The sequence below is a fragment of the Pseudomonas sp. PvP100 genome, from assembly GCF_017833055.1.
Taxonomy (GTDB): Bacteria; Pseudomonadota; Gammaproteobacteria; order Pseudomonadales; family Pseudomonadaceae; genus Aquipseudomonas; species Aquipseudomonas syringae.
In genome coordinates this window covers 2,476,450-2,532,793 of record NZ_JAFIBO010000001.1, presented here as the reverse complement: position 1 = coordinate 2,532,793, position 56,344 = coordinate 2,476,450, and the positions used below count along the sequence as shown (strand labels likewise).

Genomic DNA, 56,344 nt, shown 5'->3' with positions numbered 1-56,344 from the left:
GAAAGAAGACGGTCTCCAGGCCTTCGCGGGCCACGGCGAAAAACACCATGGCAATCAGCGCGTAGGTCTGGTTTTTCGAGCCGGTGAGGGCGGCATCGAGTGATTCATGCAGCGCGTTTTTTATCGACCGTGCGACCTTGCGCATCCAGAACACCATGGAGCTGAGAATGCCGACGGCGATCAGGCCGACGATGCCTTCGAACAGTTCCTGCTGCTTCTGCGGAAACTCGGCGCTCATCAACTCAAGCCCGCCGCCGACGAACAGCGAGAGCGCGGCAGCCAGAAATACGCCGATCCACACCGCAGGCATCCACTCGCCGCGGCCGGTCTGCTTCAGGTAACTGGCGATAATGCCAACGATGAGCGCGGCTTCGATGCCTTCGCGCAGCATGATCAAAAAGGGAACAAGCATATCTCACCGAGTCAAAGCTGTAGGGTGAACGTGTCTCAGCGGGTCGTAGGCCGGAAACACTGCGTAACATAATGATACTCATTCTTGAATGCGGGTAGTTGTTTTTTATCGGCTTTGCGTTTTTGGCAGGTCGTTCAGGTCAGGTTCAGGTAATCGGTCACGGTGTTTTGAACGTTCCGCGGTCTTCGCAAATCAGCGATCATTTCCGCCTCTGCGTAAACCCTGTTTGCCCGCCTGGCCGCTTCAATCTGGAAGTCATCATGTCATCAAAATCACACAGCGCTGACCGCGAGCATGCTGAGGCGGTCGCGGCGCTTAGGTCCATAGACGTGCAATGGCAGTCGTTGATCGACCATGTCGGCCCTTGTCTGCATCCGGTCAGCGCAGCGCAGGACCCGTTTCAGGCGCTGGTCAAGGCGGTCGCCTATCAGCAATTGCATGCCAGGGCGGGCGATGCGATGGTCAGGAGGCTGCGTGCGTTGTTTCTGGATGACAGCCTTCCAGAGGTCAGCTTTCCGGGCGCGCAGGCACTGGTCGATCTGGATGATCAGGCGCTGCGCTCCTGTGGCTTCTCGGCGTCCAAATGCCGGGCGATCAAGGCGATTGCTGAGGCGCGGCTGGACGGTCTGGTGCCTGAGGTCAGTGCTGCGCTGGCGATGGGCAACGAGGCGCTGGTCGAACGCCTGATCCAGCTACCGGGCGTGGGCCGCTGGACCGTGGAGATGATGCTCATCTACGGGCTCGGTCAGCTGGATGTGATGCCAGCCAGCGATTTCGGCGTGTGCGAAGGCTACCGGCGACTGTATGCTCTGCAACTCAAGCCGTCGCACCGGCAAATGGCCCGGCTTGCCGAGCGCTTCGCGCCTTACCGAACCATCGCCGCCTGGTATCTGTGGCGAGTGCCGGTCGATTTCAGCGAACTCGGCTCATCTCGAATTTGAAAGCAAGACTCGGAGTGCCCAGTGGCTCTGACAGGCGCAGTCTTATCGAAACTCAAGGCGGGCTCGACCATGGACAGCACAGAACGCACTCAACCGGCACGCGCCCTGCGCACTGAAGACGATCCGCGCTGGGACATCCTGGTCAATCGGCGTTCAGACGCTGGCGCTGCCTTCGTTTACGGCGTGCTGACCACTGGCATCTATTGCAACCCGTGCAGCCCGACCCGGCTGCCGCGTCCGGAAAACGTGGTGTTTTTTGATAGTGCACACGACGCCGAGGCCGCCGGGTTTCGCCCGTCCCTGCGCAATGCCGGCGATTCACATGCGCTGCAGCTCAAGCACGCGCAAGCCGTCGCCCAGGCTTGCAGACTGATCGATGCCGCCGAATCGATGCCCACTCTGACCGAGCTCGCGGAGCAGGTCGGGATGAGCGGTTTTCATTTTCACCGTATTTTCAAAAGGCTGACCGGGCTGACGCCCAAGGCCTACAGTGTTGCCTCGTTACGCTCGCGGGTGAAAGTCCAGCTCTCACAGGACGTCAGCATTACCCGTGCGTTGTACGAGGCGGGCTACAACGCCAACAGTCGGTTCTATGAGGCATCGCAGAACATGCTTGGCATGAAACCTTCCGAATACCGCGCAGGCGGGACCAATGTCGATATCAGGTTCGCTCTGGGTGAAAGTTCGCTGGGTTCGATTCTGGTAGCTACGAGCAGCAAGGGCATCTGTGCAATTTCGCTCGGTGATGACCCGCATGCGCTGATCGAAGCTTTCCAGGACCAGTTTCCCAACGCCAACCTGATCGGCGCAGACGCAGCGTTCGAACAACTGGTTGCCGAGGTCGTGGGTTTTGTCGAATCACCCGCGACCGGCCTGGCGCTGCCACTGGATATCCGCGGCACGGTGTTTCAGGAGCGGGTCTGGCAGGCGCTCAGGGACATTCCTGCCGGATCGACGGCCACCTACACGCAGATCGCGACGCAGATAGGACTGCCCAGTGCAGTCCGTGCGGTTGCCAATGCCTGCGGTGCGAATAAGCTCGCAGTGGCCATTCCCTGCCACCGCGTGGTGCGCAGCGATGGATCGTTGTCGGGCTACCGCTGGGGCGTCGAGCGCAAGCGCAAGCTGCTTGAAATCGAAGCGGCCGAGGGGGCAGGACTGTTTTCAGGGCGTTGAGCAGCAGCCCATTTTCTGCAGAATTCGATAGGCCAGTTTCACCCGCTCCTCGTTCGGGTAGTTTTTGTTGGCGAGGATGGCAATCCCCAACTGCTGCTCCGGAATGAACGCCACATAGCCGCCGAAACCGTTGGTTGATCCGGTTTTGTTGACCCAGACCGAAGATTGCGCTGCCTGCGGTGGCTCGATCATTTCGGTTTTGACCGTGTTCAGCATGGCGCTGGCATTGCCCTCAAGCAGCGTTTCCAGATGAACCGGCAGCGGATACTGCTCCCAGATCAGGTCCTGAGTCATGCCGCCGACCTTGAAATAGCCGGTCCGGGTATCGCGCAGGGCTTTTTGCAGCGCGGCGTCGTTTTGACCGAGCCCGATGTTCGCTTCGACAAAGCGTAGCAAGTCGCTGCTGCTCGATTTCACCCCGTAGGCTTCAGCCGCCAGTGGACCTGGATTGACCCTGACCGGCTCGTCGAGTTTGTTGTAGCCCTGCGCATACAGCGCCTGTTTTTCATCGGGCACGTTGATATAGGTATTACTCAGACCCAGCGCCGGAAACAGCCGCTGCTGCAGAGCCTGTTCATAAGGCAGTTTCATGCTGCGCGCCGCAACCATGCCGAGCAGGCCCACACTGGGGTTGGCGTAGGTGCGATGGGTGCCGGGCAGATAGTCGGGCTGCCAGGCCTTGAAATATTCCATCAACTGGCGGGTGTTTTGCACTTTATCCGGCACCTGAAGCGGGAAGCCGCCAGCCGTGTGGGTGCCCAGATGGAAAACCGGCACCTTGCCCAGCCGCGTGGCCTGTAACTGCGGAATATAGCTGTCGATGCTTTGCGTCAGCGACAGCTGCCCATTGGCCTGCGCCCAGGTAGCGAGGGTGGCGGTGAAGGTCTTGCTGATCGAGCCGAGTTCAAACAGCGTATCGCGGGTGACTGGCTGGCCGGTGGCTTTTGATGCGACGCCATAGGTGTAGAACTGCTGTTTGCCCTGGCGAGTAACGGCGATCGACAGGCCCGCGATATGATTTTCCTGCATCACTTTGCTGGCTTCTGCCTGCACGAATGCGTCGACAGACGCTGTGTCATCGTCGGCAACAGCCACCGCATTGAACAGCAGAAGTCCTGTGCAGAGCAGCGCTCCATTCCATTGCATTGGATTATTCCTTGTTGTTTTGGGGCATGGGCCGATCATCAGAGAGCTTTCCTGGAAGCCCCACCGTGGTGGTCGGTCGTCAAAGGTTTGCGTAATATGCCCCCTTTTTTGCGCTTCCTCCATGGAGCGCCGCTCAGGTAACCCATGAAAACGATCCGTATACGTGCCGAAGTCCTGGCAGGCCTCACCACATCTTTTGCATTGGTGCCCGAGTGCATCGCCTTTGCGCTGGTCGCCCATCTCAATCCGCTGATGGGGCTCTACGGTGCGTTCATCATCTGTACCCTGACCGCGCTGTTCGGCGGGCGTCCGGGCATGGTGTCCGGTGCGGCCGGTTCCATGGCGGTGGTGATCGTCGCGCTGGTGGTTCAGCAGGGTGTGCAGTATTTGCTGGCGACCGTATTGCTGGGCGGTCTGATCATGATCCTGTTCGGCTTGCTGCGGCTCGGCAAACTGGTGCGGCTGGTGCCTTATCCGGTGATGCTGGGCTTCGTCAACGGCCTGGCGATCGTCATCGCGATGGCGCAACTGGAGCACTTCAAGTTGGGTGAATCATGGCTCAGCGGTACGCCGCTGTACGTGATGCTCGGGCTGGTGGCGCTGACCATGGCGATTGTCTACCTGTTGCCACGCTTGACCCGCATTGTGCCGCCAGCGCTGGTGGCTATCCTCAGCGTCGGGCTGGCGGTCTACCTGCTCGGCCTGCCGACCCGCACCCTGGGCGACATGGCGCACATCGCCGGTGGCTTGCCGGTATTCGCCATGCCGGACATTCCGTGGAATCTGGAGACGCTGCGCATCATCGCGCCTTACGCGATCCTGATGGCGCTGGTCGGTCTGCTGGAAACCCTGCTGACCCTCAACCTGACCGACGAGATCACCGAAACCCGTGGTTATCCGGATCGCGAGTGCGTGGCGCTGGGCGCTGCCAACGTGGTCTCCGGTGCCTTCGGCGGCATGGGCGGCTGCGCGATGATTGGTCAGACCGTGATCAACCTGAGTTCTGGCGGCCGCGGTCGTCTGTCGGGCGTGGTCGCGGGGTTGATGATCCTGATGTTCGTGCTGTTCCTCTCGCCGCTGATCGAGCGCATTCCATTGGCGGCGCTGGTCGGAGTGATGTTTGTGGTCGCCCAGCAGACCTTCGCCTGGGCTTCGCTGCGCGTGCTGCGTAAGGTGCCGGTCAACGACGTCCTGGCGATCATTGCCGTGACCGTGGTCACGGTGCTGACCGATTTGGCCACCGCAGTGCTGTTCGGGATTATCATTGCAGCAATCAATTTCGCCTGGCAGCAGGCTCGCGAGCTGTACGCCGACAGCCATGTCGAAGCCGACGGCAGCAAGGTCTACCACCTGCATGGCACGCTGTTTTTCGCCTCGACCACACCGTTTCTCGACCAGTTCAACCCGGCCGAAGACCCGGCGCAGGTGACACTGGACTGCCGGCACCTGAGCTTTGTCGATTACTCGGCCATCGCTGCGCTCAAAACCCTGCGCGAGCGCTACGCCAAAGCGGACAAGCATCTGCGTGTGGTACACCTGTCCGAGCGCTGCAAGCGATTGCTCAAGCGTGCCGGCGTGCAGCATGCCTGAGTTGAGTTGCGCGGCGCAGCCTCGTATAGGCTGGATGTCTTTTCTCCGATAGCGAAGGGTGTGTGCCTGATGGATGCCGTCTCTCCTCTGCAAGCCTACGAACGTGCCGTCCAGCGTGGTTTTCAACCCGATCAGGCGCAGTTGCAGGCCGCCCGGCAATTGCAGGCGTGTTACGAGGGGCTGGCCGACGCTCGCGGTCGGGCTCGTGGCGTTTATCTGTGGGGGCCGGTCGGACGTGGCAAGACCTGGCTGATGGACCGCTTTTTCGAAAGCCTGAGCGTACCGGCCCGGCGTCAGCATTTTCATCACTTCATGCGTTGGGTGCACAAACGCATGTTCGAGTTGATGGGCACTTCCCAGCCGCTGACCGTGGTCGCCAGGGAGCTGGCGCGTGACGTGCGGGTGATGTGTTTCGATGAGCTGTTTGTCACCGATATCGGTGACGCAGTGATTCTCGGCGGGCTGCTGCAGGTGATGTTCGAAGAGGGCGTGGTGCTGGTCTGCACGTCCAACCAGCCACCGGAGCAGTTATACAGCCATGGCCACAATCGCGAGCGCTTCCTGCCAGCGGTTGCGGCCATTCTGAAGTACATGGATGTGGTGGCCGTCGACGGCGGCGAGGATCACCGGCTGCACCCCGGGCAACTGCATCAGCGCTACTGGATTGCCGAAGCCGGTCGACCCAGCGCCTTGCAGGGCATCTTCGAAGCGTTGAGCGCGGATCAGCCGGTTCACGATTCGCAGGTCATGCTCGGTTATCGCAGCATTAATGTGGTTCAGCATTCCGACACGGCCGTGTGGTGCCGCTATCGCGACCTTTGCGAACAGCCGCTGGCGGCCATGGATTTCATCGCCTTGTGTGATCGTTTTTCGGTGATTCTGCTCAGCGAGGTGCCGCTGCTGGGGGCCGCACAGCGCGAAGCGAAAATTGCCCGCGGCACCGAGGATGGCGTCGAGCAGGTGACCGCAGGCGATCGCGAGCTGCCACAGTTGTCGCCCAACGATGATGGCGTGCGGCGCTTCATCGCGCTGGTCGACGAGTGCTATGACCGGCGCATTCCGCTGTATGTCGAAGCGCCGGTGCCGATGGACGAGCTGTACACCGAGGGCTACCTGTCGTTTGCCTTCCGGCGCACCCTCAGTCGACTTCAGGAAATGCAGCTGGAGCGTTTCACCGAGTCCTGACGCTTAGCTCGCATCGCGGCGGCGCTGGGCCCGCATGTGCTTGGCGCCTTCGATCATCAGGACCACGACGGCCATCCAGATCGGCAGGTACGTCAGCCATTCATCGCGACCGATGCTCTCGCCCAGCAGCAGGGCGACGCCGACCAGCAGGATCGGCTCGACATAACTGAGCAGTCCGAACAGGCTGAACGGCAGCAGGCGGCTGGCAAGGATGTAACTGACCAGCGCCGAGGCACTGATTACCCCGAGCAACGGAATCAGCAGGTACAACAGCGGTGTCTGTTGAATGGCCTGCGGATGGCCGTGGGCGATGAACCACAGGCCGATGGGCAGCATCAGCAGCATGTCGAACCAGAGCCCGCCGAGGTGATCGGTCTTGAGCGTGCGACGCAGCACGAAGTACAGCGGATAGCCGCCCGCGACCAGCAGGGTTTCCCAGGAGAAACTGCCCAGCCGCCACAGCTCATGCGCCACGCCGATCATGGCAAACACCGCAGCGACTTTCTGCAAGTAGGAGAGGTGCTCGCCATACACCACGCGGCCGGTGAGAATCATGCTCAGCGGCAGCAGGAAATAGCCCAGCGACACCTCCAGACTGCGCCCGTGCAGCGGTGCCCACATGAAGATCAGCAACTGCGCACCAAGCAGCACCGAAGACAGCAGCAGCGCGAAGATCAGCAGCGGTTGCTGCGTGAGTCGGACAGCCACTTCGCGGACTCGCCGCCAGTCACCGCTGACCAGCATGAACAGCGTCGCGCAGGGCACGGTGAGCAGCATGCGCCAGCCGAAGATTTCTTCGCCGTCGAGCGGGGCCATCAGTGACGTATAGAAATACATGACCCCGAACAGCGTAGACGCCAGGACCGACAGCACGACACCTTTGTACACAACGGCCTCCGCAACAACTGATTCGACAGATTGCGCACCTGTCTGGTGCGCGTGGTCGCCAGTCTACTGGCCTGAGGTGCAAAAAGCTGCAAATCAGACGGCCTCTGCACGGCGATGGAACGAGCCCTTTCCAAGTGCATCAGAGGTTTTGGCTAACCGATCAGATTTGTTAGGCTGTCGCGCTGGCCGGTGTGACCGTACTCGGTAAAATTACAAGGAGCATGCATGACCTCTTTCAGCACCGCAGCCCAGGATGCCAAGGCTCGGGCGGAGCAGTCTTCGACGCGTATCGCGTTTTTCATTGCCGGTTTCAGCGTGGCCTCGTGGGCGCCGCTGGTGCCTTACGTCAAACAGCGGATGGGCCTTGATGAGGGCACGCTTGGGCTCTTGTTGCTGTGTCTGGGGGTGGGCTCGATCATTTCGATGCCGCTGGCGGGAGCACTGGCGGCGCGCTTTGGCTGTCGGCGTCTGCTGGTGTGTTCGACGCTGTTGATCTGCCTGTGCCTGCCGCTGCTGGCGACGATTTCCAGTCTGCCGCTATTGATCGCCACGCTGTTTCTGTTTGGCGCGAGCATGGGCGGAGTGGACTGCACGGCCAACGTGCAGGCGGTAATTGTCGAGCGCGCCAGCGGCAAGACCATGATGTCGGGGTTTCACGGCCTGTTCAGCCTTGGCGGGATTGTCGGTGCAGCGGGCGTCGCCGGTTTGCTCAGCCTGGGTATCTCGCCATTCACGGCGATGCTGATCGTGGTCTTCCTGACGTTGGTCGCGCTGGCCAAAGCGGCGCCGAATCTGTTGCCTTACGGCAGTCCGGCCGATGGGCCAGCCTTTGCAATCCCGCGTGGCGTGGTGCTGTTCATTGGCCTGCTCTGCTTCACCGTATTTCTGGCCGAAGGCGCGATGCTCGACTGGAGCGCGGTATTCCTGACCTCGTTGCGTGGTGTCGAGCCTTCCTATGCCGGGCTGGGTTACGCGGTATTCGCCGCGACCATGACCCTTGGACGGCTGTTTGGCGATGCAGTGGTAAAACGCGTCGGCTCCAACCGAGTGATTATTCTCGGCGGACTGTGTGCCGCAGCGGGCCTGGCCGTCGCGACATTGATCCCGTTCTGGCAGGCGGCGCTGCTGGGGTATGCATTGGTGGGGGCGGGTTGCTCGAACATCGTTCCGGTCTGCTACAGCGCAGCCGGTCGGCAGAAGACCATGCCTGAAAGCGTGGCAATCCCGGCCATTACCACAGTCGGTTACGCCGGGATTCTGATCGGTCCTGCGGCAATCGGTTTCATTGCCCATGTCAGCAGTCTTGAGCTGGCGTTCATGATCGTTGCCGTGATGCTGGTGGGCGTGGCGATCGGGGGCAGCAAACTCAGGACCTGATCGGTATTACAACCTGCGCGCCATCCCCGACACCCGGATCGAGCTTCCCGGTTGCTGCGGGATTTCGGCGCGCAGGCGCGATGGGCTGCCCATGTCCTCGCCCTGAATAATGTCTATCAAACCGCCATGCGGCCAGCTGATATCACGCAGATAGCCGCCCAGCGCTGCCGTGGCCGCGCCGGTGGCCGGGTCTTCGTAGACGCCGCCGAACGCAAAGGGGTTGCGGGTGTGAAACAACTGATCGGTCTCGGCCCACACCAGCAGAATCGTCGCCCAGCCTTCACGGACCATCAGGTCGTGACCCGTCTGCTGGTCGTAGCGCATGGCCTTGAGCCTTTCGCGGCTGTTCAGCGCCAGCAGCAGATGCCCGGCACCGCCATTGATATGCGCGGGGGTAATGCGCTCATCCAGATCGGCATGGTTATAGCCGAACAGCGCCAGGGCTTCTTCCAGCAACGGCACACTGACCGGCTTGCTGAACGTGGGTGGCGATTGCAGCGCCGCCGACGTCAGCGAGCCCTGTGCGTGGCCCTCGACCGTAATCTGCGCCTGATTGAGTGTCAGCTGAAACACGCCATCGCCTTGCTGCGCCGCCAGCGCTGCGCCCAGGGCGATGGTCGCGTGCCCGCAAAACGGTACTTCTGCCAGCGGCGAGAAATACCGCACCCGCCAGCCGCCTTCGACAGGCGCAGCGAACGCCGTTTCGGAAAAACCGATGTCGGCGGCAATCTGCTGCATGACGGCATCCTCGGGTAACGCATCGCCAATCCACACACCTGCCGGATTGCCACCCCGATCGCCATCGCTGAACGCGGCCAGTTTGAGTACTTCAGTTGTCATCGAAGGGTATCCTTGCCTGGGTCAGTAGAGGACAGTGTGCAATGACGAGGATTTGATTATCCAGTGAGAACATTTGATGCACGGTATGCGTGTGCCTGATGCATCACACCTCACACCTTACACCTCGCCAGACGTTGCTGTATCAGGCGCTCACGCAGCGTGTCGTAAGCCCAGTTGAACAGCAGGGTATAGGGCAGAAACATCAGCAGCAGACCGATGTCCAGCCAGAACGCTTCCATCAGGCTGATCGTCAGCCACCATGCGGCCAGCGGCACCACGGCCAGAATCAGTCCGGCTTCGAAACCCGTTGCGTGCAGGACGCGGACCGTCAGGCTCATGGTAAATCCGTAGCGGTTGCGCAGGCGGTCGAACAGCGCGTTGTAGGTCATGTTCCACAGCATGGCGATGGTCGAGATCATCACCGTCATGGCGCCCATCATCGCCAGCGACTGGTCCATCAGCCAGGCCAGCAGTGGTGCGACCAGAATCACACCGCCGATCTCGAACAGCGCGGCATGCATCGCCCGCTCACGCAGGGTTTTGCTGGCGACGCCGGGTTGCCGGTCGATGTGCGGTTGGCTGTTACTCATGACTACGCTGCCCTTGGTGATGATTGATGGCGGTATTATCATCGGTGTTTACGTTAAGTTGAAAATCAATACCATCGGTTAAACCGATATGAGAGCGCTATGAGTTATTCGCCAGAAGCCCTGGAAGCCTTCGCCCAGATTGCCGCGCTGGGTTCGTTCAGCGCGGCCGCACGCCGTCTGGGCAAGAGCCAATCGACCATCAGTGAAGCGATCGCCCGCCTGGAAATCGATCTGGGGCTGGAGCTGTTCGATCGCTCTTCCAGGCAACCGGTCCTGACCGAAGCGGGGAGGGTCATGCTGGGCCGTGTCGATGATCTGCTGTGCGCCTCGGACCGGCTGCGTCGCGCGGCTGCGCGGCTTGCGGCAGGGGTCGAGCCACGGCTGACGCTGGTGCTGTCGGATGCCAACCAGTTTGCCGATTTCGAACGGCTGATGACCGAGCTCGATCAACGCTTTCCAGAGCTGGAAATGGAATGCGTGTTCGCCGAGCATGGCGACGCCATCAGCCTGGTGCAGTCGGGCAGGGCTTCACTGGGGCTGCTGTCGGCGCAAGCCAGCTACCCACCGGAAATCGGTCACGCGACCATCGAGGAAAGTGCCGATTTCGGTCTGTTCGTGTCGCACAAACATCCACTGGCCGCACTGGAACGGGTCGATTACCAACAGCTGGCCCGCTATCGCGCCTTGCGCCTCAATACACTGATCGAGCACAGCATCCCCACCGACGACCTGCCCACTAGCGGCCATCGGCATTGGTCGGCACCCAATTACCTGCTGTTGATGGACATGGCTGCGTTCGGGTTTGGCTGGTCGGCATTACCGCGCTGGCTGGTGTCGCGCTATTCGGGCGGCCTTCTGAAAGAGCTGCAAGTCTCCGGCTGGCCGCGGCGCTCGGCGGTGGACGTCATCTGGTCGTTCCAACGCAGTCTGGGGCCTGCGGGCGCGTGGCTGCTTGAGTCGCTGGTGCCGTTTGCGGGAGAGTGAGTCGGGTTTGCGCAATTTCCTGTACGGCACAAGCTTTTCCAGTCTCGCGACTGCAGCAGAATCCCTTTATAAAGAGTGTCTGCAACCCGACAGCACGAGGAATCAGGCATGGCTTTCGATTGGCACTCCGACCTCATCACGCGCGACACGCCGGTGAATGACGACTATCGGAACACGCAGAACGTGAGGCGCTTCATGACCTTGCAGTGCGGGGCGTCGTTCAGGTTCGATCGGCCATTCATGGCGTGGATCAAAAATGGCGAGCCCAAGAACATGGGGCAAGTCGCAGACCAATGGCTGCGCCTGCATGCGGCAACCTCAGCGTCGAACTGACAGCGTGCGCCGCAATGGGACCGATCCCGCACGGCAGGTCCTGTGCTGGTGAAGACTGTTCACAAAAGCATGTCTCGATCTGATTTGACGAAAACCACCAATTTCTGAACTCAAAAAGCCATTATTTTTGCAAGCGAGCGTTTTTTCTCGTAGCGTGTTCGCGTCGCCCCGCACGACGGGAAAGCGGCACAACCAATACCTCAGGTGCCGCCGCTGTGACCCCGACAGATTTACAACGTCTCCAGAGCCGGTTAGCGGCTCTGGAGCAGGAAAACGCTTCGCTTAAAGAGAGCCTGAGTGTCACCGGTCGGGAGGCCGAATACGCCCTGGCACAATCCCAAGAGCGTTATCGTTTTCTGTTCAACGCGATGGATGAAGGCTTTTGCATCATTGAGTTCTTTGACGGGCCGCACGGTCCGCTGAGCGATTACATTCACGTCGAAGCCAACCCGGCCTACGAGTACCACGCCGGCATTTCCAACGTGGTGGGCAAGAAGCTGCGCGAGATGGTTCGCGAGGAGGCTGATGGCTGGGTGGAGTTTTACGGCGATGTGTTGCGGACCGGCAAGCCGATCCGTTTCGAGCGCGAGCTGGTGGCCACCGGGCGTTATCTGGCTTTGACCGCGTTTCGCATCGAGCCGGCCAGCCGCCGGCAGGTCGCGGTACTGTTTCAAGACATCACTGAACGCAAGCGCGCCGAGCTGGCGCTCAAGCAACTGAACGAAACACTGGAGGCGCGCATTGTCGAAGCCGTGGCCGAGCGCAATGTGCTGGCCGATGTCGTCAACGGCACCAATGCGATCATTCATGTCGTCGACTGCAATTTTCGCTGGATGGCTATCAATGGCGCTGCCCTGCGCGAGTTCGAGCGCCTGTTCGGCGTCCGGCCGCAAGTGGGTGACAGTATGCTCGACCTGCTCGACGACCGGCCGCAGAGCAAGGCTGATCTTGAACGGCGCTGGACGCGTGCGTTAGCGGGCGAGGAGTTCGCCGAAAGCGTCAGCTTCAGCGACTCGAACGATCCGGCCAGCCATTTTGAAATACGTTACAGCACGCTGCGCAATGCTCAGGGGCAGGCCATTGGCGCTTACCTGTTTGCCTACGATGTCAGCGAGCGGCTGCGCGAGCAGAAGCGCCTGAGCCAGGCTGAAGAAGCCTTGCGCCAGTCGCAGAAGATGGAAGCCGTAGGCCAGTTGACTGGCGGTATCGCCCACGACTTCAACAACCTGTTGACCGGCATCACGGGCTCGCTGGAACTGCTCAAGACGCGGGTGAGCCAGGGTCGTTTCAATGAACTGGACCGCTACATAGGGGCTGCGCAGGATGCTTCCAAACGTGCGGCGTCACTGACTCATCGATTGCTGGCGTTTTCGCGTCGGCAGACCCTGGACCCCAAGCCGGTCGACGTCAACCGGTTGGTCATCGGCATGGAAGAACTGATTCGGCGCACGGTCGGGCCGCACATCACCGTGGAGGTGGTGACCTCGGTCGGATTGTGGTCAACGTTCATCGATGCACCGCAGCTGGAAAATGCCTTGTTGAACCTGTGCATCAACGCCAGGGACGCCATGCCGCGAGGCGGGCGGATTACCATCGAGACAGCCAACCGCTGGATTGACGAGCGTGGTTCGCAAAGCCGCGATCTGATCCCCGGGCAGTACCTGTCGTTGTGTGTCAGCGACACCGGCACAGGCATGTCGCCCGAGGTCATCAATCGGGCATTCGATCCTTTCTTTACCACCAAGCCGCTGGGGCAGGGCACGGGGCTGGGGTTGTCGATGGTGTACGGTTTCGTGCGCCAGTCCGGCGGCCAGGTGCGCATTTATTCCGAGCCTGATCAGGGCACGAACATGTGCCTGTACCTGCCGCGTCATTACCTTGGGGCGCCGGAAGAGATCGAGTCTGCGGATGCCTCTGAATCGACGTCGGTACAGACCGAGCGCACCGTGATGATTGTCGACGATGAGCCGACCATCCGCATGCTGGTGGCCGAAGTACTGGAGGACCAGGGCTACATTCCGATCGAGGCGGGCGAAGGCGCATCTGCGCTCAAGGTGCTGGAGTCCGATGCGCGTATCGACCTGCTGGTGACCGACGTCGGGTTGCCGGGTGGCATGAATGGCCGGCAATTGGCCGATGCGGCGCGCATCATTCGACCCGACCTCAAAGTGCTGTTCATTACGGGTTACGCAGAGAACGCCATCATTGGCAACGGCCATCTGGATCCGGGGATGTGGGTGCTCACCAAACCCTTCACCATGGAAGCGTTTGCCAGCCGCATCTACGAAATGATCGAGCGCGAAGACTGATTCCAGCCGCCGTCAGCGGACAGGCGGCGCCTGGAATTCACCCTTGGACAAGCCTTCTACGTCATTGCCCATGCTGTCACGAATGCTCAGGTCTGCGCCCTTGTCGGTCAGCTCCTTGAGCACTTCAGTGCGTTTGAACAAGGCGGCGTACATGGCCGCAGTCTGTCCGGCATTGTTGGTGAGGTTCGCACCACAATCTGCCTGCACCAGACGCTTGGCGATGCTCAGTTCACCTTTGAAAATCGCACCCATCAGCGCCGTATTGCCGCGATTGTCCTTGGCGCATGGGTCCGCTCCGGCGTCTATCAGGCGTATCACCGAATCCTCATGGCCGTGATAGGCCGCCAGAATCAGACCGGTATAGCCTTGTTCGTCACGGATGTTGAGGTCGTAATGAGCCTCGATAAACGTGTCCAGCATCGGGTTGTTGCCTTCACGGGAGGCGTCGAAAAACAGCGTGCGCAGTTGGCTGGCAGTCTGTTCGGCGCTCAGCTCTGAAGGCGGTGAAGTGGGGGTGGGTGTCGATGTCGGCGGTGTGGCGCTTGCGGCTGCGGCAAACAGCAGCAAGCCATAGATCAGATGTTTCATGGGCGTTCTCCTGACGGGAACCGTCCCGGCGACAAAGCACCGGGACGGGGTATCAGATCATCAGTCCTTGAGGCTTGCAGCCAGGGACTTGACCTTGCTCAGATCGCCTTTGGCGACTTCGGCTACCCGAGTGCCGTAGTCCGGATCTGCCTTGTACAGGTACGACAGCATGATGTTCTTGCTTTCAGTGTCAGTGTCGGCCAGCGACTCGCCAAAGCTCTGTACCAGGTCAGTCTTCTCTTTCGCGCTGTAGGAGCGATACAGATCACCCGCCTGCTTGAAGTTCTGCTCACGCGTGATCTTCGCCTGCTGGGTAGTGCCACTGAGCGGCAGCTGGCTGTAGCGCGCCTTGTCATCCGCTGGACGCGGTTCCAGACGGCTCGGCTCATAGTTGACGCCGCTGGTGGTGTGACCGGTATTCAGCGCACCGTCCTGATTGCCGTTGTTGACCGCAACTTTTGGCTGGTTGACGGGCAGGCTCAGGCCGTTGGCGCCAAGGCGATACATCTGCGTGTCAGCGTAGGAGAACACACGGCCTTGCAGCAGACGGTCCTCGGAAGGTTCGATACCTGGCACCAGGTTGGCCGGGGCCATGGCGACCTGCTCGGTTTCCTGGAAGTAGTTATCGACGTTCTTGTTCAAGACCATCTGCCCGATCTTCTTCTCGGGAACATCCGGCCAGATCTTGGTAGCGTCCAGTGGGTCGAAGTCGAATTTCGCCAGCTCTTCAGGCTTCAGGACCTGAACGTACAAGTCCCATTTCGGGAAGTCACCCTTTTTGATCGCGCCGACCAGATCGTTGGTCAGGTGGCTGTAGTCCTTGGACTGGACCTGAGCGACTTCCTTGGGATCAAGGTTCTTGAGGCCCTGCAGGGATTTCCAGTGGAACTTGACGTAGTGCACTTCGCCCTTGGCGTTGACCAGTTTGTAGGCGTGTACACCGTTGCCGTCCATGAAGCGATAGCCCGCTGGGGTGCCCTCGTTTGAATACAACAGGGTCAGCGTACGGGTGGCTTCCGGTACGTGGGAGAAGAAGTCGAAGCGACGCGAATCGTTATCCAGATTGGTACGCGGGTCAGGTTTGAACGCGTGGACCATGTCCGGGAACTTGATGGCGTCACGAATGAAAAAGGTCGGGAAGTTGTTGCCGACCAGGTCCCAGTTACCGTCAGCCGTGTAGAACTTGGTGGCGAAGCCGTGCGGGTCGCGCAGGGTTTCAGGCGAGTGATTGCCGTGAACCACGGAGGAGAAGCGTACAAATACCGGGGTCTTCTCGCCGGATTTGAAAACGGTCGCCTTGCTCAGGTCGCTGATGTCGGCGGAGGCCGTGAACTCGCCTTTGACGCCAGTGCCACGGGCATGCACGACGCGCTCAGGAATGCGTTCGCGATCAAAGCGCTGCAGCTTTTGCAGCAGCTGCACGTCTTGCAGCAGGACAGGCCCTTCGGCGCCTGCGGTCTGAGAATTCTGATTGTCTCCAACGACGGCGCCATTGTCGCGGGTCAGGGTATCGGCTGCATAAGCGGTCGGAATAGTAATCAGACCGGCTGCAGTTAGACACACCATGTGTCTGGACCAGTTTAATAACGGCATTTTGAATCCCTCATATTTTTAGTAGGCCGGATTATCTTAGGCGCGTGAGGGAAATGCGGTGATTATAAAAATGTATCGGGGTGATTGAGATAAATACTCAGGCAAAAGGTAGACCCGGTAAAGAATGTTTGCACTGAATTCGCCTGGTGCATTGATGCCCGTTCAGACGTTGTGGATCAAGTTATATATCCGAGTTTTCTCTAGTTCAGCATCCCTCTGAAATAAATGGATTTTTATTGAATGTCGACAGTCATTAAACTTACTGTCTTGCCCCTCTATCAGGTAGATGTGAATCATTATCAGCTTTGTTGTCTGGCTCCCGTCAGGTCGCTGTCGAGTGGGTTGGTACGATCGTACTGGTAGTTAGGATCATCGTTCAGGTGGGTGGCTATTTGACATTCTTTTTTTAAGTCATCGTATAAGTTGCAACTAAGTTGGCGCGCTGCTGGATGCTGGCAATATGACAATATCGGTCCTGAATGCTTCGACGCGCTATCATGTGGCCACGTCCTGTACAGACACACCTATTAAATGGAGCCCCTTGTCCCATGCCGACGATCATGCTGCTACACACCCCGCCGCCGGAATTCATCCGTGCCCAGATCCAGCAGATGGTTGTCGACTACGTGACGGACATCAGCCTGGTGGCCATTGCGCCGAGCAACCCGCTGTACAACCTTTACCAGTACGGCGTGGGCTACGAGGTGCATTTGTACCTGAATGCCATGGACGGTTCGCAGCAGCTGACCGTGGAGCTGATCGTCGCACTGGACGATGAAGACCCCGAAACCGTATTGGGTTTTTTGCTGTACATGCCTGTCCAGGATGATCCGCAAGCCTGCGCCGTAGCCTACATGGCGGTGCGCGACAGCCACCGTCGTCAGGGCATCGCACGCTCGATGCTGGAGAAAATGACCAGTCGCTATCCGCACGCAGAGCTGTATTGCGTGGTCGGCAAAGTCGCGTATTTCGAGGCAATGGGCTTTCAAGTGCTGGGTGCGCGTGGTCCGCAGGTCATCATGAACACGCGTGATCACGGTACTGACGGCTTGCTTGCGGTCATGGATATCGCGCCGATCTACAACTCGGTGGAAGTGCGGCAGATTCACGCTTACCTGCTCAAACAGCACGGCAACAGCGCGATGGTCGATGCGGAAAAGCAACGCGATCGCCATCTGGACCGTATGACCCTTGAAGCGAGAACGTTCGCCGAGCAACGTCTTGGCAACAATGAGTTGGCAGACGACGCGTCAAAAACTTCGCGCCTGCACTGACAAAGAACGCAATGAGGCAGGACCGATAGAGAGCGTTGGCCGCACAAGTGCGACTGCCAAAGTCTTTTCTATCGAAAAAAGAAGAGGTTGTGGAACGATCCAAATGAGGTGAAGTCATTATGACATCATCGCTGTTTGATCACCTCATTTCGGCACTGACACCACTCCTCATTCAGCAACAGGTAAGCCCCATGAACGTCCTGCGTCAGTCCAAATTCTCCACCAAGCTGCTCTCTGCTTTCATCATCTGTGCATTGATTACGCTGGCCGTCGGCGCTCTGGGGATGGTGGGCGTGACCCGCCTGGCCAACGCCCTTGAGCTGACCTTCTCCAACAATCTGGTCTCGGTTGGCAACACCAATGAAGCGCTGACCAGCTTCACCGCTCACAACCGCGGGCTTTACCGTTTGCTGGATGCGCAGGATGGCGGTGTCTCCGAAACGGACAAGGATCGAGTTCGTCAGGCATTGGGTGATGACCTGGCCCGTGCGCAAAAAGTGTTTGCGATCTATCGTGCCACGCCTCTGGAAGATGACGAACGCGCCGCCGGGGACCAGTTGGAACTGATGCTGCCCGCTTACGTTTCGGGCTCTCAACAGGTTGTCGACCTGATGAAGGCGGGTAATTACCCGGCTGCCCGGACCCAGTTGAACAGCCTGTCCTCGGAAAGCTTTACCAAGGTGCGCAGTTACATGCGCACCATGATCGATTCCAACAACCGTCAGATCAAGGAAGGCGCAGCCGCTGCTGCCGATCTGAAGGCCAATTCGGTATTGATGCTGGAGATTGGCGTGGTGATTGCCTTTCTGGTGGCCATCATGCTGGGCGTACTGATTACCCGCATGATCACCCGTCCTTTGGCCGTCGCAGTCGCCAGTGCTCAGCGCATTGCGGGCGGTGACCTGACTCAGCCTATTGTTTCTAACAGTGGCGATGAAGCCGGACAACTGTTGAACGCGCTCTCCGATATGCAAAACGGTCTGAAAAATACTATTCAACAGATTGCCAGTGCCTCGGACCAGCTGGCTTCCGCTGCCGAAGAACTGAGCGCCGTCACCGATGAAAGCACCCGCGGGCTGACTCGCCAGAACGACGAAATCCAGCAGGCGGCAACGGCTGTCAATCAGATGACCGCCGCAGTGGAAGAAGTGGCGCGCAACGCGGTGTCCACGTCCGAAGCGTCGAAGTCTGCGACAGACGATGCTGTCGATGGCCGTGGTCAGGTCGATCACACAGTCAAGGGCATCACCACCATGGTTCACGAGATCACCGCATCCACCGGCGCTGTATCCGAGCTGGCCGGGCATGTGCGGGAAATCAGCAAGGTGCTTGACGTGATTCGCAGTATCGCCGAACAGACTAACCTGCTGGCCTTGAACGCCGCCATTGAAGCTGCGCGTGCTGGTGAACAGGGGCGTGGTTTTGCGGTGGTGGCTGACGAGGTTCGGGCTTTGGCGCACCGTACTCAGGCATCGACAGTGGAAATCGAAGGCATGATCAGCACCGTGCAGTCGGGCGCCGACGGCGCAGTTGCGGCGATGGGCAAGAGCCTGTCGCTGGCCACCAACACGCAGGAACTGGCTCAGCGGGCGGGCGCGGCGCTGGAGAAAATCACCCTGGGTGTAGCCACCATCAATGAGCGCAATCTGGTCATTGCCTCTGCCTCGGAAGAGCAGGCCCAGGTGGCCCGCGAGGTAGACCGTAACCTGATCAACATTCAGGACCTGTCGACCCAGAGCGCTGCCGGTGCCAACCAGACCAGCGCGTCCAGTCAGGAACTGTCGCGACTGGCCACCTCGTTCAACTCACTGGTTGCCAACTTCAAGCTGTAAGTCGCCCTCACGGGGCATTGTCTGGCGCGCGTCTGGGCCCGATCGGTAGTGAAATTCCGGTCAGGCATAAAAAAGGCGTTGCGCCCGACCGGGTCATTTCGCGCATCATAGGCGGACTCAGCCCGAGAGAGACTTTTCATGCCTGTCATTCATTACCTTCTGCGCCTGTCGCTCCCGCGAGTGTCGATATCCTTTCTGGCCGTGCTGTGCCCTGGCGTGTTCGCCAGTGCTGCGCTGGCTGGCGACGAAACGCAACTGATCGAATCCCTCAATGCCTATCGCAGCCAGGCACAGCGCTGCGGCGAGCAGGTGTCCATGGAACTGCAGCCGCTGACCAGCGACGCGCGTCTGGTGCTGCCGGCCAGTGGCAATCTGGACCTGCAACAGGCGCTGACGCGTGCTTCCTATCCGATGGTCACTGTGCAGGCGATAAGCCTGTCCGGTCCGAACAATGCAGACGCTGCACTCAAGGCGGTTCTGGAGAGTTTTTGCCGTGTGGTGCTGGACCCGCAGTTCGTCGATATCGGGGTCAGCCGTGAAGGACGAGACTGGCGTATCGTGCTGGCGCGTTCGCTGGTCGCGTCGCGTCTTGGCGACTGGCAGGCAGAGGGGCAAAAAATTCTGGACATGATCAACAATGCCCGCACTCAGGCACGTCAGTGCGGCACACAATCCTTCGCCGCAACCACACCGCTGGCCTGGAACCTGGTGCTGGGGACCGCTGCGCAACGTCATTCCCAGGCGATGGCCAATCAAAACTTTTTTGACCACAAGGATCGTGACGGCCGTACACCTGGCGACCGCGCCGAATTGGCCGGGTATGTGGGGCAGCAGGTGGGGGAGAACATTGCCGCCGGTCAGGACAGTGCGCGCAAGGTGGTGGATGGCTGGCTGCTGAGCCCGGGCCATTGCGCCAACCTGATGAATCCGGATTTCCGCGAGTTGGGCGCAGCCTACGCGATGGACCCGAAAAGTGACGCAGGGATTTACTGGACGGCAATGTTCGGCACGCAGCAGTAGCGTCTACCGCTGCGTAACGGGCTGGCAAGCCTAGGCAGATCATTCGACAAGGAAAGATGCCGGGAAGCGAGCTTCCCGGCAGAGGGGCTTAAACGCGGAATTGCTTGGTGAGACGGTTCAGGCTTGAAGCCAGGGTCGACAGTTCTGCAGTGGCGATGGCTGTCTGATTGGAGCCCTCGGATGTCTGGCTGGACAGATCACGAATGCTGACCAGGCTTCTGTCGACTTCTCGAGCGACCTGAGCCTGTTCTTCGGCAGCGGTGGCGATCATCAGGTTGCGTTCATTGATCTGGCTGATGGATTCGGTGATTTCCAGCAGCGCCTTGCCGGCGCCATTGGCCATCTCCAGTGTCTTGTGGGCCTGAACGCTGGTCTGCTCCATTGCGCTGACGGCATTGCCGGTACCGGTCTGAATCGAGCCGACCATCTGCTCGATTTCTCGGGTCGATTGCTGAGTGCGATGCGCCAGTGCCCGGACTTCGTCGGCAACCACCGCAAAACCTCGTCCGGCTTCACCTGCGCGGGCCGCTTCGATGGCCGCGTTGAGCGCCAGCAGGTTGGTCTGTTCGGCGATGGCACGAATCACATCCAGCACCTTGCTGATATCCGTCGCCATGACGGCCAGGCCTTGTACCTCGGTGGACGTGATCTGCACCTTGGAAACCATCAGGTTGATCGCCGTGACGGTCTCATCGACCTGCGCGCGTCCGGCCATGGCGGCAGTGCTGGATTGCGAGGTCACTTCCGATGCCGATGCGGCATTACTGGCCACTTCTTCTACCGCCGCGCTCATCTCGTTGACGGCGGTGGCTGCCATTTCGATCTCGTTGGTCTGGCGCAGAATGGTGCGCGATGCATCTTCCGTGACGGCATGCATTTCCTCGGAGGTGGCCGCCAGCTGGGTGGAGGAGTCGCCGATCAGGATCAGGGCATCGCGCAGGTTGGTTTGCATGGTGGCGAGTGCGGCAATCAGTTTCGCCGCCTCGTCAGTGCCATGTTGCGGGATATCCTTGCTCAGATCATTGCTGGCGATGCGTTGCGCGATACTCAACGAATCGCCAATCGGGCCCGTCAGACTGCGGGTGTACATCCAGGCGAGGAGCAGCGTAGTGATGACGCCCACGGTGATGAAAATGCCCACCATCCACAGCGTCTGCTGATAGGCAGCGTTAGCGGCAGCGCCGGCTTTCTCGGCTTTGGCGTCGTTGACGCCGATGAGTTTCTTCAGCCCGACTTCAACCTGATCGGCCGCGCTTTTCATTTCGCCATTGGAGGTTGCCACTGCAGCTTCCAGATTGCCGGCGGCCACTGAGGCCAGGTAGCGATCCTGTGCCACCTGATACCCGGCCTGTGCCTGAGACAATTCATCGAATGCCTGGCGCCCTTGCGGGGTCACGATCAATTTGCCGAGCGTGTCAAAATAGCCGGCGATCAGCGAGCGAGACTGCTGGATATCGCTGAGCGCCTTGGTCTTTCGATCCTGCGGTTCAATCGGATTGCGCACACGGGCGTTGTTGCCGCGGATACTGACAAACTCCCGATCAATCGACCCGAGCTGTTTTACGCTCGGAAGCACATTGGTCTCGATGAATTTTTCCGCCGCATTGAGCTCGGCCGCCTGACGCAGGGCGAGGAGGCCCAAGGCAATGATCATCAGGCAGAACACGCCGAAACAGAGCGTCGAACGAGCGGCCAGGTTGAGTTTTCGCAGGATCATAGTGTTTCTCCGAAGGGGTAATCAGCTATCGCCCTCATTCGGATTAACTTGGCTGTAAAAGGGTAACAAGGTGTTTCAGAAGGGTTGCAGTGTCGGTTCTTATCAGTACCGGCTGGTTCTGTTATGTGCGCTCAACGTTTCTCCATGCCCAACATGAAGGTATCGACTGCGCGTTTGACCAGGGCGCGAATTTCTTCGATGCTCAGCGGCATGGGCGCCTGTTGGTAAAGGCGAATCTCGGTTTCGGCAGTCAATAGCGCAGTCAGCTGCAATGCGGCGATATGCGGGTCGGTGTCACGCAACTGGCCTCTTCGCATCGCCAGAGCCATCATTGAGGTGACTGTCTGCAGACACTGGCTGGGACCGGACTCGTAGAACATCATGCCGATGTCCGAGTGTCCGGACTCGGCGACCACCATGCGATACACGGCCAGTGCCTTGTCATCATTGATAAGCACCATCAGCATGCGTTCCCCGAAGCGCGTGAACAGGGTCCGCAAATCGATCGGTCTGTCATCCTGGATCGCCAGCTCTGAAACCGCGTCGGCCAAATGGGCGGTTGCGAGTCTGTCGACTACGGCGATGAACAGTTCTTCCTTGGAAGGGAAATAACTATAGATCGTCGCCTTTGAGCCACCCATTCGTTTGGTGACCTCATTCATCGATGCACGCTCGTAGCCCATTTCGAGGAAGACACTTGCTGCGGCATCAATGATGGCTTCGCGGCGAGCTTCAGTACGGACCTTCATTCATATCCTCAATTCTCCGGTGGGCAGATAGTGTGCAAAATTCTCTAGACTGGAACTGAACCGTTCGGTACGATTTCAGTCGACTCCGTGGAGCTTACTGGAAAAGCAGGCGTAGATAAATGCCGATGGACTGCACCCGGCCACTCGTTGCCCGAATCCATTCAAAGATGGAGTGAACAGTTCTATGACCATTATCGACTTCAACAAATCCGTCAAACGCTCTTTTCGTGGTAATACGGCAACGGCTCCTCAGCTGGAAAAAATGCTGACGGTGATTCTGAAGACCGATGCTCCTGTGCTCATGGGGATATGCAGCGATGGACTGCGTAGCAACAGCACTGTTTTGGGCGGGGAGTTTTACGGCGAAAACTTCAGCGGCTCGGTACTTTCCGGCGGTAGCAATACGCTGGTTGAGTTGTCATCCGAGCTGGCCTTTCTCGAAACCCGTTTCACGCTGGTCACCCAACTGGGTGAAATGATCAACGTAGAAAGCAGAGGCGCTCTGCTTGTTGACGAAATGGGCCAGCACGAGCTGCAGAACGGAGTATGGCCAATCAGCGAAGGCCATTACCAGTGCACTTGCACACCCCGCTTTCAGGTTTCTCTGGGTCCTAACGAGTGGCTGGAGAAGAGCGCGTTCATCGGCAGGTTCGAATACCTGTATGGCAATGAAGCGCTGATCAGCTTTTACCGAATTAAGTTCTGATACATCCCTTCAAGTGCCACCGAGCAAGCCCGCGCAGGCCTGCTCTGTGGCAACGTCTTAAAACGTGACGCTGGCGCTCAGGCGTGCGGTGCGCGGTTCACCCACATTGACTTGCAACTGGCTGCCGGTGCTGGACGGGTAGTACTGCTTGTCGAACAGGTTATCCACGTTCAACTGCAGGCGTGTTTTATAACCGGCCATAGGCACGTCCCAGCGCAGAAACGCATCGGCCACGGTATAGCTGCTCATATAGAAGGTGTTGGCATCGTCGCCGGCGCGTTCGCCGACGTAGCGTGCGCCGCCACCGGCGTGCCAGTCGCCCAGACCGGACGGGACTTGCAGGTGGTGGGTGAGGTACAGGCTGGCCGTGTGCTTGGGGGCTTGGCTCAGACGATTGCCCTTGTTGCTTGGATCATCCAGCACTTCGGTATGGGTGTAGGCGTACGTGCCGATCATGTCCCAACGCTCGGCAATTCGACCGGTCACGTCCAGCTCCACGCCTTGTGAACCTACCTTGCCGGCTGCTTCGCTGACACCGGTCACGCCGGTAGGCGTAACGACGTTTTTCTTCTCTATGTCGAATACCGCGAGGTTGAAGTTGAGTTCCGGTGCCAGTGCATATTTGGCCCCGACTTCGTAGCTGCGGCCTTCTTCCGGGTCGAAGGTGGTGCCGTCATCGTTGACGTCATCGTTGGGTACGAAGGAGCGGCTGTAGTTGCCGTACAGCGACAGGTCTTCATTGACCTTGAATACCAGACCGGCCATTGGCAGGAAGACATCGTCATTGCTGTCCAGGTTCACCGTGCGGTTCGCGCCCAGGCCCTGTTTGATGTACTGATCGTAATGCTGGTAACGGCCACCCAGGACCAGAATCCAGCGGTCATCAAGGTGCCAGTTATCCTTGAGGTAAACAGACGATGAGGTCAGTTGGTTGCTCAGGTTGCTGGTGGTCGTGCTGACAACACTGGGCTCCGCCAGGCTGCCATAGCTGGGCGAAAAGATGTTGAAGCCGTTCTGCGCGGCGTTGCGGTAGGTCTTGCCGCGGTATTTGTCGGAGTCTTCCTGCTCGGCACCGATCAGCAGATCATGTTGCTGGCCAAACACCTCCTGCTTGCCGATGAAGTCCCAGCTGGCATAACGCGTTTCATAATCGTAATGGCCGCCATTGGCCTGACGCCGCAGCACGCCGCTGCTGGACAGCGTACTCGGCTGGGCAATCGAGAGGCTGTAGCGGTCGTTGTTCCAGCCGTAGGTCAGGCGGGTTTTCCAGTCATCGCTGAGCTGGTACTCGAAGCGCGCGGTCGCGGTTTCGCTGATGCCGACAGTATTTGCCCATTTTTCGTCCAGGCGCTTGTCGTAGCTGATATCGGCCGGATGACCGCCCGTGAACACCGTGCCACGATCGAACGGGCTGACGTAGTCGTTGTATTCGTAAGCCAGCGTCAGGCTGGCGCGCTCCCCGGTCCAGGACAGCGACGGCGCGACCAGCGTGTGCTGGTCAACGCCATAGTTACGCCAGTAGTCCTCGCTCTGACGCTCGGCCACAAGGCGGTAGGCCAGCCCCGAGTCGCCGAGCGGGCCGGTGGTGTCGACGCCGAAACTGCCGCCGCCTTCACTGTACGCCGAGCCACTGAGCGTGGTGCTTTGCACGTATTGCGGCTGTTTGCTGATCACGTTGATCACGCCACCTGGCTCCATTGCTCCGTACAGCAGCGAGGCCGGGCCTTTGAGCACTTCAACGCGTTCGGTCGTGGCACCGAAATTTTTCGACACCACCGAGCGCACGCCGTCACGCAGTACCGAGCCATCATCGTTGGTGCCGAAGCCGCGCTTGACCAGTGAGTCCTTGGTGTTGCCGAGCGTATTGCCCTGGCTGACGCCACTGACAAACTTCATGGCATCGTCCAGCGAGCGCACGTTGTAGTCGGCAATGGTCTGTGGTGTCACCACGTTGACCGACTGCGCTTCTTCCTTGAGTGGTACATCACTCTTGCTCGCGGTGCTGGCGCTTTTGGCGCTGTAGCCTTCCTGCGCTTCGGTCGCGGTTGCCGACACCTGCGTAGCGGGCAGCGTTGCAGTTTCAGCTGCATGCACTGCGCCGCCGGAGAACATCGCCAGAGAAAGCGCGGACAGCAGAAAAGTGCCGGGACGGCGAGGGCATTGGAAGGACGTGCTCAAGGGAGATGCTCTGCTATGACGTTAATAGCAATAATTGTAATTTGATATTAATTCTCATGTAAATAAATGATTGAGGCGCCTGTTGGTTTCGGTCCCCTCGGCAAACAGAGAGCGCTCGGCTCAGGACTGAGCCGTTACGTTGGCATCGATCCGCTTGCCCATGCTGATAATGAGCTCCGGCGTGTAGCCCAGGGTTTGATAGAAGGCCTGCACGCTTTCATTGAAGGTATGGATCTGCAGGTTGATCTTCACGCAGCCGAGATCCGCAAGCGCCTTTTCTGCGTGCCTGACCAGCCGGGTGCCCAGGCCGTTGCCGCGCTGTTGCGGATCGACGGCAACCGAATACAGCCAGCCGCGATGCCCGTCGTAGCCAGCAAGGAGGGTCCCGACCACTTGGTCATCCGCGAGTGCAACGAAGAACAAATGGTCGTCGACAGCCCGTTTCTTGTCGATCGACAGGTCTGGGCGATTGTGTGGCATGTCGTCATTGAAGACGGTCTTCCACAGCTGGATGACCGCCAGGCGGTGATGCGGGTCTGAATATTCGACAATACAGTTCATTGCGGGGTCCTTAGGCCATGAGTCCGAAGACTACTGCCACGCGCCCGGCGCTGTCTAACCGGCGCTCTTTGAGTCCTTGCCCTGTTTTGTCACCTGAGGCAGCGATGCAGGTGTATCGAGCAGGGCGCGAATGGCCCGGCTGTAAGCGGGCTGTCCGAGCTGCATGCTGTTGTTATGCGTACCGCCAGGCACCAATAACAGTTTCTTCGGCTCCCGCGCGGCTGCAAACAACTGTTCGCTGAAGCGGGACGGTACATAGCGATCCTCGGTGCCGTGCACGATCAGCACTGGCATATGGATGTCTGCAATCTTGTCCAGCGAGTCGAACTTCTGCGACAGCAGCCAGCGCACCGGCAGTGAGGTGTTGGCCAGCGCGGTGGCCACATCGGCCAGGTTGGTGAACGTCGATTCTATGATCAGCCCGCGGGCCTGAATCGGCGCATTGCCCTTTTCAGCGTCTTCGCCCAGTTCGGCCGCCAGATCCACCGCCACCGCACCGCCCAGAGAGTGCCCATAAATCAGCCTGCGCTGCGGGTCGGGTTGCAATTGCTTCAGGCGTTCCCAGGCGATGTGTGCGTCTTCATACACAGACCTTTCCGACGGTAGTTGGCCCATGCTTTGCCCGAAACCCCTGTAATCGATCGCCAGTATCGAGTAGCCCTGCGCCTTGAGTTGCTGGATACGGAACAGCTGGCCGGTGAGGTTCCATCGTGATCCATGCAGGTACAGCACTGCCGGGGCGTTCTTGTCCGCAGCGGGCCACCACCATGCGTGGATATTCTGCGCGGTGCCGAATGCCGGTGTACTGAGTTCGATTTCCTGCACATCTGCCGGCAGACCGCTGTACCAGCTGGCGGTACCGGGCTCGATGCGGAACACCAGTTCGCGCTCCTTGTGTTCAAGCACTGCACAGCCGACGGGCAGGCCAAGGATGACGGCTATCATGCTAATCCATCTGAGCGGACGGGCTTTGAAGCGAGCCAGCGGCGAAATCGACATAAGAGGAATAGTCCGGTCAACAAAATGAAATAAATGCAGAATCTGCATCCGGGATGCAAGACCAGCCGACGAACGCCGGGTTACAGGATATTGCGCACCCTCGCCGCAAATACCGAAAGGTTGAGGCGAGTAAAGCCCATGGCTTCAATACCTTGCGCGAGGAGGCCTAAAGGCAGCATCGACAACGACGCTCATTAGCACGTTTTGTTATTGAGGTAGCCCTTTTCGATAGCCGCGGATTATGCTGTGTGGGCGAGGGCGCTGTGTTTTTGTCATCTACCGTCGCCGGATTCGCCGATCTGCTTGCTGTATTCCCGCGCTTTCTTCAATTTCTTCAAGAGGTTACCGCCTATGTTCACTCACCGTCCCCTGGAAGAAAAAGACGTCCCCCTCATCTGCGAGATGCCGCAGAATGCCGATGAGCTGTTCTATATGTTCCCCAGGGCAACGTACCCGCTGACCGCCTCGCAACTCATCCATGCGCTCGAGACGCGTCATGATTCGACCGTCATCGAGATGGATGGCGAAGTGGTAGGGTTTGCCAACTTCTCTCTCTGCACCTTTCGCGGCCGCTGTTCGCTGGGCAACGTCATCATCGCACCGAAAGCCCGCTCCAGAGGGGTAGGGCGCTTCATGATCACCACCATGATGGGGATTGCGTTCGACAAGCACGAAGCGAGTGAAATGATCGCGTCCTGCTACAACCACAACGTCCCGGGCCTGCTGTTCTATCCGCGGATGGGATTCCGTCCTTTCCATATCGAAGAAAAGCTCGATAAGCGTGGCGAGCGTGTTGCGCTGATTCACCTGCGGCTGTCCGGCACCGACGCAAAAGAGAATATGCAAGACGAACAAGAGTAAGTTTTCAAGCAGGGCACGCACGACTCTTTTGAAGGAGCGGGCGTGCCTTGCGAGGGCCGCATCCGTTTCAGGCTTCAACCGTTCGTCAGTCTTAACTTCCTTCTTTTACGTGCAGTTTATCCACGCGGGTTCATCTCAAGTGCCATTTTGTTGATGAACAGGGCAGTGAATCGTTTCTTCTGTTGACGCCGTCAATAAAAAACTGCGTTAAAAGGGTTGTCGATATTCAATTATGGAAGTTGCCTCAAGTGCAGGGCGCAGTGTATAACGGGTTTAAGCATCACGTGAGTGGCGACAGATAATTGGCGGGCTGGCGCGGGCCGTTTTTAAAAAGTCATCAACAATAAAAATTATCAAGATTTTGTCACTGTCGGGACATGCTTACACACATAAGGAGATAAAGAAATGATCGCGAGTGGACTGTCCGAGTTAGAACTCAGGAGTATGGTTGAACGTGCGCTTCTGCCGTTGCGTTGCACCTGTACGATTGCCGATGAGCAGATGAATGTGCAGATAAGCCACCCGGTATCCGGGCGCACCCAGCGTCAGAAGAAACTGCCGCTCAGCCGTATCAAGACCGTTCGGGACATCGCTGAGCTGGTGGCCGAGTTGCGTGAAGTGCCGGTGACGGCTCGAGTCGCTAAAGCTTACTACAGCGCTGCCTGATACCGCTGCACCCCGCTGATGCTCCGGCATTACGGTACCTGGCCCTGATCATCGCTGATCGGGGCCTTGTCGTTTCCATGGGTCGATTTATCAATCGCATTCAGTGCTGGGAGAGGGGCTCTTCTGCTCTTCATGAGCGCGGACCCTTGGGTGGCGCACATCGGTAGTGTGCTCGTCAAATTAACAGCGTCGAAAGCCTGTTGTTTTTAGCGCAGACGATAAAAAATAAGTTGAACGCGTTGAACGCTGTAATGTCGTCGACAACTGCTCTTTTGAAGGGGGCTTCCACGGCTGAAAGATACAAGCTCATTCAAATCATCAGGTTATAAAGCGTTCCGGGCCGTTGCCGCTGCTTTCAGCCCATTTGACACTCTTGCTTTTCTTTGCAACTATTCAGTTGCCCGACTTATTTTGTAACGCATTGTCACTCTTCTCAAGTTGATAAAAGTGCTGGGTTAAAAAAGGGCGGTAGCATGACGTCTTATCCCTGTCAGGTCTGAACTTAAGGCCTGTGTCTGTTTTACCTATTGTAATTTTTTGTGAAGAACACTTTTTCTGACCATGGCGGCTCACAGGTGCCGTGAGTGAGAGCGTGTGCAGTGTGCTGCATGTGTTTTGCCTCGAATCGTGCAGGGACGCTGATTCGCTTTATCAATCAGGTATTCGACCCTCCAGAACTTCTGGACTGCACCCACGTATGAAAATGACGATGGAGCATCATTATGTTTGATACCTGTATGGAAACAGCCTGCGGTTGCGTGGTGGGTGGCGCAGGGCTCGCGGGCATGGGCTTTTTGTTCAACGCCCTGAAAAGCGGCGCGATGCCCGGGCTCGCAGCCAAAGGACTGATTGTCATTGATGCAAGTGACCGGCCCGGTACGGGTGCGCTGGGAGATTACCGGATCACTGCCAACTCGGTTGGCGATGTGTTCATTGATTGTCTTCGCGATCCGGCATTGCGCGAGGTATTCGAACCCCTGGAAAACTCCGCAGCTTACTGGCGCATCAAGGCTCAGGCACAGAGCGCGCCGCAACTGTCGGATGTGGGCCTGCTCATGGCCGAGGCATCCAGGCTGGTGCTGGACCACATCGTGCAACGTTATGGTGTAGAAGTCTGGTCCGGCACGCGCCTGGATGAGGTGATATGCGAGGGTGACGAGTTTTGTCTGCACGTTGACAGCGTGTACGGCGAAAGACGTGTGCGCTGTCAGGCGCTGGTACTCAACCTGGGCGGGCGCCAGGATCCACAACACTTGATCGATGATCTTGCTCGACAAGGCCTGACGCTGCCGGACCACTGCACTGTCCAGAGCGCTGACCGCTTGCTGCGCATGAACGCGGTGCAGTTGCGCGAAGTGTTTGCCCCGGCGCTGGCCGATAACGGGCGCATCACCATCGTTGGGGGATCTCACAGCGCGTTTTCGACGCTGGAGAATCTGGCGGATGCACTGGAGTTTGCCGGCTTGCAGGAACTGTCACTCGTTCATCGCAGCAGTATCAGGCTGTTTTACGAAAGTGTTGAACTGGCGCACGCGGCCGGTTACGTATTTGACGCGCAGCTTGATGTCTGTCCGGTTTCAGGTCGGGTCAACCGTTCCGGAGGTTTGCGTTACCGTGCGCTGGAGATCGGGCGCCAAGCGTTGCAAAACGGTCGCGTGGGCAAAACCGGCGTGCGCGTGCAGATGTTGCAGACACTGGGCGGACGCCCCGATGAATATGAGCAAGCCCGACTCGCGCTGGCCGACTCGGCTGTGATCGTGCAGTGCTCTGGCTATCAGCCCGTGTTGCCCCGACTGAGTGATGCCAATGGCAATCTCGTCAGTTTGCGCGAGGCCAAAGGGGGGCTCGATTCGGACGCTGGCGGCTGCCCGTTCGATCAGCACGGTCGTCGAATCAAGGGCCTGCATCTTTTCGGTCTGGGCGCCGGATTGGGCGTCGACCCGCAATTGGGCAGCGAACCCGCCTTCGACGGCCGGATATACGGCGTCTGGCAGTTTCATCATGATGCCAGCCGAGTGGTACTGGAGGCGGTCACACGCAGACTCGCTCATCAGCCTGTAGCTGCCGAGACGTTCATTTCGGAAGGATTCATGCAAGCGGCTTTAGGCCTTCAGGCCGGTTAGGCTGGTGCAGCGCAGGTTGGTGGTCATAAAAAACGGCGTCCCAGGGACGCCGTACGGCCGGTCTGCCAATAAACGGCAGGTCAGCATTGAATAAGGGGGTAGTGCGGGAGTTATTGTGGGTCCTGGTTGGGAGCCAGTTCTGCCTGGATACGTTTGTAGATTTCTTCACGATGCACTGAAACATTTTTGGGTGCATTGATGCCCAGGCGGACTTGAAGCCCTTGAACGCCAAGAATCGTGACGGTGATCTCGTCACCGATATTTATGCTTTCGCCTACTTTGCGAGTGAGTATCAACATAATCTTTTCCTTGATGGCCTCTTGAAAACGCCTCTCTCAAGAGGCTGGCGTTTGCCTTTGCGTGGTGATTGTTGCCGAGTGCATCCAAATGCATCCGTCTTATGACGTCGCACAGGTGAATTAAATTCCCTCGGTTCATTTTCTTGTCATCGAGATTTGCATCCCGGATACGACGAGTGCGCCAATTCTGCCCGTTTCGACGTGAAAATGCCCGTATTTACTGGCGTCATATAAAAAGTAACGTCAACCGCTGCACCGTTCCGGGTCATCATCATCTTAGCCGACGGTGCTGCTTGAGCCATTTCGATATGAGTACAAGCGTAGGCACGACTGCACCAGATTGCCCGGGCTTTCTGAAAATTCAAATGAAAGTGCTGAGCGAGTGTGTAGGAAGGGTCTGCGGATCACCTTAGTGTTCACGCTGATGCTGGGTACCACGGGGGGGCAGGGAAGGGATGCACGGGTGTGAGGCAGGGCCAGGCCTTCGCGGGTTTCAGCGCCCGCGAAGGCTCGTTCGGGGTTTACACCGCCATTGACAACAGCATGATGAAAATCAGGCCGACGACCGAGAGAATGGTTTCCATCACCGTCCAGGTCTTGAAGGTCTCGGCAACGGTCATGTTGAAGTACTGCTTCACCAGCCAGAACCCGGCGTCATTGACGTGCGACAGGATCAACGAACCGGCACCGGTTGCCAGCACCAGCAGCTCGCGATTGACGCCGGGGATCAGGCCGACCACCGGCGCTACGATGCCAGCACCGGTAATGGTTGCCACCGTCGCCGAACCGGTTGCGATACGGATGACCGCCGCTACCAGCCAGGCCAGCATGATCGGGTTGATCTGCGCCTGCACAGCCATGTGTCCGATCACGTCACCCACGCCACTGGCGACCAGCATCTGCTTGAAGCCACCGCCTGCGCCCACAATCAGCACGATTGCCGCCACTGGAGCCAGGCTCTGGTCCAGCAGCTTCATGATTTTGCTGCGATCAAAACCACGTGCGGCGCCGAAGGTGTAGAACGCCAGCAACAGCGCGGCAAGCAGGGCGGTGATCGGGTGACCGATCAGGTCCATCCAGATGCGGAACATGTTGTTTTCCGGCAACACCACATCGGCAAAGGTCTTGAGCAGCATCAGGAAGACCGGCAGCAGGATGGTCACCAGTGTGATGCCGAAGCCTGGCAGGTTTTCAGTGCTCGATTCCTTGGCGATCTGATCCATCAGTTCCTTGGACGGCGTACCGGGGATGCTTTTGGAAATCCAGTTACCGAAGATCGGGCCGGCGATGATGGCCGTCGGCAGTGCAACGATCAGTCCGTAGAAAATGGTTTTGCCGATATCGGCGCCGAATATGCCGATGGCCAGCAACGGACCCGGATGAGGCGGAACCAGACCGTGTACGGCTGACAGGCCTGCCAGCAGCGGGATGCCGATCTTGACGATGGGCACGCCGGTGCGCCGCGCAACAATGAACACCAACGGGATCAGCAGGACAAAACCGATCTCGAAGAACAACGGGATGCCCACCAGGAAGGCAGAGAACATCATTGCCCAGTGCACTTTCTGTTTGCCGAACGTGCGTATCAGCGTTTGCGCAATCTGGTCCGCGCCGCCCGAGTCAGCCATCAGCTTGCCGAGCATTGTGCCCAGGCCGAGGATGATGCCGACGAAGCCCAGCACCCCGCCGAAGCCGTCCTGGAAGGATTTCATGACTTTTTCGACCGGCATTCCCGAGGTCAGGCCAAGAAAGCCTGCCGCCAGGGTCAACGCGACGAAAGGGTGCACCTTGAAGGTGGTGATCAGCAGCACCAGGCCGACGATGGTCACCAACGCATCGACGAGCAGGAACGTCTCATGGGTCATACCGAACATGGATGTCTCTCCGGTTTATTGTTTTAAGGAACTGTTAACAGCGCCGACTTCAATCGTGTGTGCGCAAGACAGCGCTGTCTTTTGCACTCACGCCTTTATCAGGCGTGAGAGCCTTTCCACCATGCTGCGGCTTGTTTGCCGATGACATCGATAGGCTGGGACGCGTCCACGATCAATGTAAGCGGTTCGCCATAGGGCGGTTCGAGGGTCGCGAACTGGCTGTCTACAAGGCTGGCGGGCATGAAGTGCCCAGGCCGGTGCGAGCAGCGTTCGCTGGCGAGTTCCTTGCTGAGTTCCAGAAAAACGAAACCCAGGCCTGGCACCGCATCACGCAGGCGCTGGCGATAGATGAGCTTGAGCGAAGAGCAGGTCAGAACCGGGTGTTCACCGTTGGCGAGGGCGGCAGCCATCTCTTCGCCCAGGCGGGTCAGCCAGCCGGCACGGTCTTCGTCGTTGAGGGGGGTTCCGGCGCTCATCTTTTCGATGTTGGCTGGAGGATGGAACGCGTCGCCTTCGATCAGGCGGCCGCCGCTGTTCAGGGCAATCTCGGCACCGACGGCGCTCTTGCCGCAGCCAGATACACCCATCACCACAAGGGCGGAAATAGCAGTATTCGCAGTTGTCACAGTAGGCACCTCATCTGGAGACAGCGCTGTCTTCTTTCGGGGGGACATAAGTCTCATCCCGGACTGTTCCAGTTATTTGTCGTTGTTTTGGGCTCATCAATAAGCATGGGAGGCTGTTCTCCGCGGGACCCGAATCGGGTAACCCCTGTGAAACCAGCGATAAAGCATTGTCACGTTCCATGAGACAGCGCTACCTTATGGGGCATTCGACACATTTGGCAACCCCTATGTTAGTTGGCAACGCATGATACGCATTGGTTCCCGCTCGACTGGTCGCCCCACGCTCAATGAAGTGGCGAAGCTGGCTGGCGTCTCTCCGATCACCGCCTCGCGAGCCTTGCGCGGTATCAGCACCGTGGCGCCTGAGTTGGTCGAAAAGGTCCGTGCTGCGGCGCAGAGCCTGGGTTATGTGGCCAACCCGGCAGCCAGGGCGCTGGCCTCTTCCTGCAGTCAGACCGTCGTGGTGCTGGTGCCGTCGCTTTCCAACCAGTTGTTCATCGAGACGCTGGAAGCCATTCAGGACGTGTTGCGCGTGCGCGGCCTGGACGTGCTCATCGGCAACTACCATTACTCACCCGAAGAGGAAGAGAAGCTGCTACGCAACCATCTGGTCAATCGCCCGCGCGGTATTCTGCTGACCGGTTTCGACCACACGGCAGCGTCCCGCCAGATGCTTGAAACCAGCGGCATACCCTGCGTGCACATGATGGAACTCGACACTCGCCTGGGCGCCTATTGCGTCGGGTTCTCGCAGCAACAGGCCGGTGCCGAAGCTGCGCGGCACCTGCTCGGGCGTGGCCGCCATCGGCTGGCATACATGGCCGCCCAGCTCGACCCTCGTGTGCTGCAACGTGGCACCGGGTTCCGTCGGGTGCTGGAAGACGCCGGGCTGTTCGACCCCGCGCTGCAGGTCTCGACACGCCAGGCCTCCTCGATCGGTCTGGGCGGGGAGTTGTTCGCGCGCCTGCTTGACCAGCATCCGGATGTCGACGGGGTGTTCTTCTGTAATGACGACCTGGCGCAGGGCGCTGCGCTGGAGGCCTTGCGCCTGGGGGTCGCGATTCCCGAACGGGTCTCTCTGGTGGGCTTCAACGACCTGCCTGGGTCCGCGCACATGGTGCCGCGCCTGACCTCGATTCGCACACCCAGGGAAGAAGTCGGACAGCGTGCTGCTCAGGTCTTGCTGGGCCTGCTGGACGGGGTCATCCAGCACCCGCAGGTCGATCTAGGGTTTGAACTGGTGGTGCGGGAAAGCTCTTGAGTCTTTTCCCCGACCAGCCCTGGCGATCCTTCCCCGGGTCATTGCACTGACCAATGGTAGGGGCGCTCTGCGGGCTCGATGCCTCCGGGCTGGAGTGCCCGACCGTGCTGTCCTGCACTGTTGTCGATACCCTCATTCGAACGGTTTCGACACATTTCGACTGTTATTTCTGACAGTACCCATCCCCCCGTGTTGAGTATTCAATGACCCTACGTTTTTGGCTCGGAGCGGCATAAGTGTCTTGGCCGCATCGTTGGATGACGGGGATATATCTTCTTATCTATTCCCCGTTCTGGCGGTCTTACAAGACCTATTGAAGGTGAGAGAAATGCAAAAAAAAGCATCTCAGAACGTTAGAGCCCTGACGCATATCGTCGACCCCGTCGGTTCAGGTGTCCCCCTGGACATCGCCTGGCTGACCGGCATTATCCCGCTGGGCTTCGTACCCGCAGAGATCGCTATCAGCCCTGATGAAACCACGTTGTATGTCGCTCATGAAAGTGGTCGCGAAGTCAGTGTGGTCGACATCGCCAGTGCAAGCGTAACGGGTGCCATCAAGCGGGCAGGGGCAGGCGCGATTACCCTGAGCCCCGATGGCAAAAGGCTTTACACCATCGGCCAGAAAAGGTGCTACGTGGTCGATACGCGCATGCGCGAAGTGATCAGGATACTGCCGGCAGCCAACGTCAACAGGATCCTGTGCAGTGCCGATGGCCGTTTTATCTGCCTGTCCTTTCAGAACGCGCTCGGCGGGTTGATTCGCCTCATCGAGACCGAGAATTACACGGTCGAAAACGAGTTCGATCTGGGTGCCCTGACCAACGCATCACTGGCCCTCGGGATCAGCCCGTTGAACGACAGGTTTTACGCAACCATGCTGGTTGACCGGACCGCGCCTACCGATGTTCTTGCGATCAGCAAGGTCGATTACCTGCAACATGACATTCCCGGCTTCTCCGACCCGCGTTCGATGGCCTTCAGTTCCGATGGCGCCTGGCTGTATGTCGGTGGCATCGACGAGGTTTACATCATCGATGCGGCGACCAACAAAACCTTCTATCGGGAAAGGATCGGCACGCAAGGCTACCCGGTGAAAGTCATCGGAGTGACCTCGGATGACCGCTATGTCTACGCGATCTATACCTGTAATTACGACGTTTACCGGATCGACACGGTGAAGGGCATCGCCACCTGCATCGCTTACTTTCCGTCGGTAGGCGGTGCGGTACTCAACAAGACCGGCACGTACATCTATTCCAGTCATCCGGACATGAGCTGGATTTCGATCTACCGGCTATGAAGACTCCTGCAATGGCCTGGCTTGCGTGTTACCAGCCGGGTCGACCGTCAGTCGGCGTCAAGCGCTGCGACGCCGGCCTTGGCGACCTGAGCATCCTGTTCGGCCTTCACGCCTGAAACCCCCAGCGCACCGATCACCTGGCCGTCGACGATGACCGGCACACCGCCTTCCAGGGAAGTCAGCAGCGGAGCACTCAGGAATGCAGTGCGCCCGCCATTGACCATCTCTTCGTAACCCTTGGACTCACGTTTGCCGAGTGCCGAGGTGCGGGCTTTTTCGATCGCGATGTAGCTGCTGATCGGTGCGGCGTCGTCCAGTCTCTCGAATGCCAGCAAATGGCCGCCGTCATCAACGACGGCGATGGAAACGGCCCAGCCATTGGCCTGCGCCTCTTCGCGTGCGGCACCGAGCATCAGGCTGACTTCGGTCTGGGTCAGTACGGCTTTGATCTTCATGGAGCTCTCCGGAGTAGTGATTATTGATTGGCGTTCAGTGTGATTCAGGCGTGCCAAGCGCCGCGTCGATCAGTTCGATCCAGTGCCGCACTGGCGTTCGGCCGGCGCTGGCCAGATGGGTCTGACAGCCGATATTGGCGGTGGCAATCACCTGCGGTTTGCCGCTCTCCAGTGCGTTCATGCGGTTGTCGCGCAGTTGACGGGCGATGACAGGCTGGGTGATGGAGTAGGTGCCTGCAGAGCCGCAGCATAAATGACCGTCCGGCACTGTGGTCAGATTGAAGCCTAGACGAGTCAGGACACGCTCGACTTCGCCGCCGAGTTTTTGCGCGTGTTGCAGCGTACACGGGCAGTGAAACGCCAGGCGCTGATCGGTCTTGATGCCGAGGGTTTCCAGCGGTTCGTCGCGCAGCAGTTCGACCAGATCCTTGGTTCGCGCGCTGATCTGCCCGGCCTTGTCGGCATAGGCTGGATCATGGCGCAGCAGGTGGCCGTAATCCTTGACGAAGGCCCCGCAGCCGCTGGCCGTCTGGATCAGGCTTTCAGCACTGCCTTGCAACGCGGGCCACCACGCGTCGATGTTGCGCCGTGCCCGGTCCAGCCCTGCCTCCTGTGCATTGAGGTGATAATCCACGGCGCCGCAGCAACCCGCCTGTCTGACCGCCGTAATGCCGATGCCCAGACGATCCAGCACCCGCGCCGTAGCGCTATTGGTGTTTGGCGACAGGCCCGGCTGAACGCAACCTTCCAGGAGCAACACCTGGCGCGCATGACCGGTGTGCGGGCGAAGTCCGGCAGGATGGACCGTCGCCGGCAGCTTGGTGGCCAGGGTTTGTGGCAGCAACGGCCTGAACTTCAGGCCCATGCCGGTCAGGGATTTGAACAGTCCGGGGTGGGGGATGACGCGACGCAAGCCTTCACGCAGCACGCGTTCTGCGAGTGGCCGCGGCACCAGGGCCTCAACCGCCGCGCGGCCGATGTCCAGCAGGTTGTGGTAATCCACCCCGGACGGGCAGGTGGTCTCGCAATTGCGACAGCTCAGGCAGCGGTCCAGATGCACACGGGTTTTCTCGGTGACCGGCTGACCTTCGAGCACTTGTTTGATCAGGTAGATCCTGCCGCGTGGACCGTCCAGCTCATCACCCAGCAATTGATAGGTCGGACACGTAGCGTTACAGAAACCGCAATGCACACAACTGCGCAGGATACGTTCGGCTTCTTCGGCGCGCGGCAGGGTTCTGGCGTGTTCACTCAATGTGGTCTGCATGTTTCAAAGCTCCGCGTACAGTCGACCGGGGTTGAAAATCCCCTGCGGGTCGAGTCGGGTCTTGAGTGCCTTATGGTAGCGCAGCACAGGTGCGGCCAACGGTTCAAACGGGCTGTCGACGACGCCTTGGCTGTAGCAGGTCGCATGGCCGCCAACCGCCATGGTGATGGCTCTAATGGTCTGTCCGTCAGCGTCCGACTTGAGCCAGCGTTGCGCGCCACCCCAGTCGATCAACTGCTCGCCCGGCAGATCCGGCAGGTGGCTGTCGGCAGGTACACAGAGCCGCCACAGGGGCCGCGGGTCATCGAAGAAGGGCAGGTGATGCGCATTCAACTGTTGCCAGTACGCGGCATCGAGTAGCTCGCCGCCGAGCCGGTCCCGGGCTGCGGCCACTGAACCTTCACCGCCTTCCAGGCGCAGACGCAGTACGTGGCCATCATGGCTGGCCGCGCTGATCGGTATCGGTTGCTGACCCCACTCGGCAAGGCGCGCCAAGGCCAGCGCGCTGTCCATTTCCAGTGCGATGCTGCTGCACAGACGTGGTTTGGGCAGCACCTTGAGCGACACCTCGGTCAGCAGCCCCAAGCAGCCGAAACTGCCTGCCATCAGGCGTGAAACGTCATAACCTGCAACGTTCTTCATGACTTCTCCGCCGAAACGCAGGTGTTTGCCAAGACCGGTGATGACCCGTGTGCCCAGCACGAAATCACGCACCGATCCGCTCCACGGCCGGCGCGGTCCCGAGAGTCCCGCAGCGACCATGCCGCCGAGCGTCGCGGCGCCGAAGTCGGGCGGTTCGCAAGACAGCATCTGGCCTGCGGCATCCAGCGTCTGCATCAGTTCGTTCAATGGCGTGCCGGCGCGTGCAGTGATCACCAGTTCTGTCGGGTCATAACTGACGATGCCACGGTGCTCGCGGGTATCGAGTATTTCGCCAGCGGTTTCACGACCGAGACAAGCCTTGCTGTTGCCGCCCTGAATACGTAACGGCGTTTCGTCGCGCAGCGCCTGATTGACCCGCTCGAGCAGTGCCTGGCTGACGTCGTTGTCCATCGTGCTCATCAGAAACGCTCCAGGTCGGGGAACGGCAATTGCCCGGCATGGATGTGCATGGCACCAAATTCCGCGCAGCGATGCAGGGTCGGGATGTTCTTGCCGGGGTTGAGCAGGCCGCTGGCGTCGAATGCCGCCTTGATGGCATGGAAGAAGGTCAGCTCGTCGCTATTGAACTGGGCGCACATCTGATTGATCTTCTCGCGACCGACACCGTGCTCGCCGGTAATGCTGCCGCCGACCTTGACGCACAGCTCGAGGATTTTGCCGCCCAGTGCCTCGGCGCGCTCCAGCTCACCCGGTTGATTGGCATCGAACAGGATCAGCGGATGCATGTTGCCATCGCCCGCATGAAACACGTTGGCGACGCGCAAGCCGTATTGCTCGGATAGCTCTCTGATGCTGCGCAATACGCCCGGCAACTCACGGCGCGGGATGGTCCCGTCCATGCAGTAGTAGTCCGGCGACAGGCGACCCACGGCCGGGAAAGCGTTCTTGCGCCCGGCCCAGAAGCGGACCCGTTCGGCTTCGTCTTTGGCCTGTCGCACTTCGGTCGCGCCTGCCAGTGTCAATACCTCGCTGACCCGTTCGCAGTCAGCGTGCACATCGGCTTCGACGCCGTCCAGTTCGCAGAGCAGGATGGCTTCGGCATCGACCGGGTAGCCTGCGTGAATGAAATCCTCGGCGGCACGAATCGCCAGATTGTCCATCATCTCCAGCCCGCCGGGGATAATGCCCGCAGCAATGATATCGGCCACCGCGCGCCCGGCCTTTTCCACGGAATCGAAGGCTGCCAGCAGCACCTTGGCCACCTGCGGTCTGGGCAGCAGTTTGACCGTGACTTCGGTAATGACGCCGAGCATGCCTTCGGAGCCGGTGAACAGTGCCAGCAGGTCGAAGCCCGGCGAGTCCAGCGTGTCGCTGCCCAGCGTCATTGGCTCGCCTTCCACCGTCAGGATCTCGACCTTGAGCAGGTTATGCACGGTCAGCCCGTATTTGAGGCAATGCACGCCGCCGGCATTTTCCGCCACATTGCCGCCGATGGAGCACGCGATTTGCGAGGACGGGTCCGGCGCGTAATACAGGCCGTGGGGCGCTGCCGCCTGGGAAATGGCCAGGTTGCGCACGCCGGGCTGAACCCGCGCCAAGCGCGCGGAGGGATCTATATCGAGGATCTGGTTAAAACGCGCCATGACCAGCAGCAGGCCTTTTTCCAGCGGCAACGCGCCTCCCGACAGCCCGGTGCCCGCCCCGCGAGCGACCACCGGTACGCGACGTGCGTGGCACAGCCTGAGCAGCGTCTGTACTTCTTCCACATGCCGCGGCAATGCCACCAGCATCGGTGTGGTGCGATAGGCCGACAACCCGTCGCACTCGTAAGGCCGCAGCTCTTCGGGGCGATGCAGGATGTCCAGGTCGGGCAACTGCTGTTGCAGCGCCTGCAACAGCAGCTGCTTGTCGACGGCGGGCAGCACGCCGTCGATGCGTTCGTCGTACAGAATGTTCATCAAGCCACCCTGGGTTGTTTTTGTCGGGTTAATGCATCCTAGCTCATTCGTTGCGAGGCTTGAGTTGACAGCGAGGGTCCGATCCCGCAATTTACGCATGACGTAATAGGTTTACGAAAATAAAAATACCGCATCCATGCGAATATTTACCTGCTACCCCAGTTGTACGCAGCGCATCGTTACCGCGTCGACCTGACTGCATTCGTGCGCATTCAGCGGGTCGAGCATCTGGCACGGCAGCCCTCGGTCTTTTACCAGGCACACCCTGATGCACAATCGGATAAGCCGGAGTAGGCTGCCCTCATGAAGATTCTAGGTCTGCAACTGATATTCGGTGATTTTCTCGCACGCAGCGTGCGAGGCATCCCGTGCGCGCCGCCCGCAGGACAGTGATTGCCAGGGTTACCCACTCTCACTTTCCTGCAAGGAGCCAGTCATGGCTGATCTCTACGAAAACCCCATGGGCCTGATGGGCTTTGAATTCATCGAATTCGCATCACCGACGCCCAACAGCCTTGAGCCTGTGTTCCAGATGATGGGCTTCACCAAAGTCGCAACGCACCGCTCCAAGGACGTGTCCCTGTTTCGTCAGGGGGCGATCAACCTGATCCTCAACAACGAACCGCACAGCCTGGCATCGTACTTTGCCGCCGAGCATGGTCCTTCGGTATGCGGTATGGCGTTCCGCGTGAAAGATGCGCAGAAGGCCTATAACCGGGCACTGGAACTGGGCGCACAACCGCTGGAAATCGCTACCGGGCCCATGGAATTGCGCCTGCCCGCGATCAAGGGCATCGGTGGCGCGCCGTTGTACCTGATCGATCGCTTCGGCGAGGGCACGTCGATCTACGACATCGATTTCAACTTCATCGAAGGCGTTGACCGCCATCCGGTCGGTGCCGGTCTGAAATTCATCGATCACCTGACCCACAACGTGTACCGCGGACGCATGGCGTATTGGGCCGGTTTCTATGAAAAGCTGTTCAATTTCCGCGAGCTGCGTTACTTCGACATCAAGGGCGAATACACCGGCCTGACCTCCAAAGCCATGACCGCCCCGGACGGCATGATCCGCATTCCGCTGAACGAAGAATCGTCCAGGGGCGCGGGTCAGATCGAAGAGTTTCTGATGCAGTTCAATGGCGAAGGCATTCAGCACGTGGCGTTCTTTACCGATGACCTGATCAAGACCTGGGACGCGCTGAAAGCAACCGGCATGCGCTTCATGACTGCGCCGCCGGATACCTACTACGAGATGCTGCAAGGTCGCTTGCCTGATCACGGTGAGCCGGAAGCCGAGCTCAAGTCACGCGGTATTCTGCTCGATGGTTCTTCCGAAGGGGGCGAGCGTCGTTTGCTGTTGCAGATATTCTCCGCAACGCTGATGGGCCCGGTGTTTTTCGAATTCATTCAGCGCAAAGGCGATGACGGGTTTGGCGAAGGCAATTTCAAGGCACTGTTTGAATCCATCGAACGCGACCAGATTCAGCGTGGTGTCCTGACGCCGGACTGAGCAATCATAAAAAGCGTCCGTCTTGCGCGATCAGACGAGCCGGCCCAGGCTCGTTCTGAGTCATTTGTGCTTGAGCACGTCAGCTTGCCGGTTGTGAGAAGAGATATAGCGCTCGGTGAAGTCATGCGCCGGCATGGGGCGACCATACAGATAGCCTTGGCCTTCGTCGCATACATAATGGCGCATCAGACTTTCCTGCTCACGGGTTTCTATGCCTTCTGCCGTGACCTGAAGATTGAAGCCGTTTGCCAGCCTGACAACGGCCTCGACGATGACTTCATCTTTTTTGCTGCGCTCTACGCCACTTACGAATGAGCGGTCAATCTTCAGTCGTGTCACCGGATAGTCTTTCAGCAGGCTCAGGGACGCATAGCCGGTACCGAAATCGTCGAACGCGATGCCCACACCCAACGAGCGAAGGTGACGCAGCGGTTCCATAATGCGCTGCTCGTTTCGCAAGATGATGTTTTCCGTGATCTCCAGCTCGAGTGAGTGTGCAGGCAAGGAAAAGTCTTCAAGCGCACTTTCAACCATTTCGGCAAAGTCGCGCATGCGAAACTGCGCGGCGAACAGGTTGACGCCGATGCGGAATTCCTCGCAGCCGGTAGTTCGCCATTTCGCTGCCTGCTCACAGGCTGAACGCAGTATCCATTCGCCCACCGGCACCGCAAGCAGGCCTGCTTCCAGTGCGGGCAGAAAAACCGCCGGGGACACGACGCCCAGTGTCGGATGGTTCCAGCGTATAAGGGCTTCGGCTCCGGTGATACGACCATCCGCAAGTCGTACCTGAGGTTGGTAGTAAAGCTCGAACTCTTTGTTGGCCCATGCCTGACGCATCGATGAGCTGAGCGCTCCTCTTCTTGAAGCGGTCTGTCGATGCTCGGAGGTGAAGGTGCGAACCAGGGAGCGTCCGTCAGACTTGGCCTGGTAGAGCGCCAGATCCGCATTGCCGAGCATTTGCTCATCGTCGTAATCAGCGCCAGACCTTACGGAGACGCCGATGCTGGCGCCGATGTAGATTGAATTGTCTTCAAACTCTATCGGTTCCTCGATGACCGCGATGAGCGCCAGGCCCAGCTTGATCGCCTTGTCAGGGTCTGCGGTGTCGGACAGGAACACGACAAACTCATCGCCGCCCAGACGCGAGACCATATGGCAGGCCGGTACGTGTTCGCGAAGACGGTGAGAGGTCACCTTGAGCACAAAATCACCTGCAGCGTGGCCCAACGTGTCGTTGACGTCCTTGAAGCCGTCCAGATCGATCAGCAGGATAGCTGCTGACAGCTGCGCGTCGCACGCCTCTTTGATCCGCCTTTTGAGTGTCGATCGATTGGCAAGCCCGGTCAGGTGATCGTATTCGGCCGCATGCTTGAGTAATTTGTCCGCCTCGACACGCTGGGTGATGTCACGAATGATCGCTCCGAATTGTGGCTCGCCGGCATACGTCCATTGTGAGAGCGAGAGCTCGATGGGGAGGGTGTGACCGTCGCGATGGATGGCCGTCAGGTTGATGGATTTTCCGATAATGGAGGCCGGGCCACCCGCAGCAACCCTCGATAAACCTGCATGGTGCCTGGAGCGCATTTCGGGCGGAATAATGATGTCGAGAGGCTTGCCCATGGCGTCCTCGGATCGATGCCCGAAAATGAGTTCGGCCGAGTTGTTCCATGAGATGATCCGGTTTTTGCTGTCCGAGCAGATGATCGCGTCGGGTGAAGTCGAGGTGATATTCATGAAGCGGGTGTGGCTGTCTTCATTCTCGAGCGTGAGCCGACGCAACTCCATTCTCTCGATGACCATGACCGCCAGGTCCTGGAGAACCCGCTGATCTCGCTCCGAGAAAGTCTCCCGAGGTTTATTGTCGATCAGGCACAGGCTGCCCAGCACATGACCACTGGCGGTTATCAGCGGCGCCCCGGCATAAAAGCGAATATGGGGAGCGCCGACTACCAAGGCGTTTGAGCTGAACCGCTCATCCTGCAATGCATCAGGCACCAGAAAAACGTTACGGCCCATGAGCGCAAAATTGCAGAATGAAACGTCGCGGCCCGTTTCGCAGACATCGAGGCCAACGCGCGCCTTGAAGAATTGCCGGTCTCGATGAACCAGAGAAATCAGAACAATGGGCACATCGAAAATCCGCGATGCCATTTGCACGATCTGATCGTATTCGTGCTCAGGTGGGGTATCCATCAACGAAAAGGCATTCAAGATACAAATACGTTCTTCGTCATCATCGCCGACTGGGTAACTATTCATTTGAGGCCATCGCTAAACACTGATCGCACGCGAGACACGAAGCGATCGATGGATAACGCCGCTGTGTCGGCACCGGTGGAGGTACCCTGCCAGCATGCGCTTGCGCCACGCCGGAAAAGGAAAGTCAGATACATGCAGCACCTCTCGCGGTAGCGTCTCGATAGCTGTCCAAGGCAGCTTAGAAGCTATATCGTCAAAAAGCCGGATACCTGTAACAACTTCTCAAGCAACTAGCGTGGCGGGTATGGATCCAACTAAGGCCAGTATTACCCGATCGTAACGAAGTGTTCAGGTTTGGCGTCGCAAGGGTATGGAAACTGCATAGCGGTTTTCACTGCCAATTTGATGACGACCCTATGCAGCGGCTTTTCTCTATTTCGACGAGGCTTGCACCTTCGGCGCTCAGCAAGGCGTTGATCGGTTTCATTGCCCTTGTCTGTCTATCGTTGATCCTGGCCACCGCCTGGCAGATGAACCAATCCAAGCTCGAGCGCGTCGCCACTGCCAGGATTGCGGTGTCCAATATCGTGCTTGCTGCTGAACAGCAGGCTCAGGACACCCTGCAGCAGGCTGACAATACGCTGCGTGACCTTGCCGAGCGGGTTGAGCAAGATGGCGCCGCAGGCGAGCAGCAAAGCCGCTTGACCAGACTGATGGCTCAAGACCTGGTCAACGTCAAAGGGCTTCAGGGGCTGTTCATCTATGATGCTCAAGGCAACTGGGTCGCCAATTCCTTTGCCAAGGGCGTGCAGACCAGGAACAACGAAGACCGCGCCTACTTCATTTACCACCGCGACAACCCTGACCCGTCCATTCATGTAGGGTCCATTGTTGAAAGCCGCAATACAGGGGACATGGTCATCCCGGTCAGTCGGCGTATCAATGCGGCGGATGGCAGTTTTGCAGGCGTTGCACTCGCCACCGTGCCGGTGGCTTATTTCCAGGCGTTTTTCCAGCGTATGGATGTAGACGACAAGGGTGTGATCTTCCTCGCTCTGAATAATGGCGACCTGCTTGCGCGGCGGCCCACATTAACCGCACTGATGACCACCAATGTAGCCAAGGGCGATATCTTCACTCGCTATCTGCCGTACAGCGACAGCGGCACCGCAGTGATCAACTCCGTGGTGGATGGGGTGGAAAGGGTATACGCCTATCGGCGCGTGTCCGGATTGCCCATCGTCGCCGCTGCCGGTATCTCCAGTCAGCATGTGTTCGCGCCCTGGTGGGCCTATGCACAGCGGTCCATGACCATCACCGGCATCATTATCCTGGCGCTGGTCTTTCTGGGCGTGCTGTTGTACCGACAAATCCAGCAGTTGATCACGGCGGAGGGTGAACTGAATATCGCCAGGAACGACCTGGAGATCATCGCTCACACGGACAGCCTGACGCACCTGGCCAATAGACGTTGCTTCGATACGGCCTTGCAGCAGGAGTGGGGGCGGGCGAGCCGGAATGATGCAACCATCGCAATTATTTTGCTGGATATCGACTGGTTCAAACAATACAACGACACCTACGGTCATCTGCAGGGTGACGACTGCCTGAGGCAAGTGGCGGGGCTGATTGGCAACAGTCTTGACCGGTCCGGGGATATGGCAGCACGTTACGGCGGTGAAGAGTTTGTCATTCTGTTGCCTGAAACCGACCTGGCAGGCGCGCTGAGGCTCGCGGAAAAAATCAGATCATCCATTGAAGCCAGTTGTATAGAGCACTCGTCCAGCCCGCTGGGCAGGCTGAGCATCAGCTCGGGCGTGGTGGCGATCAACGCAGCAGAGAAGAAGGATGAGCACACAGCTGCGCTGAAGGAAGCGGATCGACTCCTTTACCTGGCCAAAACCAAAGGGCGTAACCGTGTCGAAGGTCGCTTGATTCAAGGGTGGCAAGCAGATAGTCATTTTGCCAGGGTATCCACAGCGTCAACTCGATAGTCGAGCGTCATGGATCTGTACCTGTACCTGCACAGGGTTGCTATCAATATGTTCGGCAAACCAACGTACGTCGCTGCAGGCGCAACCTCAGTCTGACGGACGGCTACCTCCCATGCGCTCGCTGATTGTCACCGCCGTTTGCAAAAGCCTTCTGGCCGCCAGACTCTGCGTCTCGTCGTTCAACACCGATCCCGGTCCGACGACCGTGATCACGCCCACCAGCTTGTTACCCATTGCGAATAGCGGTGACGAGGCTGCGTTGATACCCGGCATCAGCAAGCCCTGAATCTGGTGCACGCCAGTGGTGCGAATCTGCTCGACATGCTGCTCGACCTCACGCAACTGGCTGGCGCTCAGCAACGGCACTTCCTGCTCGCGAAGCGCAGCGGTTTCGCGCCCGTTCAGAAAACTGTCGAACACCAGGCCGGTGGACGAGCCAAGCAGTGGCAGCACCGAACCGATCTGCGTGACCAGCGTCACGGCACCCATCGAGGGTTCGACATACACCACGGTCGGGCCCTTGTTGCCCCATACCGCCAGAAAGCAGGTCTGGTTCAGTTCATCGCGCAGGCTGGCAAGCCAAGGTGCCGACACCTTGAGGACATCCAGCTTGCCGAGTGAGGCCAGTCCCACCTGCAACGCCTCGCGCCCCAGCCCATAGTGATTGTTGACGGCATCCTGTTCGGCAAAACCGCTGGCAATCAGCGCCTGCAGATAACGATGAACCTTGCTGGCGGGCATGCCCAAGTGTTCGGCCAGTCTTGACAAGGACGTGGCAGGGGAGAGTTCAGCGAGCGCCTTGAGTACGCCCAGCCCGACTTCGGCCGCCTGGACCTTTTGCTGGCGTCCGCCTGCGGGGCTTTCGGTTTGCTGGGTCATGGGGTGTTGTGCGCCGATCGGGAAAGGCAGCTTTATAGCTTGACCGGCTGGCAAACTCAAATTACGTTATGCGTAATCGCTTTACGTAAAATAATGTTTCGTCCTGTCTCTGCCCGACCCCATGACAACAAGAGGTCCAGATGGCTATCCACTCCAGTTCCGACGCATTGGTTTATCAGTCGGGCTTCGGCAACCAGTTCAGCAGCGAGGCGCTGTCCGGTGCGCTGCCCGCTGGCCAGAATTCGCCGCAGAAGCATCCGCTGGGTCTGTATGCCGAGCAGTTCTCGGGCACCGCTTTTACGGTCGTGCGCAGCGAAGCCCGACGTACCTGGCTGTATCGGATCAAGCCATCGGCAGCCCATCCGCGTTATCAGCGCATGGATCGGCAGATCGCCGGTCAGGAGCAGGGGCCGATCAACCCCAATCGGTTGCGCTGGAATGCCTTCGACATCCCGGCGGCACCGACTGATTTCATCGACGGTCTCATCCCCCTCGCCAGCACCTCGGCGGCGGAGCAGGTCGAGGGTGTCAGCGTCTACCTGTACACCGCCAATACTTCCATGCAGCGAGCGTTCTTTAGTGCGGATGGAGAATGGCTGGTGGTGCCGCAGCAGGGCCGACTCAGAATCATCACCGAACTGGGCTTGCTGGACATCGAACCCCTGGAAATCGCCGTCTTGCCGCGAGGTTTGAAGTTCTGCGTCCAACTGCTCGACAGCAGCGCTCGTGGGTACCTCTGCGAGAATCACGGTTGCGCCTTGCGCCTCCCGGAACTGGGCCCGATCGGCAGCAACGGGCTGGCTAATTCACGTGATTTTCTGACCCCGGTCGCCTGGTTCGAAGACAGTCGCCAGCCAATACAACTGGTGCAGAAATTCCTCGGCGAACTGTGGTCGACGCAACTGGAGCATTCACCGTTCGACGTGGTGGGCTGGCACGGCAACAACGTTCCGTACAAATATGACCTGCGGCGTTTCAACACCCTCGGTACGGTCAGCTACGATCACCCTGACCCGTCGATTTTCACCGTGCTGACCTCACCGGGGGCTATTCACGGCCAGGCCAATATCGATTTCGTGATCTTTCCGCCGCGCTGGATGGTGGCGGAAAACACCTTCCGCCCGCCGTGGTTCCACCGCAACCTGATGAACGAATTCATGGGGCTGATCGACGGCGCGTACGATGCCAAGGCCGAAGGCTTCATGCCCGGAGGCGCTTCGCTGCACAATTGCATGAGTGCGCATGGCCCCGATAATGTCACCGCCGAAAAGGCCATTGCCGCCGAGCTGAAACCGCACAGGATCGACAACACCATGGCCTTCATGTTCGAGACCGGCAAGGTGTTGCGCCCCAGTCGTCACGCGCTCGACTGCCCGCAACTGCAAACCGATTACGATGCCTGCTGGAAGGACATGGCCAGAACGTTCACCCAGGAGCCACGCTGATGACTACCGCGCTCAATCGTCGTAGCTGGGTCGAATCTGCCAACGGGCATGCCGATTTCCCCCTGCAGAACCTGCCGATTGGCGTGTTCAGCCATGGCCAGACCGCTCCGCGTGGTGGGGTGGCCATCGGCGACAGGATTTTCGATCTGCGCGTGGCAACAGAGTCCGGGATGTTTCAGGGGCAGGCCGCCGAAGTAGCTGAAATTGCCAGCCGCGACCAGCTCAATGATTTTCTTGCGCTGGGTGTCGCTGCCCGACGGGCGTTGCGCGCCGCCTTGTTGCAGTTGCTCGATGAAGACAGCCCGCAGCGCGACAGGCTGCAGGCTGTTGGCGGTTTGTTGCTGCCGATGAGCGAGTGCACGTTGCACATGCCGGCTCGGGTGGGTGATTACTCGGACTTTTACGTCGGTATTCATCATGCACTGAATGTCGGCAAGCTGTTCCGCCCGGACAACCCACTGCTGCCCAACTACAAATACGTGCCTATCGGCTATCACGGCAGAGCGTCGACCTTGTGTCCCTCCGGTACGACGGTGCGGCGGCCCAACGGGCAAACCCTGGTGCCAGGCCAGGAGGTTCCCGTTTTCGGTCCCTGCAAACGCCTCGATTACGAGCTGGAGTTGGGGGTCTGGATCGGGCCGGGGAATGCCCAAGGCGAGGCCATCGGGATCGATCAGGCTGCCGAACACATCGCCGGGTTGTGCCTGCTCAACGACTGGTCGGCGCGTGACATACAGGCATGGGAATACCAACCATTGGGACCGTTTCTGTCCAAGAGCTTTGCCACGACGATCTCGCCCTGGGTGGTAACCGCCGAAGCACTTGAGCCGTTTCGTCGCGCGCAACCGCCGCGTCCGGAAGGCGATCCGCAACCGTTGGCGTATCTGCTGGATGACCACGATCAGCAGCGCGGGGCGCTGGATATCGAGCTGGAAGTGCTGCTGCTGACTGCACAGATGAAAGCCGACGGGCTGGCGCCTCATCGGTTAGGTCTGAGCAACGCGCTGAACATGTACTGGACAGTGGCGCAGCTGGTTGCGCATCACAGCGTCAACGGCTGCAAGTTGCAACCGGGAGACCTGCTCGGCACCGGTACGTTGTCCGGCCCCCAGGAAGGTCAGTACGGCAGCCTGCTGGAGATGACCGCAGGCGGCAAGCAACCGGTGACCTTGCCCAATGGCGAAACGCGAATGTTCCTGCAGCAGGGCGACGAGGTGATTCTGCGTGCCCGTTGTCATCGCGAAGGGCACGTCTCGATTGGCTTCGGCGAGTGCCGGGGCGTTGTGCTCGACTGAAAATAACGTGTCCGGCTGCTTCAGCGGGCTATTTCGTACCAGCCGAGAAACATGTCCAGCGTCGATTCGACCACCGTGTGCTGCTCCTCGGGGGTAAGCAATGCAGCACTGAACGTCACCTGCGGCCAGAACGCGAACGACTTGAGCAACGCATGCATTTGCGTCGCGGCAAAGGCCGGGTCGACCGGTTTCAGACGGCCGTCCTTCTGCGCGGCGCGAATCCAGGCACTGAAGGTTTCTTCTCGTTCATTGATCCGCGCCATCCACACCTGCGCCCGCTCGGGCGAGTGAATGGTCGCGCCAACCACCACGCGGGCCAGGTCGAGGAAGTGACTGTTGGTCAGGTTGCGCATCTTGCCCCAGAGCAATTCCCGCAACTGCTCGCGCAAGCCGATCTGCGGATGAAAAACCACTTCGGCCTGCGGCGGGGCGCAGCTCCAGAGGCGCTGCAGCATCTCGGCGAACAGTTCTTCCTTGCTGGGGAAGTGGTTATAGACCGTACGTTTGGAAACCTCGGCCCGCGCGGCGATCCGGTCCATGCTGGTGATCTCGAAGCCACGATCGCCGAATTCGGCGATAGCCGCCTGGACGATGGATTCGCGTTTCTGATCGGTGAGGCGCATGGGTTCGGTCATAGGTTCGCTTCAAACGTGCGTTTAGAGAAAATTACACTCAGCAGTTTACTTGTCGCCAAGGATCATGCAAGCTTAAAACTACACCGTGTAGTGTAAAACACTGTTACATATTTTCCCTCGGACATCCTGCAACAGGATCACGTACGAAGTATGCACGGCTGGAGCCTCAACCTGCCCCCAGGAGTCAGCGAACCATGGCCTCGACGCATCAGAAAAAGGACTCTTCTTCACTGCCTGTCTTGTCCCGTCACGAAGGGCGATACCGCAATCACGCCACCATGAAGCCATCGAGTCTGCTGCGCACGCTCGGTATTTTCTGGGATCAGGCGTTCAACAAGCCCAAGGACACACGCCCGGCAGGCGACATTCCGGTACAGCCGCTGTCGCGTCAGCAATTGCTGGCTGCACCGAACAACACGGTGTACCGCCTGGGGCACTCGACCGTTCTGCTCAAACTGCGCGACCAGTTCTGGCTGACCGACCCCGTGTTTGCCGAGCGTGCCTCGCCCGTGCAGTGGGCGGGCCCGCAGCGCTTTCATCAGCCGCCGATCAGCCTCGAAGAATTGCCACCGATCACAGCGGTGATCCTTTCGCACAACCATTACGACCACCTCGATCGCATGGCGATCAAGGCGCTGACCGAAAAGACCGAGCATTTTCTGGCGCCGCTTGGCGTGGGCGATACGTTGATCGAGTGGGGCGTGCCTGCGCACAAGGTGCGTCAACTGGACTGGTGGCAGTCCACCGAGGTGGCGGGAATCGAGTTCGTCGCCACACCCTCACAGCATTTCTCCGGGCGCACGCTGCTCGACAGCAACCGCACCTTGTGGGCGTCCTGGGTGATGATCGATGGCGATCAGCGGATCTTCTTCAGTGGCGACAGCGGTTACTTCGATGGCTTTAAAACCATCGGCGAGCAATACGGACCGTTTGACCTGACCCTGATGGAAACCGGCGCCTACAACGTCGAGTGGCCCGATGTGCACATGCAGCCCGAGCAGACGCTGCAGGCGCACCTGGACCTGCGCGGTCGCTGGTTGCTGCCGATCCACAATGGCACCTTCGACCTGTCGATGCATGCCTGGCACGAGCCGTTCGATCGCATTCTGGCTCTGGCCTGGGAGCAGAATGTCTCGATCACTACGCCGATGATGGGCCAGCCGTTCTATGTGCAGTACCCGTGTCGCGGTCTGACCTGGTGGTTGGCCGTGGATGAGGTGGTTGAGTCTGAAGCCGCCCAGCCGGAGGCCGCAGAATCCTGCAGTTGCCGTCGCCAGAACGCCTGAAAACCATCTTTGGCAACAGTGAACTGATTTTTAAATAGCATGGCCCAGATTTTGATTTGTCACTTGAGCACGCGCCCGGCCTAATCGTGACCATCAATAGCGATGGTGACGGTATGCAGATGCGTGGTTCGGCAGTTCAGAATATGGGGTTGATGATCAGTGTCCTGTTGGTGGCGCTGAACCTGCGCCCGTCGATGGCTGCGGTCGGTCCATTGCTGGTGGCGATTCGGCTGGACGTTCCGCTCGGTTTCGGAACGGCGTCGTTGCTGACCATGTTGCCGGTCATGAGCATGGGACTGGCAATGTTTTTCGGCATGGGCATCGCTCGTTACCTGGGATCCTATCGCAGCATCCTGCTTTCACTGGCGTTAATCGGTTTGGCAACCGTGGCGCGTCTGTTTCTCGATTCTGCTGCTGAACTGATCCTCAGCGCTGTGCTGGCGGGGCTTGGTATCGCCTTGATTCAGGCGCTGATGCCTGCGTTGATCAAATTGCGTTTCAAGGCCAACGTGTCCTTGTACATGGGATTTTATGTGACCGCGATTATGGGTGGCGCCGCATTGGCTGCTTCATTCAGCCCTCTGGTGATGGACAGCAGTGGCAGTTGGCGCGTCGGCCTGGCGGTCTGGTCGCTACTGGCTCTTCTGGCGATGTGCTTCTGGTTTGCCCAGCGGCACGCTTTGCAGTCCGACGCGTCAACCGCTGCAGGGCACCGGCAGACTTTTTTTCACATGCCTCGGGCCTGGATGCTGGGGATTTTCTTCGGCCTTGGCACGGCGTCCTATACCTGCGTGTTGGCCTGGCTGGCGCCGTATTATCTGGAGAATGGCTGGAGTGAGCAGAGTGCAGGGCTGCTGCTGGGCTTTCTGACCCTGATGGAGGTCGTATCGGGTCTGCTGGCTCCGGCGCTGGCCAACCGCAGTCGCGATAAGCGCGTGGCGCTGGTTGTACTGCTGACGTTGATGACGACTGGCTTTGCCGGGCTGATTCTGATGCCGCAACAGCTGGGCCTGCTGTGGACATGCCTGCTGGGGTTGGGGATTGGCGGTCTCTTTCCGCTGAGCCTGATCGTGTCCATGGATCATTTCGATGATCCACAGCAGGCGGGTGGCCTGACGGCATTCGTGCAAGGCGTGGGTTATCTGATCGCCAGCCTTTCGCCGCTGCTTGCCGGCGTCATTCGTGACCTGACGGGCAGTTTTGAGGGGGCGTGGTGGGCACTGATGGCGTTGGTCGCGATCATGCTGTTGATGGTGGTGCGACTCGACCCCCGACGTTATGCTGATCATCTGCGCAACGCACTCGACGAACCTGTCATCACTGGCAGGGAGGCGGCATGATTGCATTTTGATGCTATCTTGTGCGCGTTGACCTGACCGCCCGGTCACAGCGCCAGCGAGATACCTTGATGCTTAACAGTAATGCCCTGAGAAAGCTGGACATGCAGGACCTGATGGTCTTTGTCTCGGTGTATGAGCAGCGCAACCTGACCCTGGTCGCGGAAGCGTTGCATGTCAGCCAGTCGACGGTCAGTTATTGCCTGAAAAAGCTGCGTGCGAACTTCGAGGACGATCTGTTCATCTGTACTCGCAACGGCATGCGTCCGACCCGCAAGGCGCTGGCCATGCACGACCATGTGCAGCAGATTCTCCGCTCGGTCAATCTGTGCCATAACGGCCTCGATCTGTTCGACCCGACTCGCACACAAACGACCTTCACGGTCTGTGCCCCTGAGTATTTCGAGCTGCTGGTATTGCCGCATCTGCTGCGTGACTTCGCTGCCGCCGGTTGCTCGGTGACGGTCAATGTGCAAAAGCTTGAAAAGCAGTTGCCTGCCGAGCAATTGAACGATGGCCTGTTTGACCTTGCCCTGTACTTCGGGCCTGGTTTTCACCGAGTCCCGGACAGTCTGATTTCGCAGGTGTTGATGGAGGATGATCTGGTGTGCGTCATGGATTCCAGGTTCGCGCCGCTCAGCGCCCTGATCGACCTGCAAACCTTTATCCAGCACCGCCATGTCTACCCGACGCCGTGGACGTCCGATACCAACATGGTGGATGGCTGGCTGCAGCGGCAGGGGCTTGAGCGCAATATCGTCGCACGGGCCAATAGCTACCGCGCAGCCTTGCAGTTGCTGGAAGGCACGGATTTCATGCTGGTGCTGCCACGCCGTATTCAAACGCTGCTGGGTAATGAACTGTGGATTTCCGTATTCGAACTGCCGCCTGACCTGCCTGGCTTCAGTCTGGACATGCTATGGAGCGCCCAGGCGGATCGAGACGAAGCCAGTGGCTGGCTGCGTGAACAAGTCGTGAAGGTGTGTGCCGAACGCGGCTTGCTCTGACGCGGTATCAGTTGCCGGACTTGTCTTTCTGCGGGTCGGGCGAGGTGGCGGGTCGGGCCTGTTCACCCTGCTGATTGAGCTGTTTGTTTTTCTCGCCCACTTTGCCGGCGTTTTCAGGCTTGTGATCGAGGTCTTCGCGTTTGGATTCATCAGCCATGACCGTATTCCTTATTGTCGGGGGGTGTGGTTATTGGTCAGTGTGGCGGATGCAAGATTCGATTTAAATGACGCGCGGTCCGTTGCCCGATGCTGATAGCGTCGGACGCCGAACCGCGCAGATCGATCAGCTCAGCAGAGTGATCAGGTCTTTGGCGGCCTGCGCCGAGCTGGCCGGGTTCTGGCCGGTCACCAGTTTGCCGTCGGTCAGCACGTAGACGCCCCAGTCGTCGCCCTTGGAATAGTCACCGCCCAGTTGCTTGAGCGTGTCTTCGACCAGAAAAGGCACGACCTTGGTCAGGCCGACCGCTTCTTCTTCGCTGTTGGTGAAGCCTGTGACGCGGCGGCCTTTGACCAGCGGCTGGCCGTCCGGCGCTTTTACGTGACGCAATATGCCAGGTGCGTGGCAGACCATCCCGTGTGGCTTGTCTGCCTTGGCAAAGGCCTCGATCAGCGCGATGGAGTGCTTGTCTTCAGCCAGGTCCCACAGCGGGCCGTGACCGCCCGGATAGAACACGGCATCGAAATCGGCAGCATTGACGCCAGACAGAAGGCCGGTGTTAGCGAGCGCTTTCTGTGCATCAGCATCTTTGGAGAAGCGCTTGGTGTCTTCGGTCTGAGCGTCGGGCTCATCGCTTTTCGGGTCCAGCGGTGGTTGACCGCCTTTCGGAGAAACCAGCGTAATGTCGGCACCGGCCTCTTTGAACGCGTAATACGGCGCAACGAACTCTTCGAGCCAGAAACCGGTTTTCTTGCCGGTGCCGCCCAGTTGGTCATGGGATGTCAAAACCATCAGGATTTTCATGTGCATGCTCGTCTTCGGAGGGTTGAGAGGGTGTAGACAGGCGAAAACCTCAAGTGTTGTGAGAATTTTTTACCACCGGAACGAGCAGGGCCGGATGTCGACGTAATGGCTTGCGTCGACATCCGGCCCTGTTTCAGCGCTGCGTTGGAGAAACGTCAGATGAGGATCATTGCTCTTTGGTCAGATCCACCAGCGGCTCTTTGCGCACTTCGGTCTCGCGACCGTCCTGAATGTGCTTGACCTGTCCAAGGGCTTTGTCGACCGCGCCTTTGTCAGCCAGCAGGCTGTAACTGATCTGGAACTGACGTTGCTCTTTCGGGGCAATGGTTGGTACCAGATTCAGCGGGCGCTGGAAGCGACGGTTATAGGAGAAGCTGGTCCCCGGTTCCAGCCCGGTGACGTAGCCCTGACCTTTGGTGTCGGTGTTTTTCCACAGCGAGAACACCGGCAACTGCTTGGTATTGAAACCGACCGACACGCCCAGGCTGCCAGCCTTGTTGTGCAGCACGGTCAGCGTGTCACCCTTGGCATCGGCGTAGGGCACGACGTTGTAGACCGTCTCGTCGTAATCCGGCGTCGGTGCGCGGTAGGTCTGCCAGTCGCCGAGATCACCCTTGGCTTTGTCGTTGAACGGGGAGACCTGCTTGACCGGCGCTTCGAAACGCGCCCCTTGCTCAAGCAACGGCGTGCTGAAGTTGCTGTGGTACAGAGCCTGGTATTCCTTCGGATAGTCGCCATTGTTGGTCAGCGTATCGTTGAGCGAAAAGCTTGTGCTGCCTGGCTCGGTGACCAGTTCGGTCTGCACCGAGAAGTCGACCTTCTTGAACGCCTGCTCCTTCAATTCGCCCTTGAGGCGGATTGCGTACGGCGGTTTTTCGTCGATCTGCAGTGTCACCTTGCTCGCCGGAATGTTGGCGGCACGGCCGTGCAGGGTCAGCAACTCGCCGTTGTCCATCCCCGGATGGCCCACCCACTCGTAGCCGCAGCGAGCTACCAACTCGTTGAAACCTTCCAGCCAGCCCAGGCCGCCGCGGCCATTAAGCTCGATGAAGGCCGGATTGACCACGTCCTTGACCGGCGAATCCCAGCCCATGCGCACATCGCCGACTGACGCCTGCAGCACATTCATGCCACGGGTCGGGACGACTGACAGCTTCATCGTGCCATTGTCGATATCGATGATGCTCACGTCCTCCTGACGACCGCCATGCAGCGTACGCATCGTGACAGTGAACGGCTTGTCGGTCTTGACGCCCAGTTGCTGACTGGTGATCTGCTGATTCTGCGCAGCCTTGTCGGTGTCGAGCAGCACGTAATCCCAGGCGAACACACTGGAAGCGGCTGTAAGAGCACCGAAGCCTACGAGCAGAGGAAGGGATTTCATGGTGGTGGTCCTTCTGTAATTATTGGAATTATGGTGTTGCCTATCATCTGAACAGCTATTTAACGCCGAGTTAAACGATTCAGCAATGGGCTGAGTCCGAGCAAAGCACTTTTCAACCACAATGGCAC

General features: G+C 59.0%; 49 protein-coding genes and 1 pseudogene (1 of these 50 cut by a window edge). 25 read left to right on the top strand and 25 right to left on the bottom strand.

The window, feature by feature from the left end; all coding sequences use genetic code 11:
* On the bottom strand, positions 1-412 hold the 5' portion of the coding sequence (efeU, locus tag JOE39_RS10625; protein ID WP_024662311.1) for an iron uptake transporter permease EfeU. It extends 443 nt beyond the left edge of the window; the window shows 412 of its 855 coding nt (coding positions 1-412); its start codon is at positions 410-412; its stop codon lies beyond the left edge, outside the window.
* 260 nt (positions 413-672) lie between these two features.
* Here efeU and JOE39_RS10620 point away from each other — a divergent pair, with 260 nt between their 5' ends.
* Both JOE39_RS10620 and ada read left to right on the top strand, forming a co-directional pair.
* Entirely contained in the window at positions 673-1,353 is a 681-nt protein-coding gene (locus JOE39_RS10620; protein ID WP_057445505.1) for a DNA-3-methyladenine glycosylase, read from the top strand.
* Between the two features lie 69 nt (positions 1,354-1,422).
* The gene (gene ada / locus JOE39_RS10615; RefSeq protein WP_183132938.1) at positions 1,423-2,529 is read left to right on the top strand and encodes a bifunctional DNA-binding transcriptional regulator/O6-methylguanine-DNA methyltransferase Ada; all 1,107 of its coding nucleotides are present in this window, start codon (positions 1,423-1,425) and stop codon (positions 2,527-2,529) included.
* Here ada and ampC read toward each other — a convergent pair.
* Complete coding sequence (gene ampC / locus JOE39_RS10610) at positions 2,518-3,675, bottom strand: class C beta-lactamase (protein WP_003427227.1); 1,158 nt, start codon at positions 3,673-3,675, stop codon at positions 2,518-2,520. The two genes, ada and ampC, sit on opposite strands and share 12 nt — an antisense overlap.
* A gap of 144 nt (positions 3,676-3,819) precedes the next feature.
* Here ampC and JOE39_RS10605 point away from each other — a divergent pair, with 144 nt between their 5' ends.
* Positions 3,820-5,265 (top strand): SulP family inorganic anion transporter, encoded by a 1,446-nt coding sequence (locus JOE39_RS10605; protein WP_046265837.1) that lies wholly within the window; start codon positions 3,820-3,822, stop codon positions 5,263-5,265.
* Between the two features lie 69 nt (positions 5,266-5,334).
* Positions 5,335-6,450 carry a cell division protein ZapE gene (gene zapE / locus JOE39_RS10600; RefSeq protein WP_003427223.1) on the top strand — a complete coding sequence of 372 codons (1,116 nt, stop codon included), beginning with the start codon at positions 5,335-5,337 and terminating at the stop codon, positions 6,448-6,450.
* A gap of 3 nt (positions 6,451-6,453) precedes the next feature.
* Here zapE and rarD read toward each other — a convergent pair whose 3' ends face one another.
* Positions 6,454-7,338: an EamA family transporter RarD gene (gene rarD, locus JOE39_RS10595; RefSeq protein WP_096113155.1), complete on the bottom strand. Its 885-nt coding sequence runs from the start codon at positions 7,336-7,338 to the stop codon at positions 6,454-6,456.
* Positions 7,339-7,563: 225 nt separating this feature from the next.
* Here rarD and JOE39_RS10590 point away from each other — a divergent pair, with 225 nt between their 5' ends.
* Entirely contained in the window at positions 7,564-8,715 is a 1,152-nt protein-coding gene (locus JOE39_RS10590; RefSeq protein WP_003391460.1) for an MFS transporter, read from the top strand.
* 6 nt (positions 8,716-8,721) lie between these two features.
* On the opposite strand, the gene JOE39_RS10585 is transcribed toward JOE39_RS10590, so the two are convergent.
* Together JOE39_RS10585 and JOE39_RS10580 are read right to left on the bottom strand one after the other, a co-directional pair.
* Positions 8,722-9,555 carry a PhzF family phenazine biosynthesis protein gene (locus JOE39_RS10585; RefSeq protein ID WP_096113154.1) on the bottom strand — a complete coding sequence of 278 codons (834 nt, stop codon included), beginning with the start codon at positions 9,553-9,555 and terminating at the stop codon, positions 8,722-8,724.
* Between the two features lie 110 nt (positions 9,556-9,665).
* The gene (locus JOE39_RS10580; RefSeq protein ID WP_096113153.1) at positions 9,666-10,145 is read right to left on the bottom strand and encodes a multidrug/biocide efflux PACE transporter; all 480 of its coding nucleotides are present in this window, start codon (positions 10,143-10,145) and stop codon (positions 9,666-9,668) included.
* Positions 10,146-10,244: 99 nt separating this feature from the next.
* On the opposite strand from JOE39_RS10580, the gene JOE39_RS10575 reads away from it, so the two are divergent.
* The 3 genes from JOE39_RS10575 (at position 10,245) to JOE39_RS10565 (ending at position 13,771) form a co-directional block, all read left to right on the top strand.
* Positions 10,245-11,129: a LysR family transcriptional regulator gene (locus tag JOE39_RS10575; RefSeq protein WP_024649341.1), complete on the top strand. Its 885-nt coding sequence runs from the start codon at positions 10,245-10,247 to the stop codon at positions 11,127-11,129.
* A 108-nt stretch (positions 11,130-11,237) separates the two neighbouring features.
* Entirely contained in the window at positions 11,238-11,462 is a 225-nt protein-coding gene (locus JOE39_RS10570) for a DUF6434 domain-containing protein (RefSeq protein ID WP_003391466.1), read from the top strand.
* 215 nt (positions 11,463-11,677) lie between these two features.
* Entirely contained in the window at positions 11,678-13,771 is a 2,094-nt protein-coding gene (locus JOE39_RS10565) for a PAS domain-containing protein (protein ID WP_024662305.1), read from the top strand.
* Between the two features lie 12 nt (positions 13,772-13,783).
* On the opposite strand, the gene JOE39_RS10560 is transcribed toward JOE39_RS10565, so the two are convergent.
* Positions 13,784-14,359, bottom strand: coding sequence for an ankyrin repeat domain-containing protein (locus JOE39_RS10560; protein ID WP_046265840.1), 576 nt, complete (start codon positions 14,357-14,359; stop codon positions 13,784-13,786).
* Between the two features lie 60 nt (positions 14,360-14,419).
* Positions 14,420-15,925 carry a catalase KatB gene (gene katB / locus JOE39_RS10555; RefSeq protein WP_003344123.1) on the bottom strand — a complete coding sequence of 502 codons (1,506 nt, stop codon included), beginning with the start codon at positions 15,923-15,925 and terminating at the stop codon, positions 14,420-14,422.
* A 575-nt stretch (positions 15,926-16,500) separates the two neighbouring features.
* Here katB and JOE39_RS10550 point away from each other — a divergent pair.
* From JOE39_RS10550 to JOE39_RS10540, 3 genes are all read left to right on the top strand, one after another.
* Positions 16,501-17,226, top strand: coding sequence for a GNAT family N-acetyltransferase (locus JOE39_RS10550; RefSeq protein ID WP_046265841.1), 726 nt, complete (start codon positions 16,501-16,503; stop codon positions 17,224-17,226).
* A gap of 191 nt (positions 17,227-17,417) precedes the next feature.
* Positions 17,418-19,058: a methyl-accepting chemotaxis protein gene (locus tag JOE39_RS10545; RefSeq protein WP_074908613.1), complete on the top strand. Its 1,641-nt coding sequence runs from the start codon at positions 17,418-17,420 to the stop codon at positions 19,056-19,058.
* Between the two features lie 138 nt (positions 19,059-19,196).
* Entirely contained in the window at positions 19,197-20,078 is an 882-nt protein-coding gene (locus JOE39_RS10540; RefSeq protein WP_210077390.1) for a CAP domain-containing protein, read from the top strand.
* 88 nt (positions 20,079-20,166) lie between these two features.
* Here the strand turns inward: JOE39_RS10540 and JOE39_RS10535 are convergent, their stop codons facing one another.
* Both JOE39_RS10535 and JOE39_RS10530 read right to left on the bottom strand, forming a co-directional pair.
* Positions 20,167-21,795: a methyl-accepting chemotaxis protein gene (locus JOE39_RS10535; protein ID WP_046265843.1), complete on the bottom strand. Its 1,629-nt coding sequence runs from the start codon at positions 21,793-21,795 to the stop codon at positions 20,167-20,169.
* 131 nt (positions 21,796-21,926) lie between these two features.
* Complete coding sequence (locus JOE39_RS10530; RefSeq protein WP_003315871.1) at positions 21,927-22,544, bottom strand: TetR/AcrR family transcriptional regulator; 618 nt, start codon at positions 22,542-22,544, stop codon at positions 21,927-21,929.
* A gap of 184 nt (positions 22,545-22,728) precedes the next feature.
* Here JOE39_RS10530 and JOE39_RS10525 point away from each other — a divergent pair, with 184 nt between their 5' ends.
* Positions 22,729-23,250 carry a DUF3237 domain-containing protein gene (locus JOE39_RS10525; RefSeq protein ID WP_003391487.1) on the top strand — a complete coding sequence of 174 codons (522 nt, stop codon included), beginning with the start codon at positions 22,729-22,731 and terminating at the stop codon, positions 23,248-23,250.
* Positions 23,251-23,307: 57 nt separating this feature from the next.
* Here the strand turns inward: JOE39_RS10525 and JOE39_RS10520 are convergent, their stop codons facing one another.
* From JOE39_RS10520 to JOE39_RS10510, 3 genes are all read right to left on the bottom strand, one after another.
* Positions 23,308-25,428, bottom strand: coding sequence for a TonB-dependent siderophore receptor (locus tag JOE39_RS10520; protein ID WP_080341268.1), 2,121 nt, complete (start codon positions 25,426-25,428; stop codon positions 23,308-23,310).
* 120 nt (positions 25,429-25,548) lie between these two features.
* Positions 25,549-25,989: a GNAT family acetyltransferase gene (locus JOE39_RS10515; protein ID WP_003391495.1), complete on the bottom strand. Its 441-nt coding sequence runs from the start codon at positions 25,987-25,989 to the stop codon at positions 25,549-25,551.
* A gap of 54 nt (positions 25,990-26,043) precedes the next feature.
* Positions 26,044-26,988: an alpha/beta hydrolase gene (locus JOE39_RS10510; RefSeq protein ID WP_046265845.1), complete on the bottom strand. Its 945-nt coding sequence runs from the start codon at positions 26,986-26,988 to the stop codon at positions 26,044-26,046.
* A 351-nt stretch (positions 26,989-27,339) separates the two neighbouring features.
* Between JOE39_RS10510 and JOE39_RS10505 the strand changes: the two genes are divergently transcribed.
* From JOE39_RS10505 to JOE39_RS10495, 3 genes are all read left to right on the top strand, one after another.
* A complete protein-coding gene (locus tag JOE39_RS10505; protein WP_003412242.1) occupies positions 27,340-27,849 on the top strand; it encodes a GNAT family N-acetyltransferase in 510 nt (169 codons plus the stop codon).
* Between the two features lie 405 nt (positions 27,850-28,254).
* On the top strand, positions 28,255-28,515 hold the full coding sequence (locus tag JOE39_RS10500; RefSeq protein WP_044313246.1) for a DUF1652 domain-containing protein: 261 nt from the start codon (positions 28,255-28,257) through the stop codon (positions 28,513-28,515).
* 722 nt (positions 28,516-29,237) lie between these two features.
* Complete coding sequence (locus tag JOE39_RS10495) at positions 29,238-30,638, top strand: pyridine nucleotide-disulfide oxidoreductase (RefSeq protein WP_046265846.1); 1,401 nt, start codon at positions 29,238-29,240, stop codon at positions 30,636-30,638.
* Positions 30,639-30,748: 110 nt separating this feature from the next.
* Here the strand turns inward: JOE39_RS10495 and csrA are convergent, their stop codons facing one another.
* The 3 genes from csrA to JOE39_RS10480 all read right to left on the bottom strand — a co-directional run bounded on the left by csrA (position 30,749) and on the right by JOE39_RS10480 (position 33,398).
* Positions 30,749-30,937, bottom strand: a complete 189-nt coding sequence (gene csrA, locus JOE39_RS10490) for a carbon storage regulator CsrA (protein WP_002554157.1) — start codon at positions 30,935-30,937, stop codon at positions 30,749-30,751.
* A gap of 521 nt (positions 30,938-31,458) precedes the next feature.
* Positions 31,459-32,811 carry a GntP family permease gene (locus JOE39_RS10485; protein WP_003315860.1) on the bottom strand — a complete coding sequence of 451 codons (1,353 nt, stop codon included), beginning with the start codon at positions 32,809-32,811 and terminating at the stop codon, positions 31,459-31,461.
* A 98-nt stretch (positions 32,812-32,909) separates the two neighbouring features.
* On the bottom strand, positions 32,910-33,398 hold the full coding sequence (locus JOE39_RS10480) for a gluconokinase (protein ID WP_003344097.1): 489 nt from the start codon (positions 33,396-33,398) through the stop codon (positions 32,910-32,912).
* Between the two features lie 283 nt (positions 33,399-33,681).
* Between JOE39_RS10480 and JOE39_RS10475 the strand changes: the two genes are divergently transcribed.
* Together JOE39_RS10475 and JOE39_RS10470 are read left to right on the top strand one after the other, a co-directional pair.
* A complete protein-coding gene (locus JOE39_RS10475) occupies positions 33,682-34,698 on the top strand; it encodes a LacI family DNA-binding transcriptional regulator (protein WP_004417143.1) in 1,017 nt (338 codons plus the stop codon).
* Between the two features lie 328 nt (positions 34,699-35,026).
* Positions 35,027-35,998, top strand: coding sequence for a YncE family protein (locus JOE39_RS10470; protein ID WP_003344092.1), 972 nt, complete (start codon positions 35,027-35,029; stop codon positions 35,996-35,998).
* 47 nt (positions 35,999-36,045) lie between these two features.
* Here JOE39_RS10470 and JOE39_RS10465 read toward each other — a convergent pair whose 3' ends face one another.
* From JOE39_RS10465 to glcD, 4 genes are read right to left on the bottom strand one after another with little or no spacing between them, the layout of a single operon-like run.
* The gene (locus JOE39_RS10465; protein WP_003391508.1) at positions 36,046-36,453 is read right to left on the bottom strand and encodes a heme-binding protein; all 408 of its coding nucleotides are present in this window, start codon (positions 36,451-36,453) and stop codon (positions 36,046-36,048) included.
* Positions 36,454-36,487: 34 nt separating this feature from the next.
* Positions 36,488-37,720, bottom strand: a complete 1,233-nt coding sequence (gene glcF / locus JOE39_RS10460; protein WP_046265847.1) for a glycolate oxidase subunit GlcF — start codon at positions 37,718-37,720, stop codon at positions 36,488-36,490.
* Positions 37,721-37,723: 3 nt separating this feature from the next.
* On the bottom strand, positions 37,724-38,782 hold the full coding sequence (gene glcE, locus JOE39_RS10455) for a glycolate oxidase subunit GlcE (RefSeq protein WP_122336105.1): 1,059 nt from the start codon (positions 38,780-38,782) through the stop codon (positions 37,724-37,726).
* On the bottom strand, positions 38,782-40,281 hold the full coding sequence (gene glcD, locus JOE39_RS10450; RefSeq protein WP_046265849.1) for a glycolate oxidase subunit GlcD: 1,500 nt from the start codon (positions 40,279-40,281) through the stop codon (positions 38,782-38,784). The genes glcE and glcD overlap by 1 nt, the downstream gene beginning before the upstream one ends.
* Positions 40,282-40,419: 138 nt before the next feature.
* Between glcD and JOE39_RS26325 the strand changes: the two are divergent.
* Both JOE39_RS26325 and hppD read left to right on the top strand, forming a co-directional pair.
* Positions 40,420-40,575 (top strand): annotated as a pseudogene (locus JOE39_RS26325) (maleylacetoacetate isomerase); the annotation flags it as partial.
* A 142-nt stretch (positions 40,576-40,717) separates the two neighbouring features.
* Positions 40,718-41,794, top strand: a complete 1,077-nt coding sequence (hppD, locus tag JOE39_RS10445; protein ID WP_003315852.1) for a 4-hydroxyphenylpyruvate dioxygenase — start codon at positions 40,718-40,720, stop codon at positions 41,792-41,794.
* Positions 41,795-41,854: 60 nt separating this feature from the next.
* Here the strand turns inward: hppD and JOE39_RS10440 are convergent, their stop codons facing one another.
* Positions 41,855-44,053: an EAL domain-containing protein gene (locus JOE39_RS10440; RefSeq protein ID WP_024665167.1), complete on the bottom strand. Its 2,199-nt coding sequence runs from the start codon at positions 44,051-44,053 to the stop codon at positions 41,855-41,857.
* A 356-nt stretch (positions 44,054-44,409) separates the two neighbouring features.
* Here JOE39_RS10440 and JOE39_RS10435 point away from each other — a divergent pair, with 356 nt between their 5' ends.
* Positions 44,410-45,987 (top strand): sensor domain-containing diguanylate cyclase, encoded by a 1,578-nt coding sequence (locus tag JOE39_RS10435; RefSeq protein ID WP_024665166.1) that lies wholly within the window; start codon positions 44,410-44,412, stop codon positions 45,985-45,987.
* 87 nt (positions 45,988-46,074) lie between these two features.
* Here JOE39_RS10435 and JOE39_RS10430 read toward each other — a convergent pair whose 3' ends face one another.
* Entirely contained in the window at positions 46,075-46,866 is a 792-nt protein-coding gene (locus tag JOE39_RS10430; protein WP_003427174.1) for an IclR family transcriptional regulator, read from the bottom strand.
* A 140-nt stretch (positions 46,867-47,006) separates the two neighbouring features.
* Between JOE39_RS10430 and hmgA the strand changes: the two genes are divergently transcribed.
* Together hmgA and fahA are read left to right on the top strand one after the other, a co-directional pair.
* The gene (gene hmgA / locus JOE39_RS10425) at positions 47,007-48,311 is read left to right on the top strand and encodes a homogentisate 1,2-dioxygenase (protein WP_024665165.1); all 1,305 of its coding nucleotides are present in this window, start codon (positions 47,007-47,009) and stop codon (positions 48,309-48,311) included.
* Positions 48,311-49,606 carry a fumarylacetoacetase gene (gene fahA / locus JOE39_RS10420; protein WP_024665164.1) on the top strand — a complete coding sequence of 432 codons (1,296 nt, stop codon included), beginning with the start codon at positions 48,311-48,313 and terminating at the stop codon, positions 49,604-49,606. The genes hmgA and fahA overlap by 1 nt, the downstream gene beginning before the upstream one ends.
* Before the next feature lie 20 nt (positions 49,607-49,626).
* Here the strand turns inward: fahA and JOE39_RS10415 are convergent, their stop codons facing one another.
* Positions 49,627-50,241 (bottom strand): TetR/AcrR family transcriptional regulator, encoded by a 615-nt coding sequence (locus tag JOE39_RS10415; RefSeq protein ID WP_003315845.1) that lies wholly within the window; start codon positions 50,239-50,241, stop codon positions 49,627-49,629.
* A 194-nt stretch (positions 50,242-50,435) separates the two neighbouring features.
* Here JOE39_RS10415 and JOE39_RS10410 point away from each other — a divergent pair, with 194 nt between their 5' ends.
* From JOE39_RS10410 to JOE39_RS10400, 3 genes are all read left to right on the top strand, one after another.
* Positions 50,436-51,527, top strand: coding sequence for an MBL fold metallo-hydrolase (locus tag JOE39_RS10410; RefSeq protein WP_003391535.1), 1,092 nt, complete (start codon positions 50,436-50,438; stop codon positions 51,525-51,527).
* A 113-nt stretch (positions 51,528-51,640) separates the two neighbouring features.
* Complete coding sequence (locus JOE39_RS10405; protein WP_024665163.1) at positions 51,641-52,867, top strand: cyanate transporter; 1,227 nt, start codon at positions 51,641-51,643, stop codon at positions 52,865-52,867.
* 68 nt (positions 52,868-52,935) lie between these two features.
* Positions 52,936-53,871 carry a LysR family transcriptional regulator gene (locus tag JOE39_RS10400; RefSeq protein WP_024665162.1) on the top strand — a complete coding sequence of 312 codons (936 nt, stop codon included), beginning with the start codon at positions 52,936-52,938 and terminating at the stop codon, positions 53,869-53,871.
* Positions 53,872-53,878: 7 nt separating this feature from the next.
* Here the strand turns inward: JOE39_RS10400 and JOE39_RS10395 are convergent, their stop codons facing one another.
* From JOE39_RS10395 to JOE39_RS10385, 3 genes are all read right to left on the bottom strand, one after another.
* Positions 53,879-54,028, bottom strand: a complete 150-nt coding sequence (locus tag JOE39_RS10395) for a hypothetical protein (protein ID WP_002554136.1) — start codon at positions 54,026-54,028, stop codon at positions 53,879-53,881.
* A gap of 126 nt (positions 54,029-54,154) precedes the next feature.
* A complete protein-coding gene (locus JOE39_RS10390) occupies positions 54,155-54,832 on the bottom strand; it encodes a type 1 glutamine amidotransferase domain-containing protein (RefSeq protein ID WP_024665161.1) in 678 nt (225 codons plus the stop codon).
* Between the two features lie 166 nt (positions 54,833-54,998).
* On the bottom strand, positions 54,999-56,216 hold the full coding sequence (locus JOE39_RS10385) for an aldose 1-epimerase family protein (protein ID WP_046266268.1): 1,218 nt from the start codon (positions 56,214-56,216) through the stop codon (positions 54,999-55,001).
* Positions 56,217-56,344: the final 128 nt, after the last annotated feature.

What these genes read in the sequence shown, in the direction of transcription:
- JOE39_RS10620 (WP_057445505.1), top strand. Translation starts at nt 673, where the DNA reads ATGTCATCAAAATCACACAGCGCTGACCGCGAGCATGCTGAGGCGGTC.
- ada (WP_183132938.1), top strand. Translation starts at nt 1,423, where the DNA reads ATGGACAGCACAGAACGCACTCAACCGGCACGCGCCCTGCGCACTGAA.
- ampC (WP_003427227.1), bottom strand. Translation starts at nt 3,675, where the DNA reads ATGCAATGGAATGGAGCGCTGCTCTGCACAGGACTTCTGCTGTTCAAT.
- JOE39_RS10605 (WP_046265837.1), top strand. Translation starts at nt 3,820, where the DNA reads ATGAAAACGATCCGTATACGTGCCGAAGTCCTGGCAGGCCTCACCACA.
- zapE (WP_003427223.1), top strand. Translation starts at nt 5,335, where the DNA reads ATGGATGCCGTCTCTCCTCTGCAAGCCTACGAACGTGCCGTCCAGCGT.
- JOE39_RS10590 (WP_003391460.1), top strand. Translation starts at nt 7,564, where the DNA reads ATGACCTCTTTCAGCACCGCAGCCCAGGATGCCAAGGCTCGGGCGGAG.
- JOE39_RS10585 (WP_096113154.1), bottom strand. Translation starts at nt 9,555, where the DNA reads ATGACAACTGAAGTACTCAAACTGGCCGCGTTCAGCGATGGCGATCGG.
- JOE39_RS10580 (WP_096113153.1), bottom strand. Translation starts at nt 10,145, where the DNA reads ATGAGTAACAGCCAACCGCACATCGACCGGCAACCCGGCGTCGCCAGC.
- JOE39_RS10575 (WP_024649341.1), top strand. Translation starts at nt 10,245, where the DNA reads ATGAGTTATTCGCCAGAAGCCCTGGAAGCCTTCGCCCAGATTGCCGCG.
- JOE39_RS10570 (WP_003391466.1), top strand. Translation starts at nt 11,238, where the DNA reads ATGGCTTTCGATTGGCACTCCGACCTCATCACGCGCGACACGCCGGTG.
- JOE39_RS10560 (WP_046265840.1), bottom strand. Translation starts at nt 14,359, where the DNA reads ATGAAACATCTGATCTATGGCTTGCTGCTGTTTGCCGCAGCCGCAAGC.
- katB (WP_003344123.1), bottom strand. Translation starts at nt 15,925, where the DNA reads ATGGTGTGTCTAACTGCAGCCGGTCTGATTACTATTCCGACCGCTTAT.
- JOE39_RS10550 (WP_046265841.1), top strand. Translation starts at nt 16,501, where the DNA reads ATGCCGACGATCATGCTGCTACACACCCCGCCGCCGGAATTCATCCGT.
- JOE39_RS10545 (WP_074908613.1), top strand. Translation starts at nt 17,418, where the DNA reads ATGAACGTCCTGCGTCAGTCCAAATTCTCCACCAAGCTGCTCTCTGCT.
- JOE39_RS10540 (WP_210077390.1), top strand. Translation starts at nt 19,197, where the DNA reads ATGCCTGTCATTCATTACCTTCTGCGCCTGTCGCTCCCGCGAGTGTCG.
- JOE39_RS10535 (WP_046265843.1), bottom strand. Translation starts at nt 21,795, where the DNA reads ATGATCCTGCGAAAACTCAACCTGGCCGCTCGTTCGACGCTCTGTTTC.
- JOE39_RS10530 (WP_003315871.1), bottom strand. Translation starts at nt 22,544, where the DNA reads ATGAAGGTCCGTACTGAAGCTCGCCGCGAAGCCATCATTGATGCCGCA.
- JOE39_RS10525 (WP_003391487.1), top strand. Translation starts at nt 22,729, where the DNA reads ATGACCATTATCGACTTCAACAAATCCGTCAAACGCTCTTTTCGTGGT.
- JOE39_RS10515 (WP_003391495.1), bottom strand. Translation starts at nt 25,989, where the DNA reads ATGAACTGTATTGTCGAATATTCAGACCCGCATCACCGCCTGGCGGTC.
- JOE39_RS10510 (WP_046265845.1), bottom strand. Translation starts at nt 26,988, where the DNA reads ATGTCGATTTCGCCGCTGGCTCGCTTCAAAGCCCGTCCGCTCAGATGG.
- JOE39_RS10505 (WP_003412242.1), top strand. Translation starts at nt 27,340, where the DNA reads ATGTTCACTCACCGTCCCCTGGAAGAAAAAGACGTCCCCCTCATCTGC.
- JOE39_RS10500 (WP_044313246.1), top strand. Translation starts at nt 28,255, where the DNA reads ATGATCGCGAGTGGACTGTCCGAGTTAGAACTCAGGAGTATGGTTGAA.
- JOE39_RS10495 (WP_046265846.1), top strand. Translation starts at nt 29,238, where the DNA reads ATGTTTGATACCTGTATGGAAACAGCCTGCGGTTGCGTGGTGGGTGGC.
- csrA (WP_002554157.1), bottom strand. Translation starts at nt 30,937, where the DNA reads ATGTTGATACTCACTCGCAAAGTAGGCGAAAGCATAAATATCGGTGAC.
- JOE39_RS10485 (WP_003315860.1), bottom strand. Translation starts at nt 32,811, where the DNA reads ATGTTCGGTATGACCCATGAGACGTTCCTGCTCGTCGATGCGTTGGTG.
- JOE39_RS10480 (WP_003344097.1), bottom strand. Translation starts at nt 33,398, where the DNA reads ATGGGTGTATCTGGCTGCGGCAAGAGCGCCGTCGGTGCCGAGATTGCC.
- JOE39_RS10475 (WP_004417143.1), top strand. Translation starts at nt 33,682, where the DNA reads ATGATACGCATTGGTTCCCGCTCGACTGGTCGCCCCACGCTCAATGAA.
- JOE39_RS10470 (WP_003344092.1), top strand. Translation starts at nt 35,027, where the DNA reads ATGCAAAAAAAAGCATCTCAGAACGTTAGAGCCCTGACGCATATCGTC.
- JOE39_RS10465 (WP_003391508.1), bottom strand. Translation starts at nt 36,453, where the DNA reads ATGAAGATCAAAGCCGTACTGACCCAGACCGAAGTCAGCCTGATGCTC.
- glcF (WP_046265847.1), bottom strand. Translation starts at nt 37,720, where the DNA reads ATGCAGACCACATTGAGTGAACACGCCAGAACCCTGCCGCGCGCCGAA.
- glcE (WP_122336105.1), bottom strand. Translation starts at nt 38,782, where the DNA reads ATGAGCACGATGGACAACGACGTCAGCCAGGCACTGCTCGAGCGGGTC.
- glcD (WP_046265849.1), bottom strand. Translation starts at nt 40,281, where the DNA reads ATGAACATTCTGTACGACGAACGCATCGACGGCGTGCTGCCCGCCGTC.
- hppD (WP_003315852.1), top strand. Translation starts at nt 40,718, where the DNA reads ATGGCTGATCTCTACGAAAACCCCATGGGCCTGATGGGCTTTGAATTC.
- JOE39_RS10440 (WP_024665167.1), bottom strand. Translation starts at nt 44,053, where the DNA reads ATGAATAGTTACCCAGTCGGCGATGATGACGAAGAACGTATTTGTATC.
- JOE39_RS10435 (WP_024665166.1), top strand. Translation starts at nt 44,410, where the DNA reads ATGCAGCGGCTTTTCTCTATTTCGACGAGGCTTGCACCTTCGGCGCTC.
- JOE39_RS10430 (WP_003427174.1), bottom strand. Translation starts at nt 46,866, where the DNA reads ATGACCCAGCAAACCGAAAGCCCCGCAGGCGGACGCCAGCAAAAGGTC.
- hmgA (WP_024665165.1), top strand. Translation starts at nt 47,007, where the DNA reads ATGGCTATCCACTCCAGTTCCGACGCATTGGTTTATCAGTCGGGCTTC.
- fahA (WP_024665164.1), top strand. Translation starts at nt 48,311, where the DNA reads ATGACTACCGCGCTCAATCGTCGTAGCTGGGTCGAATCTGCCAACGGG.
- JOE39_RS10415 (WP_003315845.1), bottom strand. Translation starts at nt 50,241, where the DNA reads ATGACCGAACCCATGCGCCTCACCGATCAGAAACGCGAATCCATCGTC.
- JOE39_RS10410 (WP_003391535.1), top strand. Translation starts at nt 50,436, where the DNA reads ATGGCCTCGACGCATCAGAAAAAGGACTCTTCTTCACTGCCTGTCTTG.
- JOE39_RS10405 (WP_024665163.1), top strand. Translation starts at nt 51,641, where the DNA reads ATGCAGATGCGTGGTTCGGCAGTTCAGAATATGGGGTTGATGATCAGT.
- JOE39_RS10400 (WP_024665162.1), top strand. Translation starts at nt 52,936, where the DNA reads ATGCTTAACAGTAATGCCCTGAGAAAGCTGGACATGCAGGACCTGATG.
- JOE39_RS10395 (WP_002554136.1), bottom strand. Translation starts at nt 54,028, where the DNA reads ATGGCTGATGAATCCAAACGCGAAGACCTCGATCACAAGCCTGAAAAC.
- JOE39_RS10390 (WP_024665161.1), bottom strand. Translation starts at nt 54,832, where the DNA reads ATGAAAATCCTGATGGTTTTGACATCCCATGACCAACTGGGCGGCACC.
- JOE39_RS10385 (WP_046266268.1), bottom strand. Translation starts at nt 56,216, where the DNA reads ATGAAATCCCTTCCTCTGCTCGTAGGCTTCGGTGCTCTTACAGCCGCT.